This window comes from Fructobacillus fructosus KCTC 3544, assembly GCF_001438695.1.
Lineage (GTDB): Bacteria > Bacillota > Bacilli > Lactobacillales > Lactobacillaceae > Fructobacillus > Fructobacillus fructosus.
In genome coordinates this window covers 9401-67071 of the sequence record NZ_JQBH01000009.1, presented here as the reverse complement: position 1 = coordinate 67071, position 57671 = coordinate 9401, and the positions used below count along the sequence as shown (strand labels likewise).

The 57671-nt window shown below is 45.9% G+C and carries 53 protein-coding genes, 1 tRNA gene and 1 pseudogene (1 of these 55 cut by a window edge); 46 read left to right on the top strand and 9 right to left on the bottom strand.

All coding sequences use genetic code 11. The features are described from left to right. The 3 genes from IV71_RS08440 to IV71_RS05275 all read right to left on the bottom strand — a co-directional run. Positions 1-124 carry the 5' portion of a hypothetical protein gene (locus IV71_RS08440; protein WP_010690730.1) on the bottom strand. The gene continues 5 nt to the left of window position 1, outside the view, so 124 of the gene's 129 nt are visible here — the first part of the coding sequence; its start codon is at positions 122-124; its stop codon lies beyond the left edge, outside the window. A 115-nt stretch (positions 125-239) separates the two neighbouring features. Next, on the bottom strand, positions 240-1202 hold the full coding sequence (locus tag IV71_RS05280) for a thymidylate synthase (RefSeq protein ID WP_010690731.1): 963 nt from the start codon (positions 1200-1202) through the stop codon (positions 240-242). A gap of 132 nt (positions 1203-1334) precedes the next feature. After that, positions 1335-1811, bottom strand: a complete 477-nt coding sequence (locus IV71_RS05275; RefSeq protein WP_010690732.1) for a deoxycytidylate deaminase — start codon at positions 1809-1811, stop codon at positions 1335-1337. Between the two features lie 93 nt (positions 1812-1904). On the opposite strand from IV71_RS05275, the gene IV71_RS05270 reads away from it, so the two are divergent. From IV71_RS05270 to IV71_RS05210, 13 genes and pseudogenes are all read left to right on the top strand, one after another. Beyond that, positions 1905-2762 carry a bifunctional 5,10-methylenetetrahydrofolate dehydrogenase/5,10-methenyltetrahydrofolate cyclohydrolase gene (locus IV71_RS05270; RefSeq protein ID WP_010690733.1) on the top strand — a complete coding sequence of 286 codons (858 nt, stop codon included), beginning with the start codon at positions 1905-1907 and terminating at the stop codon, positions 2760-2762. 114 nt (positions 2763-2876) lie between these two features. Continuing rightward, positions 2877-3767 carry an ATPase, T2SS/T4P/T4SS family gene (locus IV71_RS05265; RefSeq protein WP_010690734.1) on the top strand — a complete coding sequence of 297 codons (891 nt, stop codon included), beginning with the start codon at positions 2877-2879 and terminating at the stop codon, positions 3765-3767. A 37-nt stretch (positions 3768-3804) separates the two neighbouring features. Further along, positions 3805-4836 carry a type II secretion system F family protein gene (locus IV71_RS05260; RefSeq protein WP_010690735.1) on the top strand — a complete coding sequence of 344 codons (1032 nt, stop codon included), beginning with the start codon at positions 3805-3807 and terminating at the stop codon, positions 4834-4836. After that, positions 4833-5189 carry a prepilin-type N-terminal cleavage/methylation domain-containing protein gene (locus IV71_RS05255; RefSeq protein ID WP_010690736.1) on the top strand — a complete coding sequence of 119 codons (357 nt, stop codon included), beginning with the start codon at positions 4833-4835 and terminating at the stop codon, positions 5187-5189. The genes IV71_RS05260 and IV71_RS05255 overlap by 4 nt, the downstream gene beginning before the upstream one ends. Before the next feature lie 34 nt (positions 5190-5223). Further along, entirely contained in the window at positions 5224-5577 is a 354-nt protein-coding gene (locus IV71_RS05250; RefSeq protein ID WP_158534692.1) for a hypothetical protein, read from the top strand. Positions 5578-5611: 34 nt separating this feature from the next. Next, on the top strand, positions 5612-5806 hold the full coding sequence (locus IV71_RS05245; RefSeq protein WP_010690738.1) for a hypothetical protein: 195 nt from the start codon (positions 5612-5614) through the stop codon (positions 5804-5806). Then, a complete protein-coding gene (locus tag IV71_RS05240) occupies positions 5778-6209 on the top strand; it encodes a hypothetical protein (protein ID WP_010690739.1) in 432 nt (143 codons plus the stop codon). The genes IV71_RS05245 and IV71_RS05240 overlap by 29 nt, the downstream gene beginning before the upstream one ends. Beyond that, complete coding sequence (locus IV71_RS05235; protein WP_010690740.1) at positions 6206-6496, top strand: hypothetical protein; 291 nt, start codon at positions 6206-6208, stop codon at positions 6494-6496. The genes IV71_RS05240 and IV71_RS05235 overlap by 4 nt, the downstream gene beginning before the upstream one ends. A gap of 42 nt (positions 6497-6538) precedes the next feature. After that, positions 6539-7567: a class I SAM-dependent methyltransferase gene (locus IV71_RS05230; protein WP_010690741.1), complete on the top strand. Its 1029-nt coding sequence runs from the start codon at positions 6539-6541 to the stop codon at positions 7565-7567. A gap of 23 nt (positions 7568-7590) precedes the next feature. Then, on the top strand, positions 7591-8823 hold the full coding sequence (locus tag IV71_RS05225) for an acetate/propionate family kinase (RefSeq protein WP_010690742.1): 1233 nt from the start codon (positions 7591-7593) through the stop codon (positions 8821-8823). An 89-nt stretch (positions 8824-8912) separates the two neighbouring features. After that, positions 8913-10124, top strand: coding sequence for an endolytic transglycosylase MltG (locus IV71_RS05220; RefSeq protein ID WP_010690743.1), 1212 nt, complete (start codon positions 8913-8915; stop codon positions 10122-10124). A gap of 166 nt (positions 10125-10290) precedes the next feature. Then, entirely contained in the window at positions 10291-11235 is a 945-nt protein-coding gene (locus tag IV71_RS05215; RefSeq protein ID WP_010690744.1) for a GRP family sugar transporter, read from the top strand. A 127-nt stretch (positions 11236-11362) separates the two neighbouring features. Beyond that, positions 11363-12306, top strand: a pseudogene (locus IV71_RS05210) (GRP family sugar transporter). Positions 12307-12358: 52 nt separating this feature from the next. Here IV71_RS05210 and greA read toward each other — a convergent pair. Continuing rightward, complete coding sequence (gene greA, locus IV71_RS05205) at positions 12359-12847, bottom strand: transcription elongation factor GreA (RefSeq protein WP_010690745.1); 489 nt, start codon at positions 12845-12847, stop codon at positions 12359-12361. Between the two features lie 54 nt (positions 12848-12901). After that, positions 12902-15523 carry a YfhO family protein gene (locus IV71_RS05200; protein ID WP_010690746.1) on the bottom strand — a complete coding sequence of 874 codons (2622 nt, stop codon included), beginning with the start codon at positions 15521-15523 and terminating at the stop codon, positions 12902-12904. A 140-nt stretch (positions 15524-15663) separates the two neighbouring features. Here IV71_RS05200 and IV71_RS05195 point away from each other — a divergent pair, with 140 nt between their 5' ends. Beyond that, entirely contained in the window at positions 15664-17706 is a 2043-nt protein-coding gene (locus IV71_RS05195) for a peptidoglycan D,D-transpeptidase FtsI family protein (RefSeq protein ID WP_010690747.1), read from the top strand. A 50-nt stretch (positions 17707-17756) separates the two neighbouring features. Here the strand turns inward: IV71_RS05195 and IV71_RS05190 are convergent, their stop codons facing one another. Then, positions 17757-18164, bottom strand: a complete 408-nt coding sequence (locus IV71_RS05190) for a Fur family transcriptional regulator (protein ID WP_010690749.1) — start codon at positions 18162-18164, stop codon at positions 17757-17759. Between the two features lie 130 nt (positions 18165-18294). Here IV71_RS05190 and IV71_RS05185 point away from each other — a divergent pair, with 130 nt between their 5' ends. The 5 genes from IV71_RS05185 (at position 18295) to IV71_RS05165 (ending at position 22686) form a co-directional block, all read left to right on the top strand. Then, on the top strand, positions 18295-18969 hold the full coding sequence (locus IV71_RS05185) for a VIT1/CCC1 transporter family protein (protein WP_010690753.1): 675 nt from the start codon (positions 18295-18297) through the stop codon (positions 18967-18969). Between the two features lie 11 nt (positions 18970-18980). Then, positions 18981-19697: a VIT1/CCC1 transporter family protein gene (locus tag IV71_RS05180; protein ID WP_056995031.1), complete on the top strand. Its 717-nt coding sequence runs from the start codon at positions 18981-18983 to the stop codon at positions 19695-19697. 104 nt (positions 19698-19801) lie between these two features. Beyond that, positions 19802-21163 (top strand): FAD-dependent oxidoreductase, encoded by a 1362-nt coding sequence (locus IV71_RS05175; RefSeq protein ID WP_010690755.1) that lies wholly within the window; start codon positions 19802-19804, stop codon positions 21161-21163. A 64-nt stretch (positions 21164-21227) separates the two neighbouring features. Next, positions 21228-22094, top strand: coding sequence for a YihY/virulence factor BrkB family protein (locus tag IV71_RS05170; RefSeq protein WP_029489775.1), 867 nt, complete (start codon positions 21228-21230; stop codon positions 22092-22094). Then, positions 22078-22686, top strand: a complete 609-nt coding sequence (locus IV71_RS05165) for a DUF1054 family protein (RefSeq protein ID WP_010690757.1) — start codon at positions 22078-22080, stop codon at positions 22684-22686. Before IV71_RS05170 ends, IV71_RS05165 begins: the two co-directional genes overlap by 17 nt. Before the next feature lie 49 nt (positions 22687-22735). On the opposite strand, the gene IV71_RS05160 is transcribed toward IV71_RS05165, so the two are convergent. After that, positions 22736-24811: a cation:proton antiporter gene (locus IV71_RS05160; RefSeq protein ID WP_010690759.1), complete on the bottom strand. Its 2076-nt coding sequence runs from the start codon at positions 24809-24811 to the stop codon at positions 22736-22738. Between the two features lie 191 nt (positions 24812-25002). Between IV71_RS05160 and IV71_RS05155 the strand changes: the two genes are divergently transcribed. Next, entirely contained in the window at positions 25003-27537 is a 2535-nt protein-coding gene (locus IV71_RS05155; RefSeq protein ID WP_010690761.1) for a M1 family metallopeptidase, read from the top strand. Positions 27538-27566: 29 nt separating this feature from the next. Here the strand turns inward: IV71_RS05155 and IV71_RS05150 are convergent, their stop codons facing one another. Continuing rightward, complete coding sequence (locus tag IV71_RS05150; protein WP_010690762.1) at positions 27567-28112, bottom strand: TetR/AcrR family transcriptional regulator; 546 nt, start codon at positions 28110-28112, stop codon at positions 27567-27569. Between the two features lie 108 nt (positions 28113-28220). On the opposite strand from IV71_RS05150, the gene IV71_RS05145 reads away from it, so the two are divergent. Further along, entirely contained in the window at positions 28221-29072 is an 852-nt protein-coding gene (locus IV71_RS05145) for a hypothetical protein (RefSeq protein ID WP_010690763.1), read from the top strand. A 102-nt stretch (positions 29073-29174) separates the two neighbouring features. On the opposite strand, the gene IV71_RS05140 is transcribed toward IV71_RS05145, so the two are convergent. Then, positions 29175-30527 carry an HD domain-containing protein gene (locus IV71_RS05140; protein ID WP_029489776.1) on the bottom strand — a complete coding sequence of 451 codons (1353 nt, stop codon included), beginning with the start codon at positions 30525-30527 and terminating at the stop codon, positions 29175-29177. Between the two features lie 66 nt (positions 30528-30593). On the opposite strand from IV71_RS05140, the gene IV71_RS05135 reads away from it, so the two are divergent. The 25 genes from IV71_RS05135 to IV71_RS05015 all read left to right on the top strand — a co-directional run bounded on the left by IV71_RS05135 (position 30594) and on the right by IV71_RS05015 (position 57516). Further along, positions 30594-31016 carry a YwiB family protein gene (locus IV71_RS05135; RefSeq protein WP_010690765.1) on the top strand — a complete coding sequence of 141 codons (423 nt, stop codon included), beginning with the start codon at positions 30594-30596 and terminating at the stop codon, positions 31014-31016. 43 nt (positions 31017-31059) lie between these two features. Then, positions 31060-31611 (top strand): DNA-directed RNA polymerase subunit delta, encoded by a 552-nt coding sequence (gene rpoE / locus IV71_RS05130; RefSeq protein WP_010690766.1) that lies wholly within the window; start codon positions 31060-31062, stop codon positions 31609-31611. 81 nt (positions 31612-31692) lie between these two features. Further along, positions 31693-31766: transfer RNA gene (locus IV71_RS05125), tRNA-Lys, on the top strand. Positions 31767-32190: 424 nt separating this feature from the next. Then, positions 32191-33561, top strand: coding sequence for an amino acid permease (locus IV71_RS05120; RefSeq protein ID WP_010690767.1), 1371 nt, complete (start codon positions 32191-32193; stop codon positions 33559-33561). Between the two features lie 101 nt (positions 33562-33662). Then, positions 33663-34391, top strand: coding sequence for a DUF975 family protein (locus tag IV71_RS07950; protein WP_234781178.1), 729 nt, complete (start codon positions 33663-33665; stop codon positions 34389-34391). A gap of 324 nt (positions 34392-34715) precedes the next feature. Beyond that, complete coding sequence (locus tag IV71_RS05110) at positions 34716-35636, top strand: aspartate carbamoyltransferase catalytic subunit (RefSeq protein ID WP_029489777.1); 921 nt, start codon at positions 34716-34718, stop codon at positions 35634-35636. After that, complete coding sequence (locus tag IV71_RS05105) at positions 35637-36899, top strand: dihydroorotase (protein ID WP_010690770.1); 1263 nt, start codon at positions 35637-35639, stop codon at positions 36897-36899. It begins immediately after the preceding gene. A gap of 10 nt (positions 36900-36909) precedes the next feature. Further along, the gene (locus tag IV71_RS05100) at positions 36910-37995 is read left to right on the top strand and encodes a carbamoyl phosphate synthase small subunit (protein ID WP_010690771.1); all 1086 of its coding nucleotides are present in this window, start codon (positions 36910-36912) and stop codon (positions 37993-37995) included. Continuing rightward, on the top strand, positions 37988-41167 hold the full coding sequence (gene carB, locus IV71_RS05095; RefSeq protein ID WP_010690772.1) for a carbamoyl-phosphate synthase large subunit: 3180 nt from the start codon (positions 37988-37990) through the stop codon (positions 41165-41167). Before IV71_RS05100 ends, carB begins: the two co-directional genes overlap by 8 nt. A gap of 4 nt (positions 41168-41171) precedes the next feature. Next, the gene (locus tag IV71_RS05090) at positions 41172-42107 is read left to right on the top strand and encodes a dihydroorotate oxidase (protein WP_010690773.1); all 936 of its coding nucleotides are present in this window, start codon (positions 41172-41174) and stop codon (positions 42105-42107) included. Positions 42108-42118: 11 nt separating this feature from the next. After that, a complete protein-coding gene (pyrF, locus tag IV71_RS05085; protein ID WP_010690774.1) occupies positions 42119-42844 on the top strand; it encodes an orotidine-5'-phosphate decarboxylase in 726 nt (241 codons plus the stop codon). A 17-nt stretch (positions 42845-42861) separates the two neighbouring features. Next, positions 42862-43491, top strand: a complete 630-nt coding sequence (gene pyrE, locus IV71_RS05080) for an orotate phosphoribosyltransferase (protein WP_010690775.1) — start codon at positions 42862-42864, stop codon at positions 43489-43491. Positions 43492-43698: 207 nt separating this feature from the next. After that, positions 43699-45324: a CTP synthase gene (locus IV71_RS05075; protein ID WP_010690776.1), complete on the top strand. Its 1626-nt coding sequence runs from the start codon at positions 43699-43701 to the stop codon at positions 45322-45324. Between the two features lie 81 nt (positions 45325-45405). Next, the gene (gene uvrC / locus IV71_RS05070; RefSeq protein ID WP_010690777.1) at positions 45406-47205 is read left to right on the top strand and encodes an excinuclease ABC subunit UvrC; all 1800 of its coding nucleotides are present in this window, start codon (positions 45406-45408) and stop codon (positions 47203-47205) included. A gap of 189 nt (positions 47206-47394) precedes the next feature. Next, complete coding sequence (gene obgE, locus IV71_RS05065) at positions 47395-48714, top strand: GTPase ObgE (protein WP_010690778.1); 1320 nt, start codon at positions 47395-47397, stop codon at positions 48712-48714. Positions 48715-48786: 72 nt separating this feature from the next. After that, positions 48787-50118 carry a DEAD/DEAH box helicase gene (locus tag IV71_RS05060; RefSeq protein WP_010690779.1) on the top strand — a complete coding sequence of 444 codons (1332 nt, stop codon included), beginning with the start codon at positions 48787-48789 and terminating at the stop codon, positions 50116-50118. 165 nt (positions 50119-50283) lie between these two features. Next, positions 50284-50676 carry a type II toxin-antitoxin system HicB family antitoxin gene (locus IV71_RS05055; RefSeq protein WP_010690780.1) on the top strand — a complete coding sequence of 131 codons (393 nt, stop codon included), beginning with the start codon at positions 50284-50286 and terminating at the stop codon, positions 50674-50676. A gap of 198 nt (positions 50677-50874) precedes the next feature. Continuing rightward, positions 50875-51705, top strand: a complete 831-nt coding sequence (mutM, locus tag IV71_RS05050; RefSeq protein ID WP_010690781.1) for a bifunctional DNA-formamidopyrimidine glycosylase/DNA-(apurinic or apyrimidinic site) lyase — start codon at positions 50875-50877, stop codon at positions 51703-51705. 11 nt (positions 51706-51716) lie between these two features. Beyond that, on the top strand, positions 51717-52415 hold the full coding sequence (locus tag IV71_RS05045) for a DUF975 family protein (RefSeq protein WP_010690782.1): 699 nt from the start codon (positions 51717-51719) through the stop codon (positions 52413-52415). Beyond that, on the top strand, positions 52416-53015 hold the full coding sequence (gene coaE, locus IV71_RS05040; RefSeq protein ID WP_010690783.1) for a dephospho-CoA kinase: 600 nt from the start codon (positions 52416-52418) through the stop codon (positions 53013-53015). It begins immediately after the preceding gene. Beyond that, complete coding sequence (locus tag IV71_RS05035; protein WP_010690784.1) at positions 53016-54371, top strand: DnaD domain protein; 1356 nt, start codon at positions 53016-53018, stop codon at positions 54369-54371. Between the two features lie 3 nt (positions 54372-54374). Next, complete coding sequence (dnaI, locus tag IV71_RS05030; protein ID WP_010690785.1) at positions 54375-55328, top strand: primosomal protein DnaI; 954 nt, start codon at positions 54375-54377, stop codon at positions 55326-55328. A 40-nt stretch (positions 55329-55368) separates the two neighbouring features. Continuing rightward, complete coding sequence (locus IV71_RS05025) at positions 55369-56454, top strand: YibE/F family protein (RefSeq protein ID WP_010690786.1); 1086 nt, start codon at positions 55369-55371, stop codon at positions 56452-56454. After that, on the top strand, positions 56451-57230 hold the full coding sequence (locus IV71_RS05020) for a YibE/F family protein (protein WP_010690787.1): 780 nt from the start codon (positions 56451-56453) through the stop codon (positions 57228-57230). Before IV71_RS05025 ends, IV71_RS05020 begins: the two co-directional genes overlap by 4 nt. Continuing rightward, positions 57214-57516 carry a hypothetical protein gene (locus IV71_RS05015; protein ID WP_010690788.1) on the top strand — a complete coding sequence of 101 codons (303 nt, stop codon included), beginning with the start codon at positions 57214-57216 and terminating at the stop codon, positions 57514-57516. The genes IV71_RS05020 and IV71_RS05015 overlap by 17 nt, the downstream gene beginning before the upstream one ends. Positions 57517-57671: the final 155 nt, after the last annotated feature.

The window sequence follows — 57671 nt, the reverse complement described above, 5'->3', positions numbered from 1 at the left end:
CTAAAATTGCGATATAGCCAATCATGCTGAACACAGCCACGAGACAAATCACAATAAACCAAGGTTTTTTGTATAAGGCGTAGGTCGGTTGTGCATTTTCTTCGTCTCTTTTTTCTTTTGACATACGAATCTCCCTTAAATACGTATCATGCTAAAAATCTAATCTGAATATAAAACGAATCAATTGGAATTGCAAACTTATCCAAATCGATGTTGGTGATTGACTCGAAGAAGACTGCTTAAACGGCTACCGGTGCCTTAATGGCGGGTTCCGATTCGTAGTCCACCAATTTAATGTCATCCATCGTGTAATCAAAGATAGAATGCACATCGGGATTTAGCCAAATTTTAGGTAATGGGTGCATTGGTCGGCTGAGCTGTTCTTCTACCTGATCAACGTGGTTTTTGTAAATGTGGGTATCCCCAATGGTATGCACAAAGTCACCAACTTCCAAACCAGTTTGTGCGGCAATCATGTGAATGAGAAGGGAGTAAGAAGCAATGTTGAAAGGAACACCAAGGAAAAAGTCGCCCGAGCGCTGGTAAAGTTGAGCAGATAATTTTCCGTCTGCTACGTAGAATTGTGATAGAACGTGGCAGGAAGGGAGTGGTGCTTCAGGCGTGGTTTCTGGATTCCAAGCGGTCAAAATCAACCGACGTGAATTGGGATTTGTTTTAATCTGTTCAATCAGACGACTAATTTGATCGGTTTCCTGACCACCTGGTAGTACAGATGCCCATGAACGCCATAGCTTGCCGTATACTTCGCCAATGTAGCCAAACTTTTCCATAAAGGCATCGTCTTCTAAAATTTGTTGAACAAAATAATCTTTTTGTTTCAAATATTCTGCCTTGAATTCGGGGTCTTTTTCGGCGCGTAAACCGAAATTCGTCATATCAGGACCATCGTATTCAGCTGACTCTACCCATTGTTGGAAGGCCCATTCATCCCAAATGTGGTTGTTGTGTTGCAGAAGAAAACGGATGTTGTTGTCACCGCGAAGAAACCAGAGGAGTTCGGATTTAATGAGCTTGAAAAAGACTTTTTTGGTTGTCAAAATTGGAAAGCCTTCGGAAAGGTTAAAACGCATTTGTGTTCCAAAAATCGAATAAGTACCAGTACCTGTTCGATCCCCTTTTTCATGACCTTCTTCCAAAATCTTCTTGGCTAGGTTAAGGTATTGCTCTTCGTTTTTGCTCATCTTGGTTCCCCGATTTCTTATAAATTCTGTTATCTAGTATAGCAAAAAAACAATGTCTGTCAGTTATTTTACAGGTGAGAGTATGAAAAAAGGTCAGCCTTGTTGACTGACCATTTGGCTGTGCTACCGTGCTTACTGAATGAACTGCGATAAGTTGATTTGATTGGCTGTTTCCTGTTCGAAGGGTACCTGAATTAACGGGACCTGCTTTTCTTCTAGCAGTTTTTGGGCGAAGTCATCGTTTCGGTAATCCCGCATGAAATTAATCTTTTTAATTCCGGCTTGTAGGAGCAATTTGGTGCAAAAAACGCAGGGAGCGTCTGTCACATAAAGTGTTGATCCTTCCACCGGAATCCCCATCGAAGCAGCCTGCATGAGGGCGTTTTGTTCAGCATGGACGGCGCGAATACAGTGACCATCGACGATGTAATCACCAACTTCTGTACAATGCGGTGTGCCAGAAACCGCCCCGTTATAACCAGAGGCAATAATGCGGTGGTCTTTGACTAAGATGGCACCAACGTGGCGCCTCGTACAGGTTGAACGAGTAGAAAGGATGGCGGACTGTGCAATGAAGTACTGGTCCCATGAGATTCGTTGATCGGCCATTTTAACTCCTTTTAGAGGATTGCTTTTGCTAAAATAATAATTAAGGTTATTTTACAACAGTTCGCTTTTTTCGGCGAGGCAAAGGAGAAAAAGATGGCCCAAACATTAGATGGACGCTTAGTTGCGCAAAAATTGCGAGAAAATCTAGCGAAAAAAGTTCAAGAAGATGGCGTGAAGGCGACTTTGGCAGTGGTTTATGACCCAGCAGACGATGGCTCGAGGCTCTACGTCGGTATGAAGCAACGCGCCGCTGCAAAGGTTGGCATCGCAACACAAGACATTGCGGTTCCTGCCCACGCCACTACCGAAGAAGTGCAAAACATTGTGCACGAATTAAATGAAAATCCACAAGTAACCGGGATTTTAATTCAAGCACCATTACCAGAACAAGTGGACGATGCGACCATTTTTGCCACGGTTGCACCAGAAAAGGATGTCGATGGGCTCGGTGTAACCAATCAAGGTCGTCTCTTTGCAAACGAGGCGGGTGATTATCCAGTTGCGGCTACACCCAAGGGTGTCATGACCCTACTTGATCACTACCATCTTTCAGTAAGCGGGAAAACGGCCGTTGTGATTGGTCGATCACAATTGTTTGGTCGGCCAATGGCTGCGCTCCTCTTGAATGCTGACGCAACGGTGACAATTGCCCATCGTTATACGCCTGCAGAAGTGTTGAACCGTTTGTTGGCAGAGGCGGATATAGTGGTTATTGGGGTTGGAATACCCGCCTTTATTCGTGCCAATCAGATTAAGGAAGGAGCCGTGGTCGTTGATGTTGGCATGAACGTTGTGAATGGCAAGGCTTGTGGGGATGTTGATCCAGCTGTTGCTGACCGGGCAGCATGGCTAACACCGGTTCCTGGTGGCGTTGGACCCATGACAATTGCGACTTTGTTGATTTCAACTTATGAAGCCGCGATTCGGGCCAAGGAAAATCCTGTTCAATAATAAACGAGTGGTTTCAAAGTCAAGTCTGTGAGGACTTGGCTTTTTTATTTTCGAAAAAATTCCGTTGTTTATCTTGTTGACTTTACGTGCTATGAGAGTGAAGGGGGCAAGACGATGAATCAAACTGCAAGATGGCCTGAACGTAAACAACATAGTATCCGAGAGTTTCTCCAGCAAATCCTTTCTAGCGCATTCCAGCAACAATTCAGTGATTTGTATTTTCTTCCGAAAGTGGGCAAGTACCAGTTATCTGGTCAGCAATTGGGACGCCTTCAGCAAATAATGGAGGTGTCGATTGATGATGCAAAAAGCATGCTTTCGCTGATGAAATATTGGGCACAACTGGATTTAGCTGAGATGAGACGACCACAATTGGGGCGATTTGACTTTGAGGATGGTTTCGTTCGGCTGTCGTCCGTGGGTGATTTTTTAGGACGGGAAAGTTTAGTATTACGACTCATTAGTAAGCAAGTAGGGCCACTTGCTTACCGCAACGAACAACAATGGAAAGAATTACTGGCCGACCGGCCGAGCAGTGGCCTATACCTATTGGTTGGGCCCACTGGATCTGGTAAAACCACCACGTTGCATGAACTGTTAAGAAAGTGGTCAGACCAGCTCGTTGTGCTGACAGTTGAAGACCCCGTTGAAATCGAACAGCCAGCCTTCTTACAGCTACAGGTCAATAATACGGCTGGTGTCCATTATCAAGACCTGATTAAGGTGGCGCTACGGCATCGACCGGATATTCTGGTCATTGGTGAGATTCGTGATTTGGAAACGGCACAGGCCGCCCTCCAAGCTGCCTTGTCTGGGCACCTAGTGTTGGCAACAATTCATGCTAATTCAGCTGAATTAGTTCTCGAACGATTGGTCGATCTTGGTTTGGACCGAGAACTTGTACTGGAAGCCTTAGTCAAATCAGTCTATATGCGTTTATGCACGAAAAAAAGTGGTGGATTAGAAGCTAATCTGACTGTCGTTGATTGGCGAAACAGTGAATAGTTGTTTGAGATTTTTCGGGACGGGAAAGGGAAGTGTGATGTTAAAAAAGCGGGGAAGAAAAGCATTAAAGCAGCAGGAACAGACGACTTTTTTGTCAGAATTGTCCGAACTGGTTCATGCAGGTTATTCGTTACCGTTGTCTTTGGCAGTCATTCAGAGTGGCCATTTGAAATGGCGCAGTTTACTTGAGACTGTTCAAAATCGATTAGCCGAGGGACACGACCTCACCCGGAGCCTAAGCGGGGTGTTAAGTCCAACTTTAATCAGCTACTTAGCCTTAGCACAACAGCATGGGCATTTTGAAGAAACGCTAGCCGTTTTAGTTGATAAGCTGCAGCAATTACTTGGTTATCAGCGCCAATTGAAACAAATTATGACTTATCCTGTTTTTCTTGTGTTGCTATTGTTTGGAATGGTTTATGGTCTCGAGCACACCCTGTATCCCATATTTTCAGAACTAGCTGGTAATGCAGGACAAGGCGCTGGTGGGAACTTTCCCTTAACAGCGCTGCATGTTTTACTGGCGTCGGTTGTATTGACTGGTATTTTGGGTTTCATGTTTTATATTTATTTGCTGAAATTGCCACCCCTTAGGCACCTATTAACGTTAGCTCGTTTACCTGGAGTAGCGGGATTCACGAAAGATTTAATGACAGCAATGATGGCTGAGCAACTGGCCATTTTCCTCAAAGCGGGGATGACTTTGCCGGAAATTATTGAGTATTTTGCAACTGAATCAGCTGGGAAACGTTCGCTTGGTCAAGAATTAGCAAAAAACGCCCAGTTTTCCTTGGCGAATGCCGAGGACTTAACCACATGGTTAAGTAAGCAAATCTATTTGCGTCCTGGAATTTCTGCTTACTTGACCAGGGGTTTTGAACCAGGTATTTTGTCAGCCTATTTGGCTTTTTATGCTAAAAGAGAATATCAATCCTTTCATCGACGAGTTCACCGTTCCTTTTCACTCATACAGCCCCTACTTTTTGCCATTATCGGGCTTACGATTGTTTTACTTTACTTAGCAATGTTATTACCGTTATATCAGAATTTGGGAGGTTACCAACCGTGAAACAATTAAAGTTAAAAATAAATAATTGCTTATTGAAAAATGTCGGAGGCATTGGGAAACAGCAAAGCAGCTTTACGCTGATTGAGGCGACTGTAGTTCTTTTTATCATTGCCCTGTTGATGCTGTTAATCCTGCCTAATTTAAATCGGCAACGGGAGCGAGCAGAAGCAACGCATCGAAAAGCAATGGTTGGAACGGTACAGACGCAAATTGATTTATATTTAAACGATCATCCGGAACAAAAGTCAGTGACGTTAGCCGATTTGCGAAAAGAAGACTATTTAACCAAGCAGCAGGAGGATAAGGTAAAGAAGTTGAAAATTGTGGTTAGCGGCCATGAAGCAAAGGGATAACTATCTGCACGCTTTCACATTAATTGAGTCCGTAATGGTTTTAGCAGTTGCCAGTCTGATTGTTGGGATGGCCGTCTTTTTTAGGCCAGCTAAGCCCAAGTTATCTGTTTATGATTTTGAAAGGAGTTTAGGCAGTAGTTTTGAACATAGTCGAGCTCAGGCTCAAACTGAAGGAACTTCAAAAGAGCTCCGATTTGAGAAGCATATGCTTTTTACATTAGACAGTCAATTAACCTACCCACAGGATTACCATTTAAAAGAAGAACGAACGATTAAAATACAGGCTTCGGGTTTTGTATCTCCTCAATCAATTGTTTTTTATCATTCAGGAAAAGCACTACGTTTTATCATTCAGTTTGGGGGTGGTCATTATCATTTTCAAGAATAGAAAAAGGGCGGGTTTTGCTCTAGTAGATGGGTTAATGGCACTCGGTTTAATAACGGCAATGGTTTGTTTGGAATTAGATGCAGTCGTGAATTATCAAACGGGCATGACCAGAGCCCGACAACAATTTCGAAAGCAATTGAATCGAAAAGAATTAGCCTTGCAGGATTGGCAATCATATAAAAATCGTGAGAAAACAAAGGATGAGCAACAAACAGAATCGATTAAATAACGCCTTTACAATGCTTGAATCATTTTTAGCACTGATTGTTTCAGTTATGATTATTTTTGGTTTAACGATGCTGACGCACTCGAGAAAGGATGTTGGACAAATAGATGCTCTTTTTCAGCTACAAAGCGCGTGTCAACAATTACAAGAACAGGGTTACCAATTGATTTCTTCTGATGAGAGTCGGCTGGAATTATCAAACGAAGGGCATTTAAAACGTCTCCTACTGAAACGTCATCGGTTAATTTTACAAGGGAGAAACCGTGGTGAAATGGTTTTACTAACAGGTTTGCAGAACTTGTCGTTTAGAAACCAAGAAAGTTATCAAATTGTGGAGGCGAAGACAGAACAGGGTGAAAAGCTCCGTGCTTTTTTGGTTTTGCCAAAGGAGGTGAAAAAAGAATGAAAAGAAAAAGGGCAGCCTATCTTTTACTGCCAACGCTAATTATCATTTCGGGACTTTCCTTGATTTTCGTCGTACAGCATCGGGTATTTGGTCAGCGGATTCAGACGACTAAACTCGTTAACCAAAGTTTGTTGATTGATACGGTGCAACTGAGAGCTTCCATTGCCTATTATGAAAATCACTCTTTGACGGGTCAATACGAGGAAGCGCATTACTCGATAGCAGAGAAAAAGCAAGAAATTCATATACGCTGGCATTCAAAAGAGTTTAAACGAAAGCTTTTCTAAGGCATGCTTGTCACCCCTAAGAAAAGGGGCTAAAATGGGGGCATGACAAAAGTAAATATTCCAGAACAATTTCAAACAATCGATTCGATTGTCCAAAAGGTAAAACAAAGCGAAGGTGTCAGCCAGCGACAAGCGCTTGTACAAGTGTTGGCGACACTGAATGAACAGGAATTAACTGCTAAAGATAAAGAAGTCCTTTCAGCAGATAGTCAGTTAGCAATGGAGAAGTTATTTACCATTGACTGGTCGTCCTTTTCTTTTCAGGAAAAGCGACACATTCTTCAATTGTTGATTTTAAAAGCTGATAAGGAAGATAAGATTCCAGCTAATGAGCAGTTAACTCCAGACGGGATTGGCTATTTGTTAGGTGACTTGGTAGCTAAGACAGCCAATGTTAAAAAAGCCAATGGTCAAGTGGCAACCATTACTGATATGACCGTTGGTTCAGCCAACCTTCTTTGGACAGTTCAAGAAGTTCTTGGATCAACCGATGTTGAAGTAAAAACAACTGGAATTGACGTTGTTGATTCACAGTTGGCTCTGGCGTCTGTAACAGCTGATTTGTTAAGCGATAATCAGGCTGATTTTTTCCTGGGTGATGTTGTGAACTTACCGGCAGGCGAATTATTGCCCGCTGACGTTGTGATTGGTGATTTACCCATTGGGTACTATCCGAATGAAGCGCCAGCAGGTTTTGTTACGGCATTCAAAGATGGTAAATCTTATGCTCACTTCCTAATGATTGAACAAGCACTGAACTTACTAAAGGAAGACGGTTGGGCCTACCTCGTCGTGCCGGCGGATATTTTGTCAGGTGCCCACCACGAAAGTATTTTAAAACTGTTGTCTAATAAGGCGCAGCTAAAGGCTTTCCTTACATTGCCACAAAGCTTCTTCCAAAAGAAAGAACAACAAAAAGCCATCTTGGTTATTCGCCATTCAAGTGCAACCCCTAAAACTGAAGTTATGCTAGGACAGTACCCTTCAGTAAAGGAAAGCAAAGCGCTCGAAGAATTTTTGCAAGATTTAGGTGACTGGGGTAAACTGAATAAAGAAAAAGTGCGAGATTAAACAAAGGATAGGTGGAATATTTCATGGCAAAGATTATGGCCGTTAACGCTGGTTCATCTTCATTAAAGTTCCAATTACTGGAGATGCCTGCCGAAGAAGTGATTGCCCAAGGATTAGTTGAACGTATCGGAATGGAAGATGCCATTTTCACGATTAAGTTTGCAGCAAATGAAAAGGCTGATTCAAACGAAAACGTTTCGGTTAAGGGACAAAAGGCGAAGTTCCAAAAAGTAACGCCAATTAAAGATCACTCCGTTGCAATTAACATGATGTTGGAAGAATTATCAAACTTGGATATTATTTCTGATTTCAATGAAATTGTTGGTGTCGGTCATCGTGTTGTTGCTGGTGGTGAATACTTCGATAAGTCCGTTTTGATTAACGAGGACGTATTAGCAAAGATTGATGAATTGGCAGATTATGCACCGCTTCATAATCCTGCAAACGCCATGGGTATCCGTGTTTTCCAAAAGCTTTTGCCAAAGGCAACGGAAGTGGCTGTTTTCGATACTTCCTTCCACCAAACAATGCCGAAGGTTAACTATCTGTACTCACTTCCTTACAAGTACTATGAAAAATATGGTGCTCGTAAGTACGGGGCGCATGGAACTTCACACCGTTACGTTGCGGGTAAAGCTGCGGAATTGTTAGGCCAACCAATTGAAGACCTGAAGTTAATTACGCTTCACCTTGGGGCAGGAGCCTCTATTACGGCGGTTAAGCATGGCAAGTCCTTTGACACTTCAATGGGCTTCACACCACTGGCTGGTGTGACGATGGCTACTCGTTCTGGAGACGTAGATCCTTCTTTGGTTTCCTTTATTCAAGATAAAGAAAACTTGTCCAACGATGAAATGTTAACGATTTTGAATAAGCAGTCAGGTCTTCAGGGAATTTCAGAACTATCTTCTGACATGCGTGATCTTCGTGCTGCTCGTCAAGAGAACGATAAGGCCGAATTGGCCATTGATATCTTTGTTGATCGTGTTGTGTCATACATTGGACAGTATGTTGCTAAGATGGATGGCGCTGATGCCATTGTCTTCACTGCCGGAATCGGTGAAAATGCTGATTGGGTTCGTGAAGAAGTAACTGCACGATTGGGGTACCTTGGGATTAAGATTGATCCTCAAAAGAATGATGGTTGCACTGAAGAGGCTGATATTTCAGCCGCTGATGCCAAGATTAAGACTTTGGTTGTGCCAACTGATGAAGAGTTAATGATTGCTCGTGATGTTCAGTCATTGATGAAGTAAGTGACTTTTATAAGTATGAAGAATAAAAGACACCATCTGTTTTGAAACAGTGGTGTCTTTTCCATGATTAGCAAAGAAAGTTATTCATAATGGAAATGGAATTTAAAAAACGACGTTCAAATAAAAAGAAGCATCCGATTCGAAATACTATTCTCTTGATTTTGGCTATTTTGTTAGTAGGTGCTGGGACTTTTCTTTATCTCAATCATCGTGGTTATTCAGCAAAGAACCCGAATGATATGTCATTAACCGAAGTCAAGGTAACGAGCTCTGACTCGATTAACCAAGTCGGTAAAAAATTGCAAAAGAAGGGGCTGATTTATAACGCCAAGTATTTAAATCGCTATGCTAAGCGTTATGGGGCAAAGTCAATTAAATCTGGGACTTATTTATTTTCACCCGTTCAAAGTATTGATAATGTCTATCAAGAATTGGCCCAGGGTCCTGGTGAACAGCCAGTACTGGACTCTTCCTATACTTATATTGATGGTAATAAAACGGCAGAACAGACTGCTGGGACGATGGCGGATGCAGCGAACGTTTCGCGTTCTGCATTGATTGCGGCATACACGGATAAGGACTTGATCAAAGAGATGAAGTCGAAGTATCCAAAACTTTTCTTAAACGCTAAGTCTGACATTACGCTATATGACCTGGTGATGCCCGGTATTTATAAGTTGAAGGATGAGAAGTCTGCCAAGGATCTTGTTCGAGACCTACTTGGACGAACCAATAAGGAAATGGGTAGCTACTATAGTGAGTTGAAGAAAAACGGAATTCCTGTATCAACGGCTGTTTTGTTAGCTGAAAATGGCGGAAAGACCGAATTTGATCGTCGTTTAGCTTTTATCCATAAGATTGCTTCTTACGCTCAGGAATTGAAGAGCCAATATGGCATTTTGCCATCAATTTCAATCGCACAGGCAATTCACGAATCGAACTGGGACGATTCCGAACTCTCGTCAAAGTATAATAACTTTTATGGTGTTAAAAGTGATGATACTGATTCTGGTAAGTCAGTTGTCCTTCAGACACAAGAAGTTGAAAATGGCGAAACGGTCACTAAAAACGCCCGTTTTGCAGTATATGCTTCTTACAAGGATTCAATGAAGGCCCATGCTAAAACATTGGTAAATGGTAATACTTGGAATAGCAGCCAGTTTAAGGATGTTATTTCAGCAAGTAATTATAAAGATGCAGCGCAAGCTCTGTACGATGATTCCTATGCTACCGATCCTAATTATCCGGCTGCGATTATTCGAATTATTGAAAATTGGAACTTAGCTCAGTATGATAAGTAAAGAAAGGGCCCGTATGATACGGGCCTTTTTCTTTTCCAATCGTTGATGGGAAAGATTTATGGAATAAATAATTCAAATTAATATAGATTTCTTTTGAAAAGAGTTGTGTAAGCGTTTACATTACGTTATAATAATACATGTAAACAAGTGAAAGGAGTCCACTAAAATGGATTTTGCAATTATTATGGCTTTACTCCCCGCCTTGTTCTGGGGGTCAGTTGGTCTTGTATCAACTAAAATGGGCGGTTCAGCTGCTCAACAAACTTTCGGGATGTCCGCTGGTGCTTTGATTTTCGGATTAATCACAATGTTTGGTTTCGTTATCCCGAACGGTTTCTACATGGGAACTGAAGTTTGGGTTGTTGGTCTCTTGTCCGGTTTGGTCTGGGCAATGGGCATGGCCTTCCAGTTTATGCTTTTCAAGCAGATGGGTGTGTCCCTCGGTGTGCCACTTTCAACAGCGGGTCAGATTATCATGAACGCTTTGTTGGCGGCCACGCTCTTGGGTGAATGGACGTCGATGGCAATGTGGATTGTTGGAATTGTTTCCATCATCTTGGTTGTCACTGGTGCAATCTTCATTTCAAAGCCTGATAAGGCAGATGCAACGGCCGCAAAGATTGATTCTAAGTCAATCTTCTACCTAATCATGTCAACCGCTGGCTTCATGTTGTACTTCATCTTCCCCAACTTCTTGGCAAAGATTGGTTATGTTTCAGAAGAAGTTCGTTCTGCTGGAAACGGCTTGAACTACATGACGGCGATTGTTGGTCCTCAAGCTATTGGACAGGTGATTGGTGCGATTATTATCGTACTCTTCGTCTTCCGTGAAGGAAAGACGATGTTTGATAAGCCATCATGGAAGAACTTGATCACTGGTTTGGTCTGGGCGCTTGGAAACATCTTCATGTTTGCTTCTGCTGCTAACCCACACGTTGGTCAAACGATTGCCACGACTTTGTCACAACTGAACATCATCGTTGGTACTTTTGGTGGTATTTACTTCTTGCACGAAAAGAAGTCTTCAACCCAGATGAAGGCGATCGTCATCGGAACAATTCTTGTGGTCATTGGGGCCATGATTATTGGAAATATTCATGCGTTTGCTTAAAAAATAAAATAAATTTTCGAAAGGGAAGTTCCTGATAGGAGCTTCTCTTTTTTATTTCAAAAAAACGTTGTGTATTTATTCACATTATGTATAATAAAAGATGTTATAAATGAAGGAGTTCACAAACATGGATTTTGCAATTATTTTTGCTTTGCTACCCGCTCTTTTCTGGGGATCGGTTGGTATTGTTGCAACAAAGATGGGCGGATCAGCCGCTCAGCAAACATTAGGAATGTCAGCAGGTGCCTTGCTATTCGGCTTATTACTAATGTTTGGCTTTGTCTTGCCTAGCGGTTTTTATTTCGGACCAGAAATTTGGATTGTCGGCATGTTGTCAGGACTGGTTTGGGCACTAGGAACAGCCTTTCAGCTGATGCTCTATAGCAGTTAGGGGTTTCATTGGGATTAGCCCTATCAACTGCTGGACAGATTGTGATGAATGCTTTGCTTGCCGCAACAATTTTGGGTGAATGGTCGACCATTGCCATGTGGTTAGTTGGTAGTATATCAATTGTTCTAGTGGTCATCGGTGCCATTTTTGTTTCAAAACCTGATCAAAAGAATGCTGCCTCTGTAAAGGTGTCTTCCAAATCAATTTTGTATCTGGCTCTCTCAACCGTTGGCTTTATGATTTATTTTGTTTTGCCAAATTTTTTAGCTAAAATTGGCTACGTTCCGGCTGAAGTGAAGCAAGCAGGAAATGGTTTGAATTACATGACGGCCATTGTTGGACCGCAAGCATTCGGACAATTTATTGGTTCGATTCTGATTGTTCTCTTCGTTTTCCATGAGGGAAAGACGATGGTTGAGAAAAGTACTTGGAAAAACATGGGAACCGGGATAGTTTGGGCATTAGGAAACATTTTCATGTTTATCTCCGCTGCCAATCCTGCCGTGGGTCAAACGATTGCCACAACGCTTTCACAACTAAATGTTGTTGTCGGAACGTTAGGGGGTATCTATCTTCTGAATGAAAAGAAGAGTTCGATGCAGATGAAGGCAATCATAATTGGAACGGTCTTAATATTGATTGGTGCCATGTTGATTGGAAACATTCATTCGTTTGCGTAAAGATGGCAATCAAAAAGGGAAGTCCATATTATAATGGACTTCCCTTTTTATTTTATTCAGCGCTTTCAACCTTTAAGATTTTGACTTGGATATCAACACCGTTTGGTAATGGCACTTTAACAGTTTCATCTTGGTGCTTTCCAATCAAAGCGTTTGCCATTGGTGATTCATTGGAAATCTTACCTGACAAAGGATCCGCTTCGACAGAACCAACGATAGTATACGTTTCAGGCTCTTCATCTGGTAGTTCTTGGAATGTCACGGTCTTACCCATCGCTACTTCGTCAGCGGCTGAATCATCAGCAGAAATGATCTCGGCGTTTTCAATCATCTTACGCAAAGTCACGATTCGGCCTTCAACAAAGGCTTGTTCGTCCTTTGCTGATTGGTACTCAGAGTTTTCGGATAAGTCGCCGTAAGAACGGGCGATTTGAATACGCTTTGTAATTTCAGGACGTTGCCGGGTGATTAAGTCCTCCACCTCAGCTTCTAGTTTGTCGCGACCTTCGGCCGTCATTGGAAATGTTTTTTCTTCCGCCATGGTTATTCATCCTTTCAATGCCTTTGGCATAAAAAATACAGCAAACTGACTATATCACGGGCGCCTGTTGCGCGCAAGTGAAAAACGTACTTTGTAGCCAGAAAACAGGGCAACAACAGCCACTACGGTGATAAAGGTGGCGCTTAAAATCAAACCTGGTAAGAAAAGAGGGGGCATGTAGGAAAGCGTTATCTGATGTTTGCCAGCTGTGGTTGGGATTGCGATGAGGCCACCAGCGACCGTTTTAGTTGGGACGACACGGCCATCGACTTTGGCAACCCAACCCGGAGCTGATGGAATGCTTGTCATGATGAGCGGCTGAGCCTTTGTCGTTTGGATTGTTCCCTTCAAGTAACGGCTATTGCTTTTTTCAACATTCAGGGGGTGTTGTTGGAGTTCACTAAGATCTTGATTGACCAAATCCTGATCAAGTGCATAAAGAGCAAGATCGTCCAAATAACGGTTTGAAACCGATTTGTCAAAGACGAAAGTCAGCAACTGCTTTTGACCCTTGGCATTGTTTGCAACATTTAAAGCCACGCTGTGGTCGTACCCGGTTTGCTGGGTGACCCGCTGACCATTGGCGATGATGGTCACTCCAGAAAGGTCAAAGGCACCACCTAAGTTTAGGTAGTAGGCGCCATCTGTTTGTGGTGTAAAAGTCAAAACGAGGGTGGACGGCTGTTTGTGATCAATTTGGACAATCGAACCGCCAGTAATTTGTCCTAGTTTTTGGATGTTGTAAGAACCACTTACCTCGAGAGGTTGCTGAGTCAAAATTTGTTGGTTCGATTGACCAACCAGTGATTTGAGGAGGTTGGCCTGATTCTGCAATGGATAGCGTTTCTGGTTTTTGAAGGAGAGCGCCTCCTTGGAAGCAGCATAGGCAACGGGTAGGGCTCGCTCGTTTTTAACTAGTCGCCAACCATTTCCAGATGATTGGCTAGCGGATTGAAGATAGTCCGGACGAAATGATCGTTTGAGTGACTGTGTTCGGTCCGCCGAGGCATCCTGACTTTGGTCGAGGTAATATTTAAATGAAAGTAAGGAATCGGTAATGATTGTTCCGTTACTATAAGAAATTTTCGAATCCCCAGCAATTTGGCCCATGTTGCGGAAGAAAGCCGAAGAGGAAGCCGGTAAGAGGGAAGAAAAGTGCGAACCGGCTTTGAAATAACCTAGAAAGCCATCGTTATACGTACGACCAATGCCTTCAGCAACTCGATACCAGGAGCGGTCCTTTTCAAGATGGCGGTTGACCATGGTCACTTGTTTTGCTCCCTTTTGATACTCAGCGTTTGTTAGATACGATAAGTGATTCAGGGTAAGGGCGAGGTTGGCCATCAAGAAGACCGCTGTGATAAGGAGTAGGAGAAACTGTTTGATTTGTTTCTTTGTGACAAAAATCAGAGTGAGTAGCGTAAGCAGGTAACCAAATAGGAAGGTGAAAAGCTCGGGCTTATTTAGATAGGAAAGTTGATTCATGAAAAATGAACCGAGCACTGTGATTGTTAGCGTGGCTAAAAGGTAAAAGCCGCGTGCTAAGTTGGTTAGCGCTTGATCACTGTCATAACCTCGTGCTGCCATCACAATCAGTAGAAACGAAATCAAGAAGGAGAAGCGGGCTGGGTACCAAACTGGGTACTGCCCGCCGTGAAATAGAAGAACGAGCGGAATCCAACAGGTGGCTAGCAGGAGAACAATCAGTGCGAAAAGCGAAGCCACTCTTTCGCTTAGCCGAATGTTCTTTTTAGTGAAAAAAGGCCAAAGGAAGAACAAGACGACGGGGGCTACCAGAAAATTGGCTTGACCGGTTTGCATTTGGCTAAAATCAAAGGAACCGGGGATGAGTTTAAAGAATAGCGTGGCAGGATTGTTTTCGAAACCAAGTGTCCAGTTGGCAGAGTGGGTTGTTTTACCAAGCGTCAATTGATCGAGTGTTGGTAGCCAAAGCCAAGCGGTCGCCACGATGGCAGTGACGCCTGCTAAACAAATCTTGATGAGTGATTTAATTGGTAATAAAGCAACGTCTTCTTGCTGATAGGCAATTGGGAGGTAGAGCACTAGGAAAAGGGCAATCATCCAAGCGATGTAGTAGTTCGAAAGAATAGTCGCTATTAAGACGATGATGAAGGGCCACGTTTTCCCCGTTTTCAAGAGTCGGTGTAGCGTGCATAGCAGCAAAGGTAATAGGATGGCCGTATCCAACCACAGTAGGTTAAGGGCGTTGGCAACAAACCAGGCAGAGAGTGGGTAATTAATGGCAAAAAGCGTGATAGCATAACCCTTTAAGTGGTAACTGTTTTTTAAAAACAGGCCCATCGTGAGACCTGCCGTTGCTAGCTTAAGAATGGTGACCAGTAAAATCCATGCTGGCAGTGACTGGGCATCGGCCAACAGAAAAAAGAGGTTGAATGGCGACATCAAGTAATAAGACCATTCCCCAATCATGTCGCCACCTAAACCGGATGAAAAGGAATAGAAAAAGGACGATGGGTCATGTAAAATTGTTGTCTTAAACTGAGCGAAATAGTCCAGGTATTGTTGCCCTAAATCGACCGTTAGAATGGTCGAAGAACCAAAGGGGGCCATGTGCCGATAGACAAAGTAAAGCAGCAGGCTTGCAAAGGGAATCCAAAAAGAAAGGGCAAGCGGACCATATCCAAATTTTTTCATCAAATTATTTCGTATCATCATGTCTTAAGAATACCAAAAAATGGGTGAATTTTAGCGGAAAATTCACCCAATATGGTAAAGTAGAAGAGATTGAAAATGCTTTTTTGCGCGAATTTTTCTTGGAAAGATGAATCTTTATTATGAATCGTAATCGTTACCTAGATGATACTAATAAAAACGACGCCCGGGCCAACCTACCAGGGCGTTTAAAACTGCTACTTGGTTTGGTAGTTGCTCTTATTGCGGCACTGCTCATTCAGTTGGCTTTTTTGACTTTGAAACAGGGAGCCGGTTATCTTTCAGAGGTGAACCAGTCAGATCAAACCGTTGAAAAAGGAAACGCACCGCGTGGGCTGATCTATGACGCCACTGGTAAAGTCATTACGGGTAACCAGTCGGCAACGGCCGTTACGTATACCCGTGGGTCGACAACGACTACCACGCAGATTGCCACCATTGCTAAGAAGCTATCGAAGTATATCAGCATTGATACGACACGCTTGAACGCCCGTTCCAAGGCCGATTACTACTTAGTGACGGATACCAAGGGTGCTGAAAAAGTTCAGGAAGCGGTTAAAAAAGAGAATCCAACAACGGCTTCCTCTTGGTCGACGACACAATTGAATACGGCCATGGCCCAGTACGTGATGAAACATAACTTAGCCAAGAATGTTGATGATAACGTCGCCATGATTTTCCAAAAAATGTCCGGGGCTTCGGCTCTTTCAACTACCTATATTAAGGATTCGGATGTTTCAGACGATGCCCAGGCCAAGATTGCCGAACGAATGGCTTCGATGCCTGGGGTCAAAATTGGTGAATCGTGGTCCCGTAACTATCCGGAAGGAAACGACTTTCAATCGTTGACAGGAACGGTTTCGGATGAATCTGCCGGGCTGCCTTCTGATCGACTGCACCGTTTGCTGGCCGAAGGCTATTCACAAAACGAACCAGTGGGAACGTCTGCTCTTGAAAAGCAGTATGAATCACTTCTAAAGGGTTCGCCGTCACAAACAACCGTGACGACCATGGGGAACGTGAAGACGTCTTCGATTAAGTATCAAGGTCAAGCGGGTGACTCGCTCAAATTGACAATTAATGCTGAGTACCAGAAAAAAGTCCAACAAATCTTGGAGGACAACTTGCCTGGCGGAAACGTGCAAGGGGCTTATTCGACCGTAATTAACCCTTATACCGGGGGGATTTACGCCATGGCTGGGGTTAGTCGTGATTCATCCACTGGGAAGAAGACGGCCAACCAGCTTGGAAACATTAACCAAGCCATCGTCATGGGGTCGGTTGTTAAGCCGGCGGTTCTGGCAACCGGTTTCCAAAAAGGCGTGATTACACCTACCTCGAATACGATGAACGATCAAGCGATTAAGATTGCCGGTACTCCAACCATTACTTCCTATTGGAACAAGAATGGGACACCGACACCAATTGATGCTCGAACGGCTTTGGAAACGTCATCGAACTCGTACTTCGTTCAGTTGGGAATGAAAATTGGTGGCCAAACCTACTCGTCTGGTTCCTCTTTGCATTTGAACTCCGATGCCTTCCAGACCTTGCGAAATGGTCTTGGACAGTTCGGTTTGGGCACGAAGACGGGTATTGATGTTGAAGGCGAAACAGCCGGATACAAGGGGCTGACGACGGGTACCAACATGGGTAAGTATTTGTATGAGTCCTTTGGGCAATACGATTCCTACACAACGTTGCAACTTGCTCGTTATGTTTCAGCAATTGCTAACGGTGGCTACCTCGTGCAACCACATCTGGTTGGTTCGGTTTTGCAGACTGATAAGGATGCTAAGTACCAAAAGACGGTATGGACGGCTGAACCACAGCTTCAGTCACAGGTATCGCTTTCAAGCGATGAGTGGAAAGTCATCAAGGATGGTATGTACCAAGTGGCGAACGGTTCGTCTTCCCATAACACGGGAACGGCTTTGCATAATATGACACCAAAGGTATATGCGAAGACTGGAACGGCCGAAACGTCGACGAACGGACACACGACTTTTACTGAGTCGATGGTTGTTTATGTTCCTGGCACACCATTTGCGATGTCTTTGGCCATCCCAGGAATGGATTCCTACTTGGATGGAACGAACGGCCGAATTGCCAAGCAAATCATTGAAGCCTTCTGGCAGATGGTAGTGGCTAGTCCTAATTCATAAGTAAAGAAAAAGCCTTCCGAATAACCATTCGGAAGGCTTTTTTTGTGATGTTATTCTGGTTTACTGTCGGGATCGACACCGTAGAGATCAATTTTATACTCAGTGATTTTTAAACCAGTCGCTGCTTGCGCAGCCTTAATCAACGGCGCTGGATCATAGTTGGCAGCATCGATGATTTCGTTTGTCCTCGTGTTAATCACGTGGTAGTGGGGATGATCAGCTGCATCGTAGTGACGCTTACCATCTGAAATGCCATCAATAATGACGACAAGCTTCTTTTCAACAAACTTTTCTAGTGTATTATAAACCGTCGCCAGCGAAATGTTGGGCAGGTCTTGGTGAATCATTTCAGCTGTTGGGTGAGTGTCATGGGTCATCATGTATTCAAGCAGGGTCAAGCGTTGGCTTGTGGCCTTAAGCTGGTGTTCTTGCAGAACATTCTTTAATGGATTCAGCATGTTAGCCTCCTAGTTAATATTAACTTCGTGTCAATTATAACATTAGAATGAAACAAAACAAAATATTGACATCAAACAGGACACTTAGTATAATAATTTAGAACCATTCTTATCAAAAAGGGGAAGTGTTATGGAAAAACAATCACTAATGGCCCACAACAACCTAGTCCGGGCTGGTGTTATGGGTGGCAACGACGGGATTTTGTCCGTTGCCGGGATTATCGTCGGGGTGGCCGGAGCCGGGCAAAGTCTATCAGCGATTATGTTGTCAGGTTTTGCCGGGACTTTGGCTGGTATGGTCTCGATGGCGATGGGAGAATTCGTTTCGGTTCGCTCAGCGCATGATGCGCAAGAAAAGGCGCGACAAAGTCAAGAGCAGGCCTTGAAAAAGGACTACGAAGGAGAATTCAACTTTGTCAAGGAAAAGTATCAAGCGGATGGTATTTCAGAGGAATTAGCCACTCAGGCTACCCGAGAGATGATGGAGAAGGATCCGCTTGAAACGACAGTTCGTGAACGACACGGCTTTTCACTGAATTCACAAGTGTCTGCAGGGGGCGCTGCCTTGGTCTCCTTTGTGACTTTTCCTACAGGAGCAGCCCTGCCGATGGCGTTCATGGCCTTGGCTTCACCCAACTTTCGTATTATGGCCACGTTCCTTGCTGTCTTGATTGCTCTGCTCTTTACGGGTTACATGGCCGCCGTGGTGAACGGGGCGAACCGGACGAAGGGAGCCATTCGAAACTTACTTGCTGGTATTTTGACGATGGTCGTAACCTTCTTAATTGGAACACTCTTTAAGTGAGGGGGAAGAAAATGACGACGTTACTAAAAAATTGGCAACAAAAGAAGAATGATAAGAAGCAGGGACAAACAATGGAAGAACGCTTGAATACGATTCGAGCAGGGATTCTTGGTTCCAACGACGGTATTTTGACCGTTGTTGGTGTTGTCTTTTCGGTGGCAGCTGCCACATCAAACCGCTTGGTGATTGTTCTGGCTGGCCTTTCTGATTTGTTGGCCTGCGCCCTTTCAATGGGTTCCGGTGAATTTGCTGCTGTTTCTTCCCAAGCGGATTCCGAAAAAGTCGCAGTGGCGCTTGAAAAGGCTCGTTTAAAGACGGCGTTTGATGCGCAAATGGAAGACGTTGCCGCCTTTTATACGGATCGTGGTGTTCAACCTGATACGGCTAAGGCGATTGCGGCCGAACTGTTAGCAGAAAAGCCACTGGCGACCGTTTTGTCAGTAAAATACGATATGACTTTGGGTCACTATGTGTCACCAATCGCTGCGGCTGTTTCCTCAACCTTCTCGGCTGCTTTAGGTGGTGTATTCCCGTTGGTTGCACTGCTGATTTTCCCAGCTCATTATCAATATTTGGCGGCCATTGTTGCGACGGTGGTTGCCTCGGCTCTGACTGGCTTGCTATCTGCAATCTTTTCTCAAGGAATGGTTAAGCGTGCCATCTGGCGTAATATATGGGTTGGACTTGTTACCATTGCGATTCACTACTGCATTGGGTTACTATTCTAAATAATTGGTTTACTTTGTATTTTACGTAATTTTCTCTTTTATTCTGTGAGAAATTACACTATAATGAACGTGTCGTAAAAGTTGATAAATTTTGGAGGCTTTACATGAAAGTAGTTATTATTGGTGCATCACACGGTGGTCATGAATCAGCGCACGAACTGTTAACACGCTATGATGACATGGACGTGACGGTTTACGAGGCTGGGGACTTTATTTCCTTCATGTCTTGTGGAATGGAACTTTTCTTGGAAGGGAAAGTCACACAACGTGATGATGTTCGTAATTTCAAGCCAGCTGACATTGAGCAGTATGGTGGAAAAGTTCTTGCTAACCACTTGGTTCAAAAGATCGATACGGATAAGCAAGAAGTGACTGTCTTGGACCAAAAGACTGGCAAGACGCTGACCGATACTTATGATAAGTTAATCATTTCTTCAGGTGTTAACCCAATGACTTTGCCAGTACCTGGTGCTGACTTGGACAACGTTTTCTTGATGCGTGGACGTGACTGGGCCACAAAGATTGATGAAAAGTTGCATGATGATGCGGTTAAGAACGTGGTGGTTGTTGGAACTGGTTACATCGGAATCGAAGCAGCCCAAGTCTTTGCGGAAGCTGGCAAGAACGTGACGGTTATTGACATGATTAATCGTCCACTTGGTAACTACTTAGATGAAGAGTTAGCTGGTCCAATCGGTGACGAATTGACCTCACACGGGGTTAACTTGCACCTTGGTCATGGTGTTGCTTCCTTTGAGGGAAATGGTGCTGTGTCATCCGTGAAGGATGATGAAGGCAAGGCCTTTGACGCTGACTTGGTTATTGTTGCGGCTGGTGTAAAGCCAAACACAAAGTATCTAGAGGGAACTGTTGACTTGGATGCCCGTGGTTTCATCAAGACGGATGCTTACCTACGCACTTCTGCCAAGAACGTCTTTGCCATTGGGGATGCGATTAAGCCACTCTTTGCTCCTGCTCGCCAAGCTGCACCAATTGCTTTGGCTTCAACAGCTCGTCGTGAAGCACGTTACGTGGTTGAAAACATTGCGATTGAAAAGCCAGCCCGTGCCTTTGCCGGTGTGAATGGTTCATCTGCACTTTCTGTCTTTGGCTACAAGTTGGCAACAACGGGTGTTAACGCCAACAACGCCGCAAAGATGAAGTTGAACGTGGCATCATCCTTCTACAAAGCAACGGTTCGCCCAAACTTTGTTACGGATGGCAACCCTGAAATTTTTGTTAAGTTGACCTTTAACCCAGAAAACCACGAAATTTTGGGTGGACAATTCTTGTCAAAGCAAGATGTGACGGCTCACGCCAACACGGTTGCCTTAGCAATTAAGGGAAAGATGACTTTGGAAGATTTGGCCGAAGCTGACTTCTTCTTCCAACCTGGTTTTGACCGTCAATGGTCTGTTTTGAACTTGGCAGCCCAAACGGCACTTGGTCAGATTCCATCAGTTTAACCTTAATCATTGTTGAAGATAAAAAAGGACGTCGTCTAGACGTCTTTTTTTATATAATGGAGCTATGATGAAATCAATAAAAAAATACTGGACGTCTTTTGATCGACGACTCCACATTAACGAGCTGGTTACTTACTTTTCGCGTTCTCAAGTTGGCTTGGTAGGGCCGACTTTTGCTTACTACGTGCTGTTAACGCTTTTCCCGTTATTAATTGCCCTTGTTCTTTTAATTTCAGCGCTGAATATTTCAGCCGATAAAATGACGGCAATGATGGCAGATTTTTTACCAGCTTCCGTTCATGATTTTCTAGCACCAGTGCTGACGACAGTTGCCCATAGTGATACAAAATCATACTGGTCAATCTCCATTCTTTTCATTTTCTGGTCACTGTCTCGTGTCATTGCCGTTCTACGGGAGGCTTTCAACCGGATTGCGAACGAAGAAGAAGTGGGGTTACCGATTTTTGCCCGTTTCTGGTCCTTTATTTGGCTTTTGCTGATGGTGGTGGCCTTTACCGCTTTAATCTTTGCGGGAAACATCCTGGCTGTTTACCTTCATAAAATACCAGGGTTAGGTGCCTGGGTGACCCCGACGCGTTACTTACTGCTAGTGGGGATGTGGGTTGTCTTGCTTTGGATGAATTACCAATTGCCAACCAAGGCAGCGCGGCCTCCTTTTCTGGCATCGCTGGTGGGCTCCTTCTTTGATCTGATTTTGTTTAATGGGTTAAACAAGGTTTTTGCTTTGTTAGCTAATTTCCAGTTTGGTAAATATAGCTTTTATCAGTCCTTAACTTCGATTATTGTATTCTTGCTTTGGTTGAATCTAGTGGCAGCGATTTTAGTGGTTGGTTTTGTTGTGATGACCTGGTTGAGTGGTTTTCGGGGTTTCCGTGGTTTGAGAAAGGAAAGAAATGTTTCAGAAGAGTGATTTTACCGTTTTTGACGATCCGACTTTGGAAGGGCGAATGGATAAAATTCGGCAGATTATTGATCCAAAGTTTGAAGACTTTGCAAAGGCGGCGTTACCGATTTTAAACGCCGATGGACGCCCTTGGGTGGCTCATGTAGCCAAGCATAAAATGCGAAAGGTTAATCCACCCGAAAATACTTGGGTTGCCTTTGCGCCCAATAAACGGGGCTATAAAATGGAGCCCCACTTTGAGCTAGGCATGTGGGATGATCACTTGTATCTATACTTAGCCATTGAAGAAAACATGAAAAAGACAAAGGCGGATGGACCGGTGATTGCAAAGCAATTGGACCGACTTGCTAACGAAGTACGGGCTTTGCCGGACGACTTTGTTTTGTCTAATGATCATATGCAAAATAATGCGCATCCTTTGGATGAATATGCCGAAACGGTGACGCGGTATGGAAAAGTGAAGGCGGCCGAAGTCTTGATTGGCCGTCAAATTCCGATTGATTCGCCTTTCCTAAACAAACAATCCGATCAACTATTATCGTTTTTGCTCGACACTCTGAAGCAACTATTGCCCCTTTACGAAGAATTGGCGCAATAAGCTATTGAAAGATTTAAAAAAGACCGACACGTTGTGTCGGTCTTTTTTATTACGATTCAGTTTCGCTTCCCTGTTCCATTAAAAGCAACGTTTGGGCCTGATTAATTTCGGTGTAGAGTTCGTTGGCAACGGCGGATTTGACTTTGCCAGCGGCCAGTTGAGTCGAAAGGAAAGAGTATTCATCTGCGAAGGCTTGGATGTATTCTGAAGCGTTCACTGAGACGTGTTCCTTACGGTAGTCATGGGCCACAATACGGAAGAAACGTTCGAGTAGTCGGCGCACGTCGGCCACGTTCTCTGTGTTTTCGTGGGCAGCTAATTCTTCTTGCAGTGCAGCCGTTAGGAAGCGGTCGGCTGCGTGTTGCATGTCTTCATTGAGCCGGAGCATGGCTTCGCGACCATCTTTCCACTGGGCAACTTTGGCCGCAACTTTCGGGTTGTTCACCATTAGTTTTTCTTGGTAGCGAATTCGCTGTTTTTTAGTAAAGGTTCTTGTTTTAAAATGCCAAGAAAATTCATGACGCCACCGGTGTAACTTTTGCTTTGTTCGAGCCAGTGGATGACGTGATGTGGCCGGTGACAGAAGGGCACGTTGAAGGAAGCGACTATAACGTTCGATAACGTCTTGATCATAGCCTTCGCCAATCATTTCGTCCAAGCGCTCCTGCAAGTCGTCAGAAACCCGATTCAATAGTAGTAAGGTTTCCTCTTCGTGGTGGCTCTTTTTGGGTTGGGCCACCGTTAGTTTTTGCGTTTGTAAGGTTTGAACAATGGCGGTCTTAACTGCGTGATCGCGGACCCGTTGCTCGACTTTGATAATCGCTGAATCAATCATGGCGGTTCGAGCATGGTTGAGTTCGCTTTCTGTATAAACCTGTTCTTCTTCATCGAGGATTCTTGGCAGAACAAGGGCGGCGATAATCAATGAAATTAAAATGACAAGGGTGGCCACGAGTAAAATCTCATTAGCAAAGGGAAGTGGTTGACCATTCACCGTCTTTGGTAGCGACATAGCTAAGGCTAAGGTTACCGCCCCGTGGACACCGGCAACGCCGAAAATTTGTGCACGTTTAGCCCGGTCTTTCGTTCCATGACGGCCAAAGAATCCGGTCAGGCGTTCTTGCTTTTGGTAGGAAACCCAGAGGAAGCGGCCAACAAACATGGCGATATAAATGATCAGAGCAAGGCCGAAAAGGCCAAAGGATTTTTCAAAACCAAAGTCACCGATTAGTTTTAGAATTTTAGGGAGAGAAAGCCCCAAAATAACAAAGACAATTCCGTTTAAGAGGGTAGTCAGCGTCTGCCAAATGGTTCCGGAAACGACGCGCGATTCGGTGGCGATTAACTGTAACCGGGACTGTTCATAGTTGTGGACAATTCCTGCTGCGACGACGGCTAAAATGCCAGAAACACCCATGTGTTCGGCAAGTAAATAAATGGCAAAAGGCGTCAAAATGTTTAAGGGAATCGTTGTTGCTTGTGCAGAAGAAGCGTGGAAGGAAAGATAGAGGCGGAGTGCTACGATGAGGCCGGAAGCCAACGCACCTACGACAAGGCCACCAAGGGCTACAAGAATGAAATGGGTAACGCCATCCACGAGGTTAAAGGAGCCTTGTTGATATACCGTTAAGGCAAGGTCTAAGAGGACGATGCCAGTGGCATCGTTGAAGAGGGATTCGAGCTCCAGCGAATGGTCAAGTCCCTTGGGGACTTTCAAGCCCGTTGTCATCGAGTTCACGGCAACGGCATCGGTTGGTACCACAATGGCTGCTAGGGCGATAGCCAGTGTGAGTGGCCATTCTGATTGAATTTTATCCGTGATGAGGGCGACAATGGCTACGACAAAGAGAGCCAAAATAACAGATAACTGAATAATGGCGTTGAAGTTTTTTTTCATTGTCGTAAATGAAATGCCCTGTCCTTCTTGAAACATCAGAGGAGCAATGATTAAGAAGAGGAAGAATTCGGGATTTAAAGTGAAATTCTGGAAAACGGGGATAAAGGTGAAAAGGCCACCGACCGCAATTAAAACCAGTGCTTCCGGCACACGGGGGATGAAGGGCTTAATAATGTTGGCGGCAATGACGGCAATTAACAATAGTGCGATTAGGTATAGTTGGGACATCGTTTTTCCTTTACATCAATGTAATAAAAAAGCTCGTTAACTACTATTATAGAGGGGATTTTTGAAGGATGTCAAAAAACAAACCTTCTTGGTCTTTTTGTTCAATGTGACTGTTCTTTTTTTGTCACTTTGGTATAATGAATTCAACGTGAGATTTATTCATAATTCTTTAATAAAAGGTAGGTGTATTGATGGCAAGTATTGAACGTCTCTATGATCTTTTCCAACCCGAACACTATGATTTGTATATTGAAGTGTCTCGAGCAGAAAAGGTCATTAAAGGAAAGACCGTTATTAAGGGAACGGCTAAGAAGCAGGCCATTGCGTTGCACCAGCACGATTTAAAAGTGGCCTCTGTCAAGGTTAATGGTCAGGCCGTTGACTTTACGGTCGTTGATGACGATGACCAGATTCGTTTTGCTGTTCCAGAAGCTGGGGAACAGACGCTTGAGGTGGTCTACGAAGCACCGCTAACGGATAACATGAATGGGATTTATCCTTCTTATTACCAGGTTGATGGCGAAGATAAGCAGGTTGTTTCGACGCAGTTTGAAACTTACTTTGCTCGTCAAGCTTTCCCGGGAATTGATGAACCGGAAGCAAAGGCAACGTTCTCATTGGCATTGAAATTTGATGAACAGCCAGGTGAAGTAGCCATCGCGAACATGCCAGAGGAACGAATTGAAGATGGTGTTCACTGCTTCGAAAAGACGGTGAAGATGTCAACCTATTTGGTGGCCTTTGCTTTTGGTGATTTTCAGTCAATCGAAACAAAGACGAAGTCCGGTATCAAAGTCGGTGTTTACGCTACCAAGGCCCATCCTGCAAAGGACTTGGATTTTGCTTTGGACATTGCCAAGCGTTCCATTGAATTCTATGAGGACTTTTATCAAACACCTTATCCTTTGGCCCAGTCCTTGCAAGTTGCCCTTCCCGACTTTTCAGCCGGAGCCATGGAAAACTGGGGAATGGTCACCTACCGTGAAGCCTACTTATTGGTTGATCCGGATAACACGGAATTAGCGATGAAGCAGGTCGTTGCGACGGTAATCGCTCACGAATTGGCTCACCAATGGTTTGGTGATTTGGTGACGATGAAGTGGTGGGATGAACTCTGGTTGAACGAGTCGTTTGCTAACATGATGGAGTTCGTAGCCATTGATGCGATTGAGCCCGACTGGCACATTTGGGAAAGCTTCAATGCCAATGATGTGCAGGCGGCCTTCCGTCGTGATGCCATTCCTGGTGTTCAGCCCGTTCACGTAGCGGTTCATCACCCAGAAGAAATCGATGCCCTCTTTGACCCGGCTATCGTATACGCCAAGGGTGCTCACTTGCTTGTGATGTTGCGTTCCTTAATTGGGGACGATGCTTTGCGGAACGGCTTGAAAGCTTACTTTGATAAGAAGGCTTATGGTAACGCCACAGGGGATGATTTGTGGTCCGCGCTAGGCGCTGCTTCAGGTCAAGACATTGGGGCCATCATGAAGACCTGGTTGGACCAACCTGGTTACCCTGTTTTGTCTGTTTCAGTGGAAGATGGACGTGTTAAGGTTCGCCAAACGCCATTTGTCCTTGGTGAAAAGCCAAAGGATGACCAACGTTTGTGGCAAGTGCCATTGGCCGCTTCAGCCCCTGGCTTGCCAGCATTGTTGACCGAAGAAAGTGCTGACTTGGGGGACTGGGAGACGATTAAGGCTGCTTCGAAGGGACCATTCCGATTGAACGTCGGTAATGCCGGTCACTACATTGTTTCTTATGATGACGAACTCTTGGCAGAACAGATTGCCGATTTGACAGACTTGCCGGCAATCGATCAAGCACAGTTCTTGCAAAACGCTCTTTTGTTGGCACAGGCCAACGAAGTTAACTATGCCGATATTTTGCCAGTATTGCCATTGTTGGCTAACTCTGACTCAGCCCTTGTCCAGGACTTTGTTTACCAGGCAATCACGGCTATCAAAGTCTTTGCCGAACCTGATTCAAAGCTGGAAGCTTATTTGCAGCTCTTCACTCGTGGCTTGTCGACGAAACGTTTTGCTGCCCTCGGTTTGGCTAAGAAGACTAGCGACACGGTCTCAGATGAATTGTCACGTCCAATCATTGTTGCTGCTGCCCTTTATGGCAAGAACCAACACTTGATGGAGGAGGCGCACGCTGTCTTCCAAAAGGCGGGGTCAGCTCAAAAACTACCGGCTGATGGCCGTACCCAGGTCCTAAAGAATGAGTTGGTCAACTATAACAGCCAGGAGACTTTTGCCGCTTTGCTTGCAGCCTATCAAGAAACTGCCAACGCCTCTTTGAAGCGTGATTTGTCAGCTGCGCTGACGTCGACGCCTGATGCGCTGCAATTGAAGACGCTTGTTGCCTCTTTTAAGGACCCAGCCGTGATTAAGCCTCAGGACCTCCGGAACTGGTTCGCCGGTGTTCTCGCCAATCCCGTTGGACAGGATCAGGCTTGGACTTGGTTGAAGGATAACTGGGGTTGGTTGGAAGAACGTCTCGGTGGCGACATGGAGTTCTCATCCTACATCACTGTTATTTCCCGTATTTTCAAGACACGTGAAAAGTTTGACGCCTTTAAGGCTTTCTTTGAAGATAAGAAGGACCAGCCAGGATTGTCGCGTGAAATCGTGGTTGATACTCAAGTGATTAAAAACCGTGTTAAGTTAGTTGAAGAACAGGAAGCATCGGTTGCCAAAGCCTTAGATGGTTTGGTTAAGTAAACAAAAAAACACCCGGAAGGGTGTTTTTTTTATTGTGTAATACGTTTGATGTGCTGAATTAATTGTCGGTTAGCCTTGGCGACTTCCTCTGGACTTTGTCTAAAGCCCTGGTGAATCCAGTAAATGATGACCGAACTAATGCCACCGGCTCCAAAATAGGCCGTTAGGTCGTAGACCGGCTCTTTTGGCAGTTGGATGATACTCTGTTCTCGTTCGTTTAGAATTACTTTTTGAAGCAGGTATTCTCGGTTGTTCTTGGCTAGGGCCAGCAGGAAGGTCTTGTCTTTCAAAAGGGCCGGATAGACCTTATTTAAGACGTCTTCAAAAGTCTGGCTATGCCACTCAACTTCTTGGTAGAGTTTGGTAATGATTTGTTCGACTTTGATGGTGAGTAAGTCGTCAATTGTTTTAACATGCCGGTAAAAAGTCCGCCGCGCTAGACCGGCTTCTTCGGTTAATTCGGCGATGGTGATTTGATCCAAGGGTTTTTTAACCATTAGCTTGGTGAGGGCTTCAGTCAGCATGGCCATGGTTTGGTTAACCTGTTCGGTCCGCTTGATTGTTTTTTCTGTCACGTCGCTTCTCCTTTTGTGCCACTTAGCCAAAAAGACTATCTTTTTTCATTGGACTTAGTATACTTGAAGTAATCAAAAGACACAAATGAGACAGTTGGAGGGGTGCAGATGTCAGACTATAAGATTCAATTCAAAATCGATGGTCAAGTCGTCACGGAAGAACAAATTCACGACGTCGAATTGAGCCGTTATCACAAAGTCTTCAAGGAATTTGGCGAAAAGCAGATTCCCTTACAGATGAACGGACAAGAATACAAAGTGGAAGATGCCTTGGAAATGTCCCTTGAAGAAGCAAAGGAACTCCTAGCGCAAAGTAAGGAAGCCGTTGGGAAACAGGGCATGCTTGATTACTACAAGGATGAACTCTTGCGGGCCGACCACATGTGGGAAGATATTGCCGATAGGGCTGACGATTCGAAACCAATGAAGCAGGCAATTGTTGAAGTCGAGACCGAAAACATTTCGTTGATTCAATTCATGCTCTTTAACATGTCCTTGGCCAAGGAAAACGATCTCTACTTGCCATCCAAGATTCACCCAGAACACTACTATTTCGAAGCCGGTAAGGGTGGGACGCAGACCATCGTGGAAACCTTTGGAATGTACAAGGACCCGTCATACTTGCACTTGGTGCCGGGAAAGGGAGTGGCCCGACCAATTAAGCCGGATGCCGATACGGACATGGTCATGATTGGAAAGACCCTCTTGGCCCACAACATGAAGGACACGAAGATTATCGGAATGCACCAATTTAAGGGCAAGCAAAACGGCTTGCACGTAAAGCTCGGTGTTTTTCTACCCGCAAGCGCGCCCGATGAAATTCTAGAGGGGCATAAGTGGCATTTGATGGTCGAATTTAACAACGGTCTGCACATTGCTAAGGACAAGAAACCCAACTGGTGGCAAAAGCTTATCTTGCCATTGGCGGTTAAGAAGATGGCCAAAGAATTCGAAGAATAAATAGTCAATATTATAAAAAGGACTGCTTGTTTGATTGGCGAGTAGTCTTTTTGTTTACCTGACAAAGTCATCAATAAAAAAACAGGCTGTTAAGCCTGTTTTTTAATCTTCACCCGGAATAAAGGTGTCGTTTCTGATGAACGATTTAAAGTCGTTGTGTAGTTCAGTGAAGAGGTCGTCAGGGCCATTATCGAGCATCTCACGTGGGAAAAAGAAGCGTTGGTCTAACGAAGCGCGCCCCTTGATGGCGCCAACTAGAGTCGATAATTCGGAAAGTTCGCGATGGCTGCCATCGGCTAAGACCAATTCAATCTGCGTTCTGGGCTTCTTAGCAGCTGGTTTGTAATCATCATACGGAAGGTCATAAGCATCATTACGAGCAGTGTAATAACGTGGATCGAAGCCAGCTTCATTAACAATCTTTTCCAAACGGTCAAGATGTGGTGCCGACTGCTCCGTAATTTGAATGGATTTGAGGGGCTTGCGGTTCAAGAAACGTTGAGACAAATCGGCCAGAATGGTATCATCCGCATCCTGCCAGCCATTAATCGCCGTTAAGAAGAGGTTATCGTCGAGACGAAGGTATTCACTCACCGTCAGGTCGTGATCTGGTTGGAAAACGGGGGCTAGCAATGGGCCAACCAGTGAATTGGGTTCTTCGCCTTCAGCTAATAATTCTTTGACACGGCCGAGAATGTGCTCGAGTAGGATTTCCATACCACGTGCCACGGGGTGGAAGTAGACCTGCAAGTACATTTGGTATCGCGCAACGAGGTAGGATTCGACGGCGTGCATCCCACCAATATCGACAGCAATACCGCCCTTGTAAGGGCGAAGCATCCGTAAAATACGGGAAAGGTCGTATTCCCCATAACTAGCTCCGGTGTAATAGGCATCGCGTAGCAGATAATCCATTCGGTCAACATCTAATTGTGAGGAAATTAGTTGGACCACTTGAGGATTGGGGTATGTCTTGGCAATCACCGAAGCGACTTTGTTAGGAAAGTCGGGTCCTTCCTGTAACAAAACCTGATGGATCTCGGTATCGCCTGTGATGATTTGTTGGGTCATCGATTCGTGATCAGTATGAAAGAGGTGTTCGAAGGTGTGCGAAAAAGCACCGTGGCCGACATCATGTAGCAACGCGGCTGCCAAGGTGACGAGACGCTCTTCAGGATTCCAGAGGCCGTCATCTGCGTCCTTGCTAGCATAGTATTGGGCAAAGTGATCCGTTACACGTCGGGCCAGTTCATAAGCCCCCGCGCAATGGCCGAAACGGTCGTGGGTAGCACCGTGAAAAATCGTGTTGGCAACGCCAAGTTGTTGAACCCGACGGAGTCGTTGGAATTCCTTGGTGTTAATCAAGTCCAAAATGAGTTGATCTTGAATGTGGATGAAGTCGTGAATGGGGTCCCGGAGGACTTTTTCTTGCGGCAATTTTTCCAAAAGTTTCACCTTTCCCTTCGTCAATATACCTATTATAATAGAAATAATGAAAACTTGCGAAAATTGAGGGGAATAATGGCCGGAAAAGCAGTGAACGTAACGTTTGATTCAAAGATTTTTCAGGATGGCGGGGATGAATCCTACCAAGTTCAGGCGACAGGTCAACTGGTTCAAAAGGGTGCCTCTTGGTACTTGACCTATGACGAAGAACTGCCTGAACAACCAGTGACACAAGTGCTCGTTAAAATTGAGCCCGACCGTTTGGCCATTACCAGAACAAACGTGCTGAAAACACGGTTGGTTTTTGAAAAAGGACTGGTCGATCATCAACCCTACCAAACGGCTGCCGGTATGATGCTACTTGGCACCAATACCAAGACTTTGCGCATCGACATCGATGCAGTTTCTGGAATGGGACAGGTTGAACTCGCCTATAGTTTGTCAGCCAACGGCGAAGTGGTGGGTCAGTACCAGGTCTCCTTGCAATTTGCTCAATAATTCAGTATAGTTAACTAGTTAGAAGTGCGAAAGGATATAAGCCATGTCACAAATTGAAAACGGTCAACTAAAAGAAGAAATGGCCCTGGTGGAAATCGCCACGGCGATCCTATCCGAACAAAAGCAGGCCATGGCCTTTGCTGATTTAGTTCAAGCCATTGAAAACTTCCTGGGTGTTGATGAGGAGAGCTTCCGTTCTCGTTTGTCCCAGTTCTACACGGATTTGAACACGGACGGTTCATTTATTTCCCTTGGAAACAACGAATGGGCATTGCGTGCTTGGTATCCAGTTGATGCCATCGATGAGTCAATTCACGAAATCGATGACGAAGAAGAAAAGCCTAAGAAGAAAAAGAAGGCAGCCAAGAAGGTCAACGTCTTTGCCGACAACGCCAATGATGATGACGTTATCGATTACAACGACGATGATCCGGAAGACGACGACTTTGACGACGTCCCTGAAGATGAAAAGACAGACGATGACGACGATGCTGATGATGAAGATTCAAAGGATGAATCCATCGACGAGCATTTGACTGAGTTGGCTGGTACGGATGATTTGGATGACCTTTCGGATGGAGATGAAGAGAAGTAATTTTTTAATAAAAAATTGCGATAAACTCTTGCATTTTTGAAAGCTGTTCTGTAAACTATATTACTGTGCTAAGCACTGATTGCTTCCGTAACTCAGTTGGTTAGAGTAGGGGATTTTTAATCCCAAGGTCCTCGGTTCGAATCCGAGCGGAAGCACTGATATTCTTATCAGGAGACCTTGGGTGATTTCCAAAAAAGCGTTCGACAGAAATGTCGGACGCTTTTTGTTTTCAAAACAGCCATCTTCATTTATTTATCATTTATCGGTAAAAAAGTCTTGCATTTCATTTAACCTTCATTTATGATAGACACAACATTAAGAGGACGAGTAAGTTAGCTAAGACATTCAGCGACGTCATGTTTGGTGAGAATGACGGTCAGGCTAAGTGAAGACTACCTCTTATAAATGACATACGAGTAGCGCGTGAAAGTATGCCCGGTCTGACCAACCGTTACCTCGGTTAGATTAAGGTTACGTGTGTTAACGTAGCAAATTTGGGTGGTACCACGCGATAGCGTCCCTGGCTTTTTGGCTAGGGACGCCTTTTTTGTTAACACAAAATCAACAGGAGTGTCTTTTATGGCAGAAAATAATAAAGAATTGAATCGATCCCTTTCTTCTTTCCAAATGGAAATGATTGCACTGGGTGGCACCATCGGTGTCGGCCTTTTCATGGGGGCTTCATCGACCATTTCCTGGACTGGACCATCCGTTATTTTGGCCTACCTAATTTCAGGATTGGTCTTGTATATCGTTATGCGTGCTTTGGGTGAAATGCTCTACATTGATCCAGAAGTTGGTTCCTTTGCCAATTACGCCAAGCATTACATTCATCCGGCCGCTGGCTATCTAACGGTTTGGGCGAACGTGATTCAATGGTTGATGGTTGGAATCTCTGAAACCATCGCCGTTGGTGTTTATCTCGAATATTGGTGGCCAGGCATTCCTTCCTGGGTAACCGGCGTGATTGTCCTTGCCACATTAACTGCCGCTAACCTGGTGACGGTGAAGGCTTATGGTTCCATGGAGTCATGGTTCTCCTTGATTAAAGTCTTAACGATTATCTTCATGATTATCCTGGGCTTCTTGGTCATCTTGTTCGGAGTTGGGAACCACGGGCATCCCCTTGGCTTTTCAAATCTTTGGTCACACGGTTCTTTCTTTGCTGGTGGCATTAAGGGCTTCATGTTTGCTTTGTCCATTGTCATGACTTCTTACCAAGCCATTGAATTGATTGGAATCACGGCTGGTGAAGCTAAGGACCCACAGGTTGCCATTGTGAAATCAATCAAGTCGATTGTTGCCCGTATCCTGATTTTCTACGTTGGGTCAATCTTTGTGATTATCACGATTTATCCATGGAACCAGTTGGACCAAGTGGGATCACCATTCGTTGAAACCTTTGCTCGTGTTGGAATTACAGCTGCGGCTGGAATCATTAACTTCGTCATGATGACGGCGGCCATTTCGGCCTTAAACTCCGGTCTTTTCTCTTCATCCCGGATGCTTTACACGCTGGCCATGAACAAGGAAATTTCGCCCAAGTTTTTGAAGCTGTCAAAGCGTCGTGTCCCTGAAGTAGCGGTTTTGGCCATGTCGGCCGGAATTCTGCTCGGCATTGTCTTAAACGCCATACTGCCATTGATCTGGCATGATTCATCAAAGATTTTTGTGATGGTCTACTCGGCCTCGACTTTGCCAGGAATGGTGCCATGGTTCGTTATCCTCTGGTCACAGATTAAGTTCCGGAAGGAACACCCTGAGTACCTGAAGGGACACCCCTTCAAGTTGGCCTTGTCGCCAATTTCAAACTACTTTGCCATGTTCATGCTGATCATCACCCTGGTCTTCATGACCATCAACCCAGATACGCAGATTCCACTCTTGATTGGTTTCTCATTGCTGGCCTTGGTCTTGGTGGTTTACTTCATCAAGCACCGCAAAGATTAATAAGAATTTGTAAAGAGCGTCCAATGGGCGTTTTTTTATTTGGCAAAGTCTTGTTCGACATGTTACATTGGAACATGTTGATGAAAATTTCGGAGGGAAAGATGACAAAAAAAGAAGTACGCCGTCAAATTAAGGCGCAAGCCAAGGAAAGAATGGCAGGCAATTGGATTTATTTGATTTTGATTACGTTGCCCGCCGTTATTTTTAGTTGGATTGGCAATCAAAGTTATTCAGTTACCAATGTAGCCACGAGCTATGCTACTAATTGGAGTGATGGCCATGCAAGTGGTACCCTTGTCGTGCCATCACTCATGAATGTAAGCAATGGAACCATTATGAGCCTTTTGGCCTTTATTGCTGGAACCGCTGCCATGTATTCATTGTTGGACTTTTATCGTTCTGGTGAAAAGCAGGCACACCCATTCTTGCAATCAATCAATGCCTACAAGCAAAAGGGACTGTTCTGGGGAACGATTGGGGTTGCCATTCTTCAGTTTATTTGGACTTTCCTTTGGACCTTGCTCCTCTTTATTCCCGGAATTATTAAGGGATTGGCATATTCACAAGCCTTCTTTGTTTTCAAGGATGCCAAGGCTGCTGGTGAAGATATTCGCTTCCGTGATGCCATCACGCGTTCTCGTCAATTGATGGATGGACACAAATGGGAATACTTTGTTCTGATTTTGTCCTTCATTGGTTGGGGGATTTTGGCTGAGTTGGTATTTGGATTAGGAATGGTGATTTTGCTTCCTTACATGTACCTGACATACGCCGGCTTTTATGACTATTTGAAAAAGGACTTGGCCGAAAAGAACGGCGAAGTGGCATAAGACAGCAATCAAAGAAACCTTTCAGAGTTTGACTAAACTTTGAAAGGTTTTTATTTTGTTGCTTGTGTTCTTGGCGGGCAAATGATAAGCTATAAAAAATCGAATCACACCTTTAATGTTGATCAGAGAATCACCAAGGTATGCGATTGCGGTTGTCCACGCCCGAAATGGGTGGCGTCCATCAAGATGATGGGCAAAGACTAGCCTTTTTAGCGAATAAAAAGTAAAAGTAGCCGGATAACTCAATATGATATCTAATGACAAAGCTCTGATCAACGATCAGGGCTTTTTTTGTCGGATGAAACGGGGGCTATGTTAACTGAAATGGAAAACTTAGTGGATTTAGATACGCTATCGATACGGGAACTAAATGATTTACTTGATTTAGCTCTGATGTATCAGGAGGGAAAGAACGCTCCGACTTTAAAGCGGGATGTTCGCATCGCGAATCTTTTTTTTGAGAACTCGACCCGGACGGTTACTTCCTTTCAGATGGCTGAGCACCGGCTCGGTTTGAGTCGCTTCGATATCAGTGTCGCTGGATCCTCAGTACAGAAGGGGGAAAGCCTAGAAGACACCATCAAGACGATACAAGCCATCGGCATGGACATCGCAGTTGTTCGACACCCAGCAACTGGTTGGTATCGAGAATTGGTGGCGGATCGCAACCTCCATCTTTCGCTTGTGAACGCTGGTGACGGGGCTGGTGTTCATCCCTCCCAAACGTTGTTGGATCTAATGACGATTAAAAAAGAATTTGGGCACTTTGATGGGCTGAAAGTGGCCATTGTCGGTGATCTCAGCCATTCGCGGGTGGCTAATTCTGACGCCAAAATTTTTCGTAAGTTGGGGATGTCCATTCGCTTTGCGGGGCCAGAAGAATGGTGGTCGGAAGAGTTAGCACCATTCGGTTCCTTCGAAAAATTAGACGATTTACTAGCGGATGTGGATGTTTGCATGTGCCTACGGGTCCAATTGGAACGAATCGGGCAGGCTGGTCGTGCGACTTTCACAGCTAATGACTACCACCAACAGTATGGGTTAACCAAGGCCCGTGCTGAACGGTTGAAGAAAACGGCCATCATCATGCACCCGGCGCCGGTTAACCGCGGGATCGAATTGGATGATGAATTGGTTGAGAGTAAGCAATCTCGAATTTTTGATCAGATGGCCAACGGGGTTTATGCCCGCATGGCGATGCTAACCCGAATTTTGGAAGAACGCGATTTGTTGGAGAAAGAATAAATGGACAAAATTATCAAAAATGCCCGTATAAATGGCGAATTGTCAGCCATCGTTATCGAGAACGGTCGGATTACAGGAATTGGTTCAGCTGTCGCTGCTCGCCCAGGGGCCGAAATTATTGATGCTGAAGGGTTAACGGTCATCCCTGGTCTTGTCGATGTTCATGTTCACTTTCGTGAGCCGGGATTGACGGAGAAGGAGACGATTGCTACTGGGTCTTCGGCCGCGGCGGCCGGTGGTTTTACCACTGTTTTGGCCATGCCTAACGTTTTGCCAGTGGTGGATCAAGAAGAGCAGTTGAAGAAGCAGTTGGCTTTAAACAGTGAGAAGGGCCTTGTCAAAGTCGGACAAATCGCCGCCATTACTGAAGAATTAACTTCAAACCGCTTAACCAAAATGGCCGCCTTAAAGGCAATTGGTGCCGCCGCCTTTTCAAACGATGGGCATGGGATTCAGGAGGCCAAAACGATGCTTTCGGCCATGGAGGATGTCCGCAAAGTCGGTGGGGTGTTAACTGTCCATTTGGAGGATAACGGATTAGCAAACGGTGGGGTTGTTGATCCGAAGGCTGGCAAACGGTTAAATCTACCGGGATTAACGGCGCTATCTGAAAGTACGCAGTTGGCTCGCGACATCGAACTGGTCCGAGCAACGGGTGCTCGTTACCACGTTGCTCATGTTTCAAGTAGGTACTCGGTTGAATTGATTCGACAGGCTAAATTGGCCGGCCTTCCGATTACAGCGGAAGTTTCGCCGCACCACCTTTTCTTGGATGAATCCATGATTAAGGGTGACGATAGCAACTTCAAGATGAACCCACCACTTCGGACAAAGGAAGACCGTTATGCATTGATCGCTGGCTTGCTGGACGGCACCATCGATATGATTGCTTCGGACCATGCGCCCCATACGAAAGAGGACAAGGCAGGGTCCATGGCAGATTGCGCCTTCGGGATTGTTGGGTTAGAAACGACTTTTGCGTTAGTATACGAACGCTTTGTGGCGAGTGGCTTGGTTGATTTGCAAACGGCGGTGTCTTGGTTGAATGAAAAGCCAATCGAAGCGTTTGGGCTAAGTAATGCTGGACGGTTGCAAGTGGGCGACCCAGCGGACTTGGTGATTTTTGATGAAAAAGAGGCTTTCCGAATTAACCCTGCGGACTTCCATTCGAAGGGGCGCAACACACCCTTTGCGGGTGAACGAGTCCACGGGCGAGTGAAGCGAACTTTTGTGAACGGGGAAGAAGTTTTTTCTGAGAAGTAAGGAGAATCGGATGGCACGCTATTTAGTTTTGGAAAATGGCTCAATCTACCAGGGCCAGGGGTTTGGTGCAAAAAAGGAACTGTTGACGGAAGTGGTTTTCTCAACGGGCATGACGGGTTATCAAGAAACCATGACGGATCCATCCTACTATGGCCAAAGCATGGTTTTTACCTACCCCTTAATCGGTAATTATGGCATCAATTTGGATGATAATGAAGCGGACGACCCGGCGGTTGATGCCATCATCGTTAAGGAACTGGCCCGCCGTCCGTCAAATTTCCGTTCGGTCATGTCACTGGCTGACTATGCTGAACAAAACGGGGTCGTTGGTATTCAGGGAGTTGATACTCGCAAGTTGGCCAAAGAAATCCGCGAACAGGGTTCGATGAAAGCGGTGTTGGTTGATGACTTGAACCAACAGCGCATCGATGAATTGTTTGCCCAAAATTACGAAGATATTCTCCGTACTCGTCGTGCGGAACAGCAACAGGCAGTGGCGCAACTTGATAAGAAAGACGCGCAGTTGCACGTTGCACTGATTGACTTTGGCATGAAGAATTCGATTTTGAAAGCCTTAGAAAGACGCGGGATTGCTGTGACCCTTTTTGACGCTGATACCGACTTTGAAACCGTTGCTGCTTCGAATCCGGACGGGGTGCTGCTCTCAAACGGTCCGGGCAACCCAACGGAATACGCCTTTGCCTACCCGTTAATTCGAAAACTACAAGACGCCTACCCGCTGCTTGGAATTTGTTTGGGACACCAGCTCTTTGCACTGGCAAACGGGGCGACCACTTATAAAATGAAATTCGGCTACCGCGGCTTCAACCATGCAGTTTGGGACATTGACCAACAGGCCAAGCACTTCACCTCCCAAAACCACGGCTATGCGGTTGCAGCCGACTCCTTAATCAACACTGATTTGGAGATTACCCATGAGGAAATTAATGCCCGTTCTGTTGAGGGGGTTCGTTTGAAAAACAAGCGGGCCTTTTCGGTGCAGTTCCACCCGGATGCTTGTCCTGGACCACACGATAGCGAGTATATTTTTGACAACTTTATTACCATGATGAAAGAGGGAGTGGGGCATGCCTAAGCGTAACGACTTGCATAAAATTCTAGTAATTGGGTCGGGGCCCATCGTAATTGGTCAGGCGGCGGAATTTGATTACTCCGGTTCCCAAGCCTGTCTCGCCCTAAAGGAAGAGGGATACGAAGTTGTTTTAGTTAATTCAAATCCGGCTACCATCATGACGGACGAAGAAGTGGCTGATCGGGTATACATGGAACCCCTGACAAAAGACTTTTTGAAGAAGATTATTCGAAAAGAAGAGCCTGATGCCATTCTGCCAACGCTAGGGGGGCAAACTGGTTTAAACCTTGCTAAGGAACTGGCTGATTCGAAGCTACTAGAAGAAATGCACATTGAGTTGCTGGGAACTAAGTTGAAGGCCATTGAACAGGCCGAAGATCGCCAACTGTTTAAGTACTTAATGGATGAATTAAAGGAACCTGTTCCGCAATCTGCCATTGCAGAAAACCTTGAGGAAGCCATGACGATTGGTCAAAGAATTGGTTTTCCGCTGGTTGTCCGCCCCGCTTACACGCTGGGAGGTTCTGGGGGTGGATTTGTTCACAACGAAACGGAACTGAAGGTCATTGCGACCCATGGTCTGGATCTGTCACCAGTTAATCAAGTGTTGATTGAGCAGTCCATTGCTGGCTTTAAGGAAATTGAATTTGAAGTCATGCGTGACCGATCGGACAACGCTTTGATTGTGGCTAGCATGGAAAACGTGGACCCAGTCGGTATCCATACCGGTGATTCAATTGTTGTATCGCCAACGCAAACCCTGGCAGATCGTGAGTACCAAATGATGCGGGACGCCGCCTTGAGGATTATTCGCGCCTTGAAAATCGAGGGGGGCGTGAACATTCAAATGGCGCTAGATCCAGAATCATTCCACTACTACATCATTGAAGTCAATCCCCGCGTTTCTCGTTCATCTGCCCTAGCTTCCAAGGCAACAGGCTATCCGATTGCCAAAATGGCCGCTAAGATTGCCACCGGGTTGACTTTGGATGAAATTAAAAATCCGATTACGAAGACCACTTGGGCCGTTTTCGAGCCGGCTTTGGATTACGTTGTCACGAAGATACCGCGCTTTCCGTTTGATAAGTTTCCAGCCGCTGACCGGACCCTGGGGACTCAGATGAAAGCCACCGGTGAAGTCATGGCGATTGGCCGGACTTTTGAAGAATCGTTGCAAAAGGCCGTTCGTTCTTTAGAAGTCGACCAGAAGGATTTGTTGGGGGAAGCCTACCAGAATCGTTCGACGGAGGAGCTGCTGGCAGTTTTGATGCCTGCTCAGGAAGACCGCCTCTTCGTTTTGACCGAATTGATTCGGCGGGGGCAGTCCCTTGAAAGCCTGCACGACATCACGAAGATTGACTTCTTTTACCTGGATAAGTTGGCACACATTGTTGAAGTTGAACGGGCTTTTCAACAACAGCCAGCAGACAATCGTTTGTTGGAAGAGGCGAAAGTCTATGGCTTTTCGGATGCGACTTTGGCAAAGCTCGCTAACACCAGTGAAACAGCCATACGTGAACGGCGTTTAGCGGCCGGGATTCGGCCAGTCTATAAGATGGTTGATACGGCGGCTGGTGAGTTTGAATCGAAAACCCCTTATTACTACGCCACCTATGAGAAGGAGAATGAATCAGTGAAAACTGATCGACCATCGGTGCTGGTACTTGGTTCTGGACCCATCCGAATTGGTCAAGGAGTGGAATTTGATTATGCCACCGTTCACGCCGTAAAGGCCCTGCAGGCAGCCGGCTTTGAAGCCATCATCCAAAACTCAAATCCTGAAACGGTTTCGACCGACTTTGCCATTTCCGATAAGCTCTACTTTGAACCATTGACGATTGAAGACGTGTTGAACGTTGTTGACCTTGAAAAGCCGCTCGGAGTACTGGTTCAGTTTGGTGGACAAACGGCCATTAACCTGGCTGAAGGGCTGGCCAAGGCTGGCGTGAAAATTTTAGGAACGGATCTTAGCATGATTGACCAGGCCGAGGACCGGGACTTATTTAATCAGGTAATGGACGAACTGGGCTTAATCCAGGCAGAAGGGGCGTCTGCTACAACGGTTGAAGAAGCGGAGCAGGCTGCCGAACAAATCGGCTACCCGTTGCTCATTCGTCCTTCTTACGTGATTGGTGGTCGGGGAATGGAAGTGCTTGAAAACGATGCTGAACTAAAACGCTACATGAAAGAAGCGGTAAAAGTCTCCCGCACGCATCCGGTCTTACTTGATTCCTATTTGACGGGTGAGGAGGCAGAGCTTGACTTGATTTCCGATGGGCAAGACGTGTTAATTCCGGGCATCATGGAACACATTGAACGAGCGGGGATCCATTCCGGTGATTCAATGGCTGTGTATCCACCCCAGCATCTATCCTCAGAGATTCAGGGAAAGATGATTCTAGCGGCAACTAAATTGGCCCGGCGCTTGAAGGTGGTTGGGTTGATGAACGTTCAGTTTGTGATTCACAACCAGGAACCTTACGTCATTGAAGTGAACCCCCGGGCATCAAGAACGGTTCCCTTCCTCTCCAAGGTCACGAAGGTGCCGATGGCACAGTTGGCTACCCTGGTTTCTCTTGGTCATTCGTTGAAGAGTTTAGGCTACACTTCCGGACTGGCTGAAGAATCCAAGTTAGTTCATGTCAAAGCACCTGTCTTTTCTTTCGAGAAGTTACCACAAATTAACCAAACGCTTGGCCCTGAAATGAAATCGACCGGGGAAGCCATTGGATCGGGGGACAGCTACTTAGAAGCCCTGAAAAAAGCCTTTCTCTCGGCAAAGTTACCGGACTTAACCTCAGGGGCACGTCTGTATCTGGACTTGTCCGAAAAAGAAAGGCGGGAGGCCTTACCCGCCTTACGGCAACTTGCTGAAAGGGGCAATCACTTTCAAGCGTCCGGCTCAATGGCTGACTTTTTAGCTAAAGAAAAGCTGCCGGTTGAACGCATTGCAGATGAACAAGCGTTGATTGACTGTTTTGCTTCTGGAAAAGTCGATTTGGTGGTTGATACGAACGAACTACTTGAACAAAAGAACGCAGCCAAAGCGCGGGTTCGGGAACTCGCCATGAACGACGGCCTTGCCATTCTGACCGCCCTCGACACCTTCATGGCCTACTGCCAGGCCATGACCATTTCAAGCGCTGACCTCGATAGCCAAGCATTAGGAGAATGAAACGATGACAAAGAAGAATTTGACGACGCAACTTGCCAACGTGACTTTTGACGGTCCTTTGTTGAATGCCTCGGGAATTCACTGCCAAACGAGTGCCGAATTGGCTGATTTGGCCAAAACTTCGAACCTTGCTGGCATTGTGACCAAATCCGCCACACTGTTTCCGCGAAAGGGTAATGAGAATCCACGTTACCATGACTTGCCATACGGATCTATCAATTCGATGGGCTTGCCGAACTTGGGCTATCCTTTCTACTTAGATTACGTGCAACAGGAAAAAGCAAAGCCAACCATTCTATCGGTCGCTGGTCTTTCGGCAGACGACGTGATTGAAGTGTTGAGTGATATTCAGGATTCAAAATACCAAGGAATCACGGAATTGAACCTTTCTTGTCCTAACGTACCAGGTAAGCCACAGACGGCTTATGATTTTGTCGCGACGAGAAAAGTCTTAGAACGGGTCTTTGAATTTTTCACGAAGCCCATTGGAGTGAAACTGCCGCCATACTTTGACCTTGTTCACTTTGACCAAATCGCGGCGGTCTTAAACGACTTTCCCATCACACACGTCAACACGGTGAATTCTGTTGGAAACGGCCTTGTTGTCGACGTGGCCAAGGAACAGGTCGTGACCAAGGCTAAGGGTGGCTTTGGTGGCCTTGGTGGAGCCATGATTTTACCAACTGCCCTCGCAAACGTTCGGGCGCTCCGCCAACGTTTGAACGATAACATTGCCATTATTGGAACTGGTGGGGTGACCACGGGGGCCGATGTCTTTGCTCACATTCTTTGCGGGGCCGACATGGTTTCCGTTGGAACACAGGTCATCAAAGAGGGACTCGGCGTCTACGATCGGTTGACTCAAGAATTGGAAGCATTGATGACCGAAAAGGGTTATGAGCGTCTCGCTGACTTTCGTGGTCAGTTGCGTGAACTGTGAGAGGAGAGAAGATGAATCAGTCGTTGATGGTTGCTTTTGATGTGTCCAACCGACGAGCGGCGTTGGATCTTGCGGACTCGCTAGCCCCGGGACGCGGTAAGGCGGCCAAAGTCGGAATGGAACTCTATTATAAAGAGGGAGCAGCAGTGTTACAGGACTTGCAAGAACGTGGCTTTGCCATTTTCTTGGACCTGAAACTCTTTGACATCCCCCATACGGTTGAACAGGCCATGTTGCAATTGGCTCGCTTAGGCGTTGACTACGTCACGGTTCATGCACTCGGAGGACGAGCCATGCTGGAAGCAGCCCGCCGTGGTTTGGAGCGGGGGGCAAACGAGAGTGGCTTGCCACTGCCAAAACTGTTGGCAGTGACGGAGTTAACGTCCATCTCCGAAGATGTCTTGGCCAATCAGCAAAACTGCCGTCTGCCATTAGAAGAACAGGTAGTTCGATTGGCACAGCTAGCAAAGTCTGCTGGTTGCGATGGCGTTGTTTGTTCGGCTTTGGAATTAAAGGCCCTTCACCAGCAGGTTGGGGATGATTTTTTCTACCTCGTGCCGGGCATCCGCATGGCTGACGCGCAAGTCGGGGACCAGGTTCGTGTGGCCACACCCGCTCAGGCAAAGGCGGATGGGGCCAGTGCGATTGTTGTTGGTCGGCCAATCAACCAAAGTGAAGAACCGCTAGCGGCCTACGAATGCTACTTGGCGGACTGGCAAAATAGCCATTCGGTTTAGTCGAAAAGGAGTGCAGGATGACTTTACAAGAAACGATTATTAATGATTTAATTGATGAAGATATCGTTAAGTTTAAGGAGGAGGGGCACTTCACCTTTGCCTCCGGGATTCATTCGCCAATCTACACGGATTTGCGTCAGACAATTTCTTTTCCAAAAACTCGGCGAGCGATTACACAGGCATTAGCTAAATTAGTGACCACGCACTATCCGAAAACAACGGTTATCGCTGGTGTTGCCACGGCGGGGATTCCCCAAGCGGCATTAGTTGCTGAAGAACTGGACCTCCCCATGGTCTACGTTCGTTCAAAGCCTAAGGATCACGGAACAAAGAGTCAAATTGAGGGCGTGATTCGAAAGGACGATCGGGTTCTCTTGATTGATGATTTGATTTCAACCGGTGGGTCCGTATTAAAGGCAGCAAAGGCCGTCTTGGCAGCGGACTACCAAGTGAGCGGTGTCTTGAGTATCTTTTCATACGGGTTCCCTGATGCCGAGCAAAACTTTGCGGAAGCCGGGCTGACTTTTGAATCGGTAATTACCTATTCCGCCCTTTTGTCTTCCTATCTGAAACGGACGGGTCTGTCGGCTGAAAAAGTCGCATCCTTCCAATCTTGGCATGAAAATCCCTGGAATTGGCAGGGCTAAAATTGGTCTAGAGGGTTTGCCAGACTTTGACCAAAATTTCTTGACAACCCCTTGGGCAATCAGTAATATATATTAGGGCTCACATTTAATGTGAATACGTTTATAGCTCCCAAGCCATTGCTTGGGAGTTTTTCTATTTTATATATAACGATTGACCGAAACCCATCGGGATGAGATCGTGTTGAAGGCAGCGCTACAGGAGGCATTATGGCTAAGAAACAAACCAAGTACATCTTCGTGACCGGTGGGGTCGTTTCCTCACTTGGTAAGGGAATTGTGGCAGCATCATTGGGACGCTTGTTGAAGAACCGCGGACTGAAGTTGGCCATCCAAAAGCTCGACCCATACATTAACGTCGATCCAGGAACCATGTCACCTTACCAGCACGGGGAAACATACGTGACGGGAGACGGTCTGGAAACCGACTTGGACATGGGACACTATGAGCGTTTCATGGACATCAACACGAACATGTATTCCAACGTCACGACTGGTCGTATTTATTCTGAAGTTCTGGCAAAGGAACGTCGTGGGGACTACAACGGCGCAACCGTTCAGGTCATCCCGCACATCACGAACGCCATTAAGGACAAGATTGTTAAAGCTGGTGAATCAACCGATGCCGACGTCGTCATCGTCGAAGTTGGTGGAACGGTTGGTGATATTGAATCATTGCCATTTATCGAAGCTTTGCGTCAGATGAAGTCTGACTTTGGTAACGAAAATGTCTTCTACATCCACACGTCATTGATTGTTTACCTCCGTGCCGCAGGGGAAGCAAAGACAAAGCCAACCCAGCACTCAGTAACGCAGCTGCGTGGCTTGGGCATTCAACCTGACATGTTGGTCTTGCGTACTGAAAAGCCTTTGACCGACGCGATGAAGGAAAAGTTGGCAACCTTCACGGATGTCAAGCCAAGCGCCGTGGTTGAATCACGTGACGTGGATACCTTGTACGAAATTCCTTTGAACTTGCAAGCACAGCACATGGACGACGTTGTCTTGGAAAAGTTGCAATTGAAGGCCCCTGAAGCCGACATGAAGGAATGGGCCGAAATGGTCGAACGCATCAAGCATCCTAAGAAGACGATTAAGGTTGCCGTTGTCGGAAAGTACACGGACCTGCCCGATGCCTACATTTCGGTTAACGAATCATTGAAGCATGGTGGTTACAGCGAAAACACGGATGTGCACATTGACCACATCAACTCTGAAACGGTGGACGCCGATAACGTTGAAAAGCTCTTGAAGGGCTACGACGGCATCATGGTTCCCGGTGGCTTTGGTGCTCGTGGAACCGAAGGAAAGATTCAGGCCATCAAGTACGCTCGTGAAAACAACATCCCATTCCTGGGAGTATGTTTGGGAATGCAGTTGGCCTCTGTTGAATTCGCCCGTGACGTTTTGGGTTACAAGGATGCTAACTCCATTGAGTTGAATCCAGAGACAACCCATCCTGTGATTTCCTTGATGAACGAACAAAACGAAGTGACGGACCTTGGTGGAACGCAACGTCTTGGTTTCTACCCAACTTGCCTGTTGGAAGGCTCAAAGACAGCAGCGGCTTACGGCAACAAGGAAGAAGTGGACGAACGTCACCGTCACCGTTACGAATTCAACACGGAATACCGGAAGCAGTTTGAGGATAACGGCATGCTCTTCTCAGCCACTTCACCCGATGATAAGTTGATGGAAGTCATCGAATATCCAAAGAACGACTTTTTCATCGCCGCTCAGTATCACCCAGAATTCATCTCACGTCCAAACCGTCCAGAAGGTTTGTACCACGCCTTTATCAAGGCAGCCATTGCACAAGACGAAAAGCAAAAGTAATGGACTAATTCAATTCAGTTGGACTGAATAAAAGACCGCTCTTGGGCGGTCTTTTTAGTCGGGAAAGGATATAATGGACCTATGTTAGCAAAAACTTCAAAACATATTGAGGATAAATTATCCCTTTTACCGGCGGAGCCAGGTTCTTATCAAATGAAGGACTATACCGGCAAAATTATTTATGTCGGTAAGGCCAAAAACTTGAAGAACCGCGTTCGGTCTTATTTTAAGCAGGATCATGAGGGAAAGACAGCCGAACTGGTCCAAAACATTGTTGATTTTGACTTTATCGTGACCAACTCGGATAAAGAAGCTTTTTTGCTCGAAAACGAGTTGATTAAAAAGTACAAACCATACTACAACATTCGGTTGAAGTACGGGACGGGTTACCCCTACATTAAGATTACACAGGAACGGAATCCGCGTCTGGCTTTGGTGTCGGAAGTGAAAAAGGATGGCGCCTTTTACTTTGGTCCCTATCCCAACGTCTATGCGGCCCAAGAAACCCTTCATTTCTTGGAGAAAAACTACCCATTGCGTCGGTGTAAGGGACGGCAAGGTCGCCCCTGTCTCTACTATTCAATGGGTCAGTGCTTGGGGGCTTGCTTTAAATCCGTACCGATGGCCGAATACGATGCCCAAGTTGATCGCATTAAGCGCTTTTTGTCCGGCGATACCAAAGTCGTCAAAAAGCGTCTAGAAAAGGAAATGGGTGAAGCCGCCGACAGCATGGAATTTGAACGAGCCGCCGATTTGCGCGATCAACTGAAGTATATCGATGAGACGGTGGAAAGTCAGCGGATGTTGTCCAAAGACTCAACGCCACGCGATCTCTTTAACTTTTACATGGATAAGGGCTGGATGACGGTTTCCGTCTTCTTTCTCCGGCAGGCCCGTTTGATTCGTCAATCAAAACAGACTTTTGCCGTCGTGTCGGATGGCATTGACGAGCTGACAACTTTTATTCAGCAGTTTTATTTGCAAAAAAACATTCAAAAGCCAAAAGAAGTCTTAGTGCCCAAGGTAGTGGACAAGGAACTCTTGAGTCAGGCGTTGGACTTGCCCGTTCGGACACCGGTTCGTGGGGAGAAGAAGGATTTGTTGGACTTGGCTGAAAAAAACGCCCGGATTGCCTTGGAAGAAAAGTTCCGTTTGATGGAATTAAACGAGCAAAAGACAACCCAGGCCATGAAAGAAGTGACCGATGCCCTTGGTATTTCCATGGGGCACCGGATTGAAGCCTTCGACCACTCCCATACACAGGGGGATGAAATTGTTTCAGCCATGGTTGTTTTCGAGGATGGCCGGCCAAACAAGGATCTATACCGTAAGTACAAGATTCGTTCCACGAACCATGCCGACGAGTGGTTGGAAACCCAAGAAGTCATTCGCCGGCGGTATTCCCGTCTGCTAAAGGAGCATGATGAGCTACCTGACCTAATCTTGATGGATGGGGGAATCGCTCAATTACACGCCGCCAAGGAAGTTTTGGAGGATGAATTAGGTTTGGACATCCCGATTGCTGGAATGGTTAAGAATGAAAAGCACAAAACAGCGGACCTAATCTCCGGTAAAACGGAGGAGGTGGTTCATTTAGACCACCATTCACAAGGTTTCTTCCTTGTACAGCGGATACAAGACGAAGTGCACCGTTTTGTCATTACCTTCCATCGGAAGTCCCGTTCGAAAAAGTCCTTGGCATCCCGTCTTGATGCCATTTCGGGCGTGGGACCAAAGACGCGACAGAAACTCTTGACGAACTTTGGTTCGCTGTCAAAAATTGAAGCGGCTGCGCCTGAAGAACTACAAGCGCTTGGTCTTTCTAAGAAGACCGCTCAATTGGTCCACTGGTCGTTGTCACAGTCGAAGGTGGAGAAATAAATCGAGATAACGAAAGTTGGTAAGTATGGCTTACCAACTTTTTTGATTCATCGAAGAATGACTTTTTCATTTTGGAAATTTAGCGTATAATTAATTTTATATTGCACTTTTAGCGCTAGGCAGACAGTTGGTTCCGTGATATACTTAAATGTCTGTAACACGAATGAATAAAAGGAGAGAGACCGGTTCATGGCATTTGTTGATCAAGCACAAGTAGAATTAAAAGCCGGTAAGGGTGGCGATGGAATCGTCTCCTTCCGACATGAAAAGTTTGTTGCCATGGGCGGTCCCTTCGGTGGTGATGGTGGCCATGGTGGCTCCATTTATTTGAAGGTTGATGAAGGCCTCCGCACGTTGATGGACTTTCGTTATAACCGCCACTTTAAGGCCCAGTCGGGTGGGAAAGGTGGTACAAAGGGGATGACCGGGGCTTCAGCAGAAGATAAGGTGATCTATGTTCCCCAAGGGACCATTGTCACCGATGCCGATACGGGTGAATTCCTAGGCGACATGGTTTATGAGGGGCAAACGTTGTTAGTTGCCCGTGGTGGCCGTGGTGGTCGTGGAAACATCCACTTTGCCACTCCTGCTAACCCAGCACCCGAATTGTCAGAAAACGGAGAACCGGGTCAGGTTCGTCACATTAAGTTGGAACTGCGTGTTTTGGCTGACGTCGGACTTGTTGGTTTTCCATCAGCTGGAAAGTCGACTTTGCTTTCCGTTGTGTCGAACGCCAAGCCAAAGATTGCTGCTTATCATTTCACGACGATTAACCCAAACATTGGAATGGTTCGTCTGCCGGATGACCGCGACTTTGTCATGGCTGATTTGCCAGGATTGATTGAAGGGGCTTCGGAAGGTGTGGGTCTTGGTTTCCAGTTCTTACGTCACGTCGAGCGGACTCGTGTTATCCTGCATCTCGTGGATATGTCTGGTATTGAGGGACAAGATCCCTACACGCAATACCGTAAGATTTTGACGGAATTGGCACAATACGATGAAACTATCTTAGAACGGCCACAAATTGTTGTGGCAACGAAGATGGATATGCCCGATTCTGAAGGTCTGTATGAGGATTTTGTTCGGCAGGTTAAGGCTGATTCTGGTTTGAAGACCGAACCTAAAATCATGGCAATCTCTGCCGTCACGCATCAAGGCGTTGATGAACTTCTTCGTGAAACCGCAGATATGCTGGATAAGGCTCCCGTTCCTGAATCTTACAAGTTGGAAGAAGAAACTGATTCGGACGACAAGTTGTATAAGTATGAGGAGAAGGAAGCCGACATTTCCGTTGATTGGAATGCTGAGCTGAAGTGCTGGTTGATTTCTGGACCTGAGGTCGAGAAGTTGGCAGCGATGACAAACCTACAGCGTGAAGCAACCGTTATGCGTTTTGCCCGCCAGTTACGCCACATGGGCGTTGACGACAAGCTCCGCGAAGCCGGTGCAAAGGATGGCGATGACGTCCGCATTAACAACACAAACTTTGTCTTTGAATATTCTGATTAAGAAAAAACCTGGGCGACCGGGTTTTTTTAGCAGAAAAAAGCCGATGAGGGAACCGTATTTTTGGAGAAACGCATGATTTTACCTGAACTTAAACAAGAATTTAACCAGCATTTTGAATCCAAGACGGCCATTCAAGAAGCGCTCTTTGGTCCGCTTTCTGAGGGGCAGTCGCTTTTTGGCTTGGCTCCGACTGGCTCTGGAAAGACCTTGGCCTTTGCTTTGCCCTTGTTATCTCGACTAGACTTGGCTAAAAAGGGGCACCAATTGCTCATTTTAGCGCCTTCCCAGGAATTGGGCGCCCAACTGGCACAGGTAATTCGGCCCTATGCGGCGCTAATCGGTGTCAAAGTCGCTGCGCTCATTGGTGGTGCCAATGGAAAACGTCAGGCGGATAAACTCAAGAAAGAAAAGCCCGCTGTCGTCGTGGGAACGCTTGGTCGTATCCAAACAATGATTGACGGCAAGGCCTTGAAAACCAAGGACTTTTCCATGCTCGTTGTGGACGAGGCGGACGCGACTTTGACGGAGGAGCACGAGGCGGAATTGGCAAAGTTGGCTGATTCGCTGCCAGATTTGCAGCAGGTCTGCCTCTTTTCGGCAACCTCTGGCGTGGATTTAGCTTGGGTTGAGCGACTCTTTGGTCATGCGGTGAAGCCAGTTTCTGTTGGCCAGCGATCACCCGAAACCATTGCCCATACCTATTTACATGTGGACGGGCGCGCCAACCATAAGGTGTTGATTGAATTAGCCCGACGGCACGTTCAGGCCCTGGTCTTTTTCAACTCCATCAATGCTTTGGTAGCCGCTCAGGCCGCTCTGCGTCACGAACACGCCTCCGTCATGTCGGTGGGAAACAACGAAAAATCACACTTGAAGCGCGCCGACGCCTTGAAGGCTTTCAAAAAAGGTGACCTTGACTTACTTTTGGCAACAGATGTTGCTGGTCGTGGTTTGGATATTACCGGGTTGCCCCTGGTGGTTAATGCCCAGGTACCGCGCAACTTGACCACTTATCTCCATCGCTCTGGCCGAACAGGACGTGCTGGTGAAAAGGGCCAGGTTTTGACCCTTGGAAACGACCACGATATTCGCTTGTTAAAGCAGTACTTGCCAGATGAATTGGAATTGACCAAGTTTTCTTGGGCTTCAGTAGCTGATAAAAAGAAAAAAGCAGCAACGGTTTCTGAAAATCGACCAGCGGATGAACCGGCCGCCGTTACAGTGGCCTTAACGAAAAAAGCGAAGCCGGCTTCTGTTAAAACACCGGGAAAGGGTTTTGCCGCTCGAAAAGCCGCAGCTAAGAAAGTAGACGATCCAAAAGCCATTAAAAAGACCAAGCAAAAACACCAGGCCCGTAAAAAGAAAAACAAGGGCAAGCCCAAGTGGGCACAGAAAAAAGATTAGTAGACGGTTCAATTGTTGATTCATTGAGCTGTTCTTAAGGTAAGACCTCTCGGATGGTAGGGGTCTTTTTTTATTCGTATCATTCATTGTGGGTAACTTTTAAAGAGATAAACTATGGATAAGAAGCGTAAGTCTTAGATACGAATTTTTTATGAGGATAAAACCATGACAGAGAAAATTAAATTTAATGCAACCTACCCGGTTATCATTCATGAGGAAGATGGGCAATACTGGGCCAACGTTCCTGACATTCCCAGCGTTTTCACAACCGGTGCTTCAGTCGAGGAAGTGTTGAAAAATCTTAAAGAGGCGATTGAATTGGCACTGTCGAGTACTTTAGATGTTCCTAGTCCGACGAAATTTGATGATTTTCATCCAGAGGAGGGTTTTGTTCAGATGGTGAACGTTTCTTTGTTGGATTATTTAAAAGCCGTTTCGAAGACAGTGAGAAAAAACGTGACTGTTCCAAGTTATTTAGGAATTCTTGCTAAGCAAAACGGTGATAATGTATCTGAAATCCTAACGCAGGCTTTGGAAAAACGATACGGTATTTTATAAATATGCTCTTTTGTCACACGCTCTTTATATGCGAGGCGAGCATGGAATGGAATAGACGAGCATCCATCATGCTGAACAGCTAGACGTTCTTAGCTGTTCTTTTTTTGTGGTAAAATTAGGTTTTAGGATAATTGTGTTTCGATATTGATAAGTTGGTTTTGTTCCTTTTTAGCATGGGAAAAAGATGGAGGAAGAGAGATGCCTGAACTGCCCGAAGTAGAAACGGTCCGTCGTGGACTGACGAATTTAGTGAAGGGTGCCATTGTTCGTCAAGTCGATGTACCCTATCCGAAGGTCGTCACATCCGATTTGACTGCTTTTAAACATGACTTGGTTGGCGCAACGATTGAACGTATCGATCGTCGTGGTAAATACCTCCTCTTCCGCTTTTCAACGAATGAAACCATGGTTTCACACCTCCGAATGGAAGGGCAGTATTCAGTGGAACCTGAGGGAGCCGCTCTTCACAAGCACACGGAGACGGTTTTTCATTTAGAAGATGACCGGCAGCTGTTTTATAATGACACTCGACGCTTTGGTCGGATGACTTTGGTCAAAACGGGGGATGAAATGGCGACGGTTTCTGGTTTGAAAGACCTGGGACCGGAGCCAACCGAAGAGGACTTAACGCTTGACTACATGAAGGAAATCTTCCACAAAAGTCATCGGGTCGTGAAGTCATTCTTGTTAGATCAGTCAAAGATTGCTGGTTTGGGAAACATCTACGCCGATGAAGTTCTCTGGATGACCAAGATACATCCGGAAACCACGACCGATAAGTTGAGTGATGAACAACTGGCCGAGCTACGCCAAAACATCATCAAAGAAATTAACCGAGCCACTGCCCATCACGGGACAACGGTTCACTCATTTTCAAATATTTTTGGTGAAACTGGCCATTTTCAAAATGAACTACAGGTATACGGTCGGGCAAAACTACCTTGTCTTCGCTGTGGAACGACTTTGCAAAAAATCAAAGTCGGGCAACGGGGCACTACGTTCTGTCCTCAGTGCCAAATTAAACTATAATCAAAGGAATTATGACAGAATTAGCAGCTATCTCTAGTCGCCGTGTCAAGCTGACGGCTAAAAAACAATTAAAAGAACATTTCAAAAACGAAATCAAGGCGACTTGGCCTGTTATTTTAATGCAAATGGTGCAGAATTTGCTACTTTTGTTGACGATTGGGCTGGCCGTTTTTGGCTACCGCTTGGCGGTCGATCAGTCAACCGGTGATTGGTACCTTCTACGCACCTTTTTCTCAGCCTTGGCGCTGTTGTTTACTTGGTCTGCCAAGTGGGCGATCATCGATACCTTTCAGAAACCTGATGTGACGATTGGTTGGTCGAAGGCCTTACAAGGGTTTCGTCCCCAACAGGTGTTGACTTCTTTTCTCTTGGCCTTTGTTCAAAAAATTTTACTGTTCTTTTGGTCCCTATTACTCTTTCCTGTTTTTATCAAAGTCTTTTCTTACTCACAGACCTACTATGCTTATAAAATGGACCTGCTTTTTAAGAAACAACAGCGGTCATTAACGGATTACATTACCATTTCCAAGCGGGTGATGAACGGTCGTAAGCGAGAGCTTTTCCTTTTGGAACTTTCCTTCGTTGGTTGGCACTGTTTGACCATCGTTACCGGGGGATTGGCCTGTTTTTGGGTAACACCGTATTTGAATGCTTGTCGCGTCGTTTATTCGACTCAAGTTTTTGCACATGCCATTGAGGAAACAAAGTAAATGTTAGTCATTGCCATTACAGGAGGCATTGCCTCTGGAAAAACAGAAGTCACTAAGACGATTCAACGAGCTGGCTATCCGGTTGTTGATGCGGATGTGTTGGCCCGCCAGGTGCTCGAACCTGGAACCCACACCTTGGAACAGGTCAAGGAGCGCTTTGGTCAAAGCATCATCAAAAACGGGGTTCTGGATCGCCATGCTTTAGGTGAACGCGTCTTTTCGAATCCCACTTTATTAAAGTCATTGACGGCACTCACCGCCCCAGAAATTCGTTCTCGAATTCAAGAACAACTTTCTTTTTTCAGAATGAAGGGGAAGACGGTTGTCTTTTGTGCGATTCCACTTTTTTTTGAACAGCACTATGAAGATACGGAGTGGTTCGACCAAGTCGTGGTGGTTGCCACTAGTGAACGACAACAGTTGGACCGTTTGATGGCCCGTGACCATTTGGATGAATGGGCGGCCCAGTCACGAATCAAGGCCCAGATGCCAGTGGCGAAAAAAGTAGCCAAGGCCGATGTTGTGATTGAAAACAACGGGAGTGCTGACGAACTGCAACAAAAGGTTGCTGATTATTTAAACAGGCTAAAGGAGGAGTAAATGGTCAAACAAGTGCTTACTGATTTTCAGGCGGCAACGCCCTTTTTGATTGAGCAAGCAAGCCAAATCAGTGACGATGATGTGACTTTGCTCTTTAATCTTTACCTCCCATTTTTGGGTCCTAAGGCGTACGCCCTTTACCAATTTTTGTACGAAGAACAGAAAGACCAGCGAGGGCAGACGGCGTTCAAAAATCACTATCTCTTGTTAGATTCGTTGGCCCTGTCTTCGCCAGAATTTATTCGAGCAAGGCAGGCTCTGGAAGCCTTATCGCTCTTGAAGACCTATGCTGGGGAACGAATGGGGCAGCCACAACTGTGCTATGTTTTGCAGCGACCAATGACGGCGGAAGCTTTCTTTAACGAAGATCTTTTGTCAGGATTGCTTTTCCATTATGTTGGCGAGGAACGTTTTTTGGTATTAGCCAAGCGCTATCAGGCAAAGCGCGGTGCACCATTGCAGCAGCAAAAAGAACTTTCGGCTTCGTTCCTATCAATTTTTGATTTGCCAGATACACAGCATAAGCCGAATGTGGCCATTGAGGATGCTAAGACTGTTGCACCAAAAGCTGACTTTGACCAGGTGTCCTTTGATTTTGAGGGGATGGCTGCTTTGGTGCACGGAACGACCGTGGAAAAAGTCAAAAAGGTGCGGGAATTGATTTTAACGCAGCAGGTGCTCTATGGCTTGAATGAGGCGGAAATGGCGACAGCGCTGACCCGTTCCATTAACTTGGATGACCACGAGGTCAATAAGCAAGCCTTCCTTGCCTACTTGGCTAGTACCTGGTCAAACCGGAAGCAGAAGCAGCAGTTGGCCGATCAGGGAGTTGATCGTTCGGTAACCACAAAAACTGTTTCCAGCGAGGAGCCAACAGCCAAGACGGGGAACCGGGCTTTAGATGCGCTTTACCAAGCGGCCAATAACCTGTCGCCGATTGACTTTATTAGTCAAATTAAGGAACAAAACGCCGGCTATGTTACTCAGAATGAACGGCGAATTTTAAACGACTTGTTGGAAAAGCGGATTTTACCGGTGCCAGCCATTAACCTGCTCACTTACCAGGTTTTGGTGAACATGGACCAGTCGGACTTGAAACGAAACTTAGTCGATGCCATTGCCAATTCCTGGGCGAAGGCCGGTGTGAGAACGGCTGAAGATGCCGTGGCAGCAATTAAGGCACACAAGGATAAGAGCCGACAGAAGGCAACGGGCAGGCCATCGACTTGGTCTCGTTCAACCAACAAGCAGGAACCGACTTTTACGTCAAACGAAGCTGCTAAGAAGCAGCAGGTGGATCAGGCTGCCGTTAAGCAGGCCCTAGATTTGATGAAAAACTATAAGACAAAGGATTAAGCCATGCGTGATTTAGCAAGCGTCTTGAAAGAGTTTCAAAAGAAATATCCCGCACCAGCAGTCGGTAAGGGGCTGAGTGTTGAAGAGGCCGTTTTGGGCGATGCGGATGTCCAGGCTTTTTGGCGGGAAAATCAGGATTATCTGAAAAAAGACGCACTCGAAATTTCCATGATGGATTTGTTTGAGTATGTTCGGGAAAAGAAACGGGGAGCGGAAGGTAAAGCGACACTCTATCCTGGTTACCGACCAACGCTCGTGTTGGAAAAGGGCTACCCGCACGTCGCCTATGAACCAACGGAAGCCACAAAAAAGCGGCTGCGACAGGCTGAATTACTGCGTGCCATTGCGGTGCCAAAGTCAGTCGCCAAAGCCGATTTGAACCAAATCGTTGAAGAGGTTGGTCAGGATGAAGGGCGTGCGCCTGCGGTGGCGGCCGTTGTGGCGACTTTTTCCGCTTTGGTTAATCAGCGCGATACAGATAGTCAGGATTTCGTTCCTGGTGTTTATTTGTCGGGTGATTTTGGGGTTGGAAAAACCTATTTGATGGGGGCCTTAGCCAATGCCCTAGCCTATAATGGGATTGGGGTAATGATGGTTCACTGGGCCTCGTTGATTGAACGTTTGAAGGAATCTTTCGGTCAAAATGGCGATCAGTCCGTTTTGTCCCTGATTGATGAAGCCAAGAAGGCGCCTGTTTTGATTCTGGATGACTTGGGTGCTGACACGCTTTCGGCTTGGTCGAGGGACTCGGTTCTGGGTGTGATTCTGGAATACCGGATGCAACATGAGTTAACGACCTGCTTTACTTCGAATTTTGATTTGGATTCGCTTGAAAAGTATCTGGCGCAAACACGTGAAGGGCAGGAGCCTGGGAAAGCCGCCCGCTTGATGCAACGGGTGTTGTATCTGTCAAGGCCAGTGGCCATGGCTGGCCGGAACCGTCGGTTAAATCAGTAAAAAGCCGTTTCGACTTTTTTGCTAGCAAAGAAGGTTTGTAATGAAACAAAATTGGCAAAAAATACTTTTCGTAATTGTCATCACGGCACTTGGTTATTTTTTGGGCCGTTTCGACAGCGTTTTATACCAACAGCCTGTTGGTCAGGTAACAGCGGTGAAGACACTTTCGTCGGAATCAACAACGGATGAGCACGGGAATCAAGACGAATCGGTTGATCAGCAGCTGCGGGTGAAGTTGTTGAACCGAAAAGACAAGGAAAAAGTCATCAAAAATTCCTACTTGTCCTCTCAGGCCGAAACGATTCGCTACCAAAAGGGTGACCAAATACTGTTAACCAAATCGGATGATGGTTATCAGATTGATATGGCAAAACGAGACAACGTTTTGTTTGCTCTGCTGGGCTTGCTATTTGCCGGCCTTTATTTAGCCATGAGTCGGCGGAAGTTTTCCTTCTTAGCGCTTTCAATCGTGGTCAACGCTGGTCTCTTTTTGGCCACCATTTTATGGGATGCCACGTCCCGTTCGTTGCCAGTTTTACCGGTCTTTGTCGTGTTGGCCCTCCTTCTTTCGGCCTTAGCGCTTTACTTTGTCTTGGGTTGGGGACTACAGGCGTGGATTACCTGGTTAGCAACCTGTCTGGCCACCCTTTTGGCTGTGCTTGCCATGGCCGCTGTGATTGCCGTGACGGGCGCCAAGGGGATTCACTTTGAAACCATGTCTTACGTTACTCAGATACCACAACCCGTCTTTTATGCGCAGGCACTGATTGGTGTGTTGGGGGCGGTCATGGATGAATCAGGGGATATTGTGGCTGGCCTCTTTGGGCTGAAACGAGAATCTTCTGAACGGACTTTTGCGGATTACTGGCAGGCTGGCCGTTCAATTGGTCGTGAAATTTTAGGAACTTTAACCAACGTTTTGTTCATGATTTTTATTGCCGAAACGGTGCCGATGGTTATTTTAATGCTACGAAATGGGAATAACTGGTCCTATATTTTGGATCAGACCATGAACCTTGGGATTCTGCAAACGGTTGTTTCCGCCTTGGGCATTGTCTGGGCGGTGCCGGTAACCGCGTTCATCACGGCCACTTTGTTGACAAAGAAGGGGGCCATCAACTCATGAATGCCATTCTCTTACTGATTATTTTGCTTCTGTTATCGCTCCTGTTTGTTGGTGGTAAGCAAGGACTGATGACTTTTTTTGGTCTTTTCTTAAACTGTATCCCGATTTTCATCCTCATTACCTTGGTTAACTGGGGATTTACGCCACTCGTTGTGCTTCCAATTATGGCCATTTTGATTCTATCCGTGGCCATATATCTGTCGGCTGGCCGACCACGTGTTTTGCAAATCACCTGGCAGAGTTCGGTGATCGTCCTCGTGCTTATCCTGATCTTAGCCTTTTTGGCGCAGCACTTTGGTCACTTGCAGGGGTATACGCTCGAAAACTCGGATGAGTTGGAGGGGCTGTCCTTGTCGGTCGGTATTGACTTTTCAAACCTAGCCATCATTGTCATGGTCATGTCAGCTTTGGGGGCCATTGCCGAGGCGGCCATGGCAGTTACCGCTGATTTGTTTGAAGTGGTGGAGCGAACGCCTAATATTTCAGCTGCTAACCTGCAGGCACAGGGAAAAGTCATTGGTGAGCAGATTTTGGGCACAGCGATTAACACGCTTTTCTTCGGAATGCTGGGTGCCAACATTCCACTGCTCGTTTGGTTTTTCCGACTACACTATTCGTTTTCGGAATTCATGAACGGCAAGTTATTGATTTTTGAAGTGGTAACCATGTTGCTTGGCATGATTGGAATTCTTTGTTCCATTACCATCGCCATATTCTTGGTGGAACACGCCTTTCACCGGGAAGGAAGGGGTATCTTAAATGAATCAGACCTTTAATTTAATTGAAGAAATTACCCGTAACGACGGGTCAATCTACTACGAACTCGGTAACGTAACCGAGAATTCGCGCGCCGAATACGCTGCTAACCACGGATTTATCAAGGAAGTGCGCATTTTAAAGATGAACGTTCCTCGTTCTTCTCACTTAATAAAAGTCGAAGACTACATCAATAAAACCTACGAGCAGTTGCCGATTGAAAGCGACCATTTTGATGAATGGGTCAAGCCTGAGGAAATCCAAAAGGAAATGCAACAGGTTTTGCTGGACAATAAGCTGGGCTAGTGTGCCTTTCTTGAATCAAATCGCTCATTCAGCGCTTTGTGCTTGAAAAAGTCTGGATTTTTCTTTATAATCATAAGCGTTGTTTAACGCTTCATGGTGGTATAGCCAAGCGGTAAGGCATGGGTCTGCAACACCCTGATCACCGGTTCGATTCC

Bases quoted from the DNA above. Each gene is read 5' to 3' on its own strand.
- IV71_RS05280 (WP_010690731.1), bottom strand. From the start codon at position 1,202: ATGAGCAAAAACGAAGAGCAATACCTTAACCTAGCCAAGAAGATTTTG.
- IV71_RS05275 (WP_010690732.1), bottom strand. From the start codon at position 1,811: ATGGCCGATCAACGAATCTCATGGGACCAGTACTTCATTGCACAGTCC.
- IV71_RS05270 (WP_010690733.1), top strand. From the start codon at position 1,905: ATGGCCCAAACATTAGATGGACGCTTAGTTGCGCAAAAATTGCGAGAA.
- IV71_RS05265 (WP_010690734.1), top strand. From the start codon at position 2,877: ATGAATCAAACTGCAAGATGGCCTGAACGTAAACAACATAGTATCCGA.
- IV71_RS05260 (WP_010690735.1), top strand. From the start codon at position 3,805: ATGTTAAAAAAGCGGGGAAGAAAAGCATTAAAGCAGCAGGAACAGACG.
- IV71_RS05250 (WP_158534692.1), top strand. From the start codon at position 5,224: ATGGTTTTAGCAGTTGCCAGTCTGATTGTTGGGATGGCCGTCTTTTTT.
- IV71_RS05245 (WP_010690738.1), top strand. From the start codon at position 5,612: ATGGCACTCGGTTTAATAACGGCAATGGTTTGTTTGGAATTAGATGCA.
- IV71_RS05240 (WP_010690739.1), top strand. From the start codon at position 5,778: ATGAGCAACAAACAGAATCGATTAAATAACGCCTTTACAATGCTTGAA.
- IV71_RS05235 (WP_010690740.1), top strand. From the start codon at position 6,206: ATGAAAAGAAAAAGGGCAGCCTATCTTTTACTGCCAACGCTAATTATC.
- IV71_RS05230 (WP_010690741.1), top strand. From the start codon at position 6,539: ATGACAAAAGTAAATATTCCAGAACAATTTCAAACAATCGATTCGATT.
- IV71_RS05225 (WP_010690742.1), top strand. From the start codon at position 7,591: ATGGCAAAGATTATGGCCGTTAACGCTGGTTCATCTTCATTAAAGTTC.
- IV71_RS05220 (WP_010690743.1), top strand. From the start codon at position 8,913: ATGGAAATGGAATTTAAAAAACGACGTTCAAATAAAAAGAAGCATCCG.
- IV71_RS05215 (WP_010690744.1), top strand. From the start codon at position 10,291: ATGGATTTTGCAATTATTATGGCTTTACTCCCCGCCTTGTTCTGGGGG.
- greA (WP_010690745.1), bottom strand. From the start codon at position 12,847: ATGGCGGAAGAAAAAACATTTCCAATGACGGCCGAAGGTCGCGACAAA.
- IV71_RS05200 (WP_010690746.1), bottom strand. From the start codon at position 15,523: ATGAAAAAATTTGGATATGGTCCGCTTGCCCTTTCTTTTTGGATTCCC.
- IV71_RS05195 (WP_010690747.1), top strand. From the start codon at position 15,664: ATGAATCGTAATCGTTACCTAGATGATACTAATAAAAACGACGCCCGG.
- IV71_RS05190 (WP_010690749.1), bottom strand. From the start codon at position 18,164: ATGCTGAATCCATTAAAGAATGTTCTGCAAGAACACCAGCTTAAGGCC.
- IV71_RS05185 (WP_010690753.1), top strand. From the start codon at position 18,295: ATGGAAAAACAATCACTAATGGCCCACAACAACCTAGTCCGGGCTGGT.
- IV71_RS05180 (WP_056995031.1), top strand. From the start codon at position 18,981: ATGACGACGTTACTAAAAAATTGGCAACAAAAGAAGAATGATAAGAAG.
- IV71_RS05175 (WP_010690755.1), top strand. From the start codon at position 19,802: ATGAAAGTAGTTATTATTGGTGCATCACACGGTGGTCATGAATCAGCG.
- IV71_RS05170 (WP_029489775.1), top strand. From the start codon at position 21,228: ATGATGAAATCAATAAAAAAATACTGGACGTCTTTTGATCGACGACTC.
- IV71_RS05165 (WP_010690757.1), top strand. From the start codon at position 22,078: ATGTTTCAGAAGAGTGATTTTACCGTTTTTGACGATCCGACTTTGGAA.
- IV71_RS05160 (WP_010690759.1), bottom strand. From the start codon at position 24,811: ATGTCCCAACTATACCTAATCGCACTATTGTTAATTGCCGTCATTGCC.
- IV71_RS05155 (WP_010690761.1), top strand. From the start codon at position 25,003: ATGGCAAGTATTGAACGTCTCTATGATCTTTTCCAACCCGAACACTAT.
- IV71_RS05145 (WP_010690763.1), top strand. From the start codon at position 28,221: ATGTCAGACTATAAGATTCAATTCAAAATCGATGGTCAAGTCGTCACG.
- IV71_RS05135 (WP_010690765.1), top strand. From the start codon at position 30,594: ATGGCCGGAAAAGCAGTGAACGTAACGTTTGATTCAAAGATTTTTCAG.
- rpoE (WP_010690766.1), top strand. From the start codon at position 31,060: ATGTCACAAATTGAAAACGGTCAACTAAAAGAAGAAATGGCCCTGGTG.
- IV71_RS05120 (WP_010690767.1), top strand. From the start codon at position 32,191: ATGGCAGAAAATAATAAAGAATTGAATCGATCCCTTTCTTCTTTCCAA.
- IV71_RS07950 (WP_234781178.1), top strand. From the start codon at position 33,663: ATGACAAAAAAAGAAGTACGCCGTCAAATTAAGGCGCAAGCCAAGGAA.
- IV71_RS05110 (WP_029489777.1), top strand. From the start codon at position 34,716: ATGGAAAACTTAGTGGATTTAGATACGCTATCGATACGGGAACTAAAT.
- IV71_RS05105 (WP_010690770.1), top strand. From the start codon at position 35,637: ATGGACAAAATTATCAAAAATGCCCGTATAAATGGCGAATTGTCAGCC.
- IV71_RS05100 (WP_010690771.1), top strand. From the start codon at position 36,910: ATGGCACGCTATTTAGTTTTGGAAAATGGCTCAATCTACCAGGGCCAG.
- carB (WP_010690772.1), top strand. From the start codon at position 37,988: ATGCCTAAGCGTAACGACTTGCATAAAATTCTAGTAATTGGGTCGGGG.
- IV71_RS05090 (WP_010690773.1), top strand. From the start codon at position 41,172: ATGACAAAGAAGAATTTGACGACGCAACTTGCCAACGTGACTTTTGAC.
- pyrF (WP_010690774.1), top strand. From the start codon at position 42,119: ATGAATCAGTCGTTGATGGTTGCTTTTGATGTGTCCAACCGACGAGCG.
- pyrE (WP_010690775.1), top strand. From the start codon at position 42,862: ATGACTTTACAAGAAACGATTATTAATGATTTAATTGATGAAGATATC.
- IV71_RS05075 (WP_010690776.1), top strand. From the start codon at position 43,699: ATGGCTAAGAAACAAACCAAGTACATCTTCGTGACCGGTGGGGTCGTT.
- uvrC (WP_010690777.1), top strand. From the start codon at position 45,406: ATGTTAGCAAAAACTTCAAAACATATTGAGGATAAATTATCCCTTTTA.
- obgE (WP_010690778.1), top strand. From the start codon at position 47,395: ATGGCATTTGTTGATCAAGCACAAGTAGAATTAAAAGCCGGTAAGGGT.
- IV71_RS05060 (WP_010690779.1), top strand. From the start codon at position 48,787: ATGATTTTACCTGAACTTAAACAAGAATTTAACCAGCATTTTGAATCC.
- IV71_RS05055 (WP_010690780.1), top strand. From the start codon at position 50,284: ATGACAGAGAAAATTAAATTTAATGCAACCTACCCGGTTATCATTCAT.
- mutM (WP_010690781.1), top strand. From the start codon at position 50,875: ATGCCTGAACTGCCCGAAGTAGAAACGGTCCGTCGTGGACTGACGAAT.
- IV71_RS05045 (WP_010690782.1), top strand. From the start codon at position 51,717: ATGACAGAATTAGCAGCTATCTCTAGTCGCCGTGTCAAGCTGACGGCT.
- coaE (WP_010690783.1), top strand. From the start codon at position 52,416: ATGTTAGTCATTGCCATTACAGGAGGCATTGCCTCTGGAAAAACAGAA.
- IV71_RS05035 (WP_010690784.1), top strand. From the start codon at position 53,016: ATGGTCAAACAAGTGCTTACTGATTTTCAGGCGGCAACGCCCTTTTTG.
- dnaI (WP_010690785.1), top strand. From the start codon at position 54,375: ATGCGTGATTTAGCAAGCGTCTTGAAAGAGTTTCAAAAGAAATATCCC.
- IV71_RS05025 (WP_010690786.1), top strand. From the start codon at position 55,369: ATGAAACAAAATTGGCAAAAAATACTTTTCGTAATTGTCATCACGGCA.
- IV71_RS05020 (WP_010690787.1), top strand. From the start codon at position 56,451: ATGAATGCCATTCTCTTACTGATTATTTTGCTTCTGTTATCGCTCCTG.
- IV71_RS05015 (WP_010690788.1), top strand. From the start codon at position 57,214: ATGAATCAGACCTTTAATTTAATTGAAGAAATTACCCGTAACGACGGG.